Origin of the sequence: Haloferax sp. ATCC BAA-644 (assembly GCF_000336975.1) — an archaeon.
In the GTDB taxonomy this organism is placed as follows: Archaea; Halobacteriota; Halobacteria; order Halobacteriales; family Haloferacaceae; genus Haloferax; species Haloferax volcanii.
On record NZ_AOLF01000030.1, the window covers coordinates 1 to 55,446 of the forward strand.

Consider the following 55,446-nt stretch of genomic DNA (forward strand, 5'->3'; position numbering starts at 1 on the left):
GATCCAGGTCCGTTATGGGTAGTCCGTACACCACATTGCCCGAAGGCTTCGGTTTGGACTGTATCGCGTTCACTCGCCGTTACTAACGACATCGCGGATTGCTTTCTTTTCCTGTTCCTACTAAGATGTTTCAATTCGGAACGTTCCCCATTGCGCGAGGCAATTGCGTGGGGATTCCCATTCGGAGATCCTCAGTTCTTTCCCTCCATGCGGGTCCCTGAGGCTTATCGCAGCTTGGCACGTCCGTCATCGGCTCTCGAGCCGAGCTATCCACCAGCTGGCACAGTAGCCAGTTGATATAGTCACTGTGACCCGGAGAACGGGTCCAGTGGACGCCTGGATTGCACGTACACACGGTTTCATCAAATCCCCTCGGTGACGACCCGAGGCGAATTTTCGACCCTTCCCAACCTCGCTTGCGCGGGATGGTGCATCTGTCGTCAGTATCCATTCAGTCGAAACGTCTTGCCACACTTAAGGGGCACGATCGTTTCGGAGTGGAGTACTGCTTACCATGGACCCACAGGGATTCGAACCCTGGGCATCCTCCTTGCAAAGGAGGCACTCTACCACTGAGCTATGGGCCCGTGTTAGCCCTAGTAGTTCTAAGGTGTCCGAACGGGTGTCATTNGCATCCTCCTTGCAAAGGAGGCACTCTACCACTGAGCTATGGGCCCGTGTTAGCCCTAGTAGTTCTAAGGTGTCCGAACGGGTGTCATTGGTGAACTCGGAAGATCGCGTGTGAGCCACCCCGTCAGGGTGGTCTCGGTTGTTAGGAGGTGATCCAGCCGCAGATTCCCCTACGGCTACCTTGTTACGACTTAAGCCCCCTTGCGAAGCCCAGATTNGATCCAGCCGCAGATTCCCCTACGGCTACCTTGTTACGACTTAAGCCCCCTTGCGAAGCCCAGATTCGACCACCGTGTGGTGGCCTCATCCGGACCTCACTCGGGTGCTTTGACGGGCGGTGTGTGCAAGGAGCAGGGACGTATTCACCGCACTCTATTGAAATGCGATTACTACCGAATCCAGCTTCATGAGGGCGAGTTTCAGCCCTCAATCCGAACTACGATCGAGTTTAGGAGATTAGCGTTCTCTTTCGAGATAGCAACCCATTGTCTCGACCATTGTAGCCCGCGTGTAGCCCAGCTCATTCGGGGCATACTGACCTACCGTTGCCCGTTCCTTCCTCCGCTTTAGCAGCGGCAGTCCTTCTAATGTCCCCAGCCAGTCGAAACTGCTGCTGGCAATTAGAAGTGCGGGTCTCGCTCGTTGCCTGACTTAACAGGACGCCTCACGGTACGAGCTGACGGCGGCCATGCACCTCCTCTCTACAGCGTCGTGATAAGGTCATCAACCTGATCGTCATCACTGTAGTCGGAGCTGGTGAGATGTCCGGCGTTGAGTCCAATTAAACCGCAGGCTCCTCCGGTTGTAGTGCTCCCCCGCCAATTCCTTTAAGTTTCATCCTTGCGGACGTACTTCCCAGGCGGCTCGCTTCTCGGCTTCCCTACGGCACAACACAGGCTCGTAGCCTGTGTCACACCTAGCGAGCATCGTTTACAGCTAGGACTACCCGGGTATCTAATCCGGTTCGAGACCCTAGCTTTCGTCCCTCACCGTCGGATCCGTCTTCTCGAGGTGCTTTCGCCATCGGTGGTCCGTCCAGGATTACGGGATTTCACTCCTACCCCGGACGTACCCCTCGAGCCTTCCGGTCCCAAGCCATGTGGTTTTCACCGGACGCCCGCCAGTTGAGCTGGCGGATTTCCCGATGAACCTTCATGGCCGGCTACGGACGCTTTAGGCCCAATAATATCGGTCATCACTTGAGCTGCCGGTATTACCGCGGCGGCTGGCACCGGTCTTGCCCAGCTCTTATTCCTCGACCGCCTTACAGTCGAGAAAAGCGAGGACTATATGCCCTCGCACTTGGGGTCCCCTTATCGCACTTGCGTGCAGTGTAAAGGTTTCGCGCCTGCTGCGCCCCGTAGGGCCCGGAATCTTGTCTCAGATTCCGTCTCCGGGCTCTTGCTCTCACAACCCGTACCGATTATCGGCACGGTGGGCCGTTACCCCACCGTCTACCTAATCGGCCGCAGACACATCCTACGGCGCCGGAGCGTTTGGGGGAGTCGGCATTTCCAGCGCGACTCCCCTATGAACTATNCCGTCTACCTAATCGGCCGCAGACACATCCTACGGCGCCGGAGCGTTTGGGGGAGTCGGCATTTCCAGCGCGACTCCCCTATGAACTATTAGCCTCAGTTTCCCGAGGTTATCGTTCTCCGTAGGGTAGTTTGTCCACGTGTTACTGAGCTTTCCGCAACGAGTCTAAACTCGTGCAACTAGCATGGCTAAATCGGACCCCAATAGCAATGACCTCCGGCAGGATCAACCGGAATGGGTCGCGACCATTTAAACCTGGTCGCGGGGTGTTGGCGGGNCTAAATCGGACCCCAATAGCAATGACCTCCGGCAGGATCAACCGGAATGGGTCGCGACCATTTAAACCTGGTCGCGGGGTGTTGGCGGGTGAATGGCAGCGGTATGCTGTCAAATCACCGTTCAAAGGTCCGAGTTCGCGTGACATCCGTTCGGATGTCACCGAACTACTAGGGCTAACATCAGATACCGTCTTGCGGCGTACCGCAGGGGCGGAATCCTCATTTCCTTCGGACCTGAATCGAAGCGATTCGAGGGTATAAACCCTTCGAACCTCGTTCGGTTCGGGCCCGGTGAGGCAGGACGCGTTGAATCGCCCTGCAATCGCGGTGTGTCGTTCGCATTCATCCGAAATGCCTTGGACCACTTAAGGCCGTCGTATCGTGGCGACCCCCGGGACGGTGTGTCATCCCGGNCCCTGCAATCGCGGTGTGTCGTTCGCATTCATCCGAAATGCCTTGGACCACTTAAGGCCGTCGTATCGTGGCGACCCCCGGGACGGTGTGTCATCCCGGAGAGCGCTTGACGACCTTGGGGTCGGGGGCGTTCGGTGGAAGCTTTCGGGGGGAGTACCCCCGTGCGCTTCTTCGCATTAGTCCGAATGCCCGGGATACATAAAAGGCCGTCGAACCGATGGCGCTTCGTCATGCGGTTTCATGGCGAGATAACTCATAAGATGATGACAGACTCTCGAAGGGACCGATGCCTCTCGAAGGGATAGATATCGCGCGACTGGAGGCCGGTCGGTCATCCCCCGCGTCGCACGTGCGGTCTGACCGGGTGTCGGTCGCGCAAGCAGACGCTGGCGGCGCTATCTGAAAGGCGTATCGACTGCTCCTCGTTTGTTGCTACGCGTGCGTACGTACGGTAAGAATGTGAACGTCGGTCGGATTACTCGTCGAGGTGTTCGATCCCCTTCTTTGAGACGTTCCCCTTGGTAATCTTCCCCTCCATCCAGCCGGGCTTGTCCTCGGGGGCGCTGCTGTTCCACGCCCACGCGTCGAAGATGTGGACTTTATCAGTCCCTTTCTCCCGGAGTCGAATCTCGACCGCGTCCGACTTCGCGTCGTCCTCGGAGCCGGCGGGGTCGAGTCGTCGGGCCGCCTTGAGTGCCGCCTGTCTCGGCATGCTGCCCGAAAACACGCTCGTCTCTGTACCGTCCTCCTCTCGGAGCACGAAGTTTCGCTTACCGTCCTCGCGTACCATGATTTTCCACCTCTATGGCAATGAACCACATGGCACATGATAAATATATCGCCGGATTTCGACCGACGACGCCGTGTTACTTATAAACCCGACCGATTTGCCGGGCCGCCGACCCCACCGAGGTGGCGACGAGTTTCGATGCGAGACGGTCCGGTTGCGGCGAAAATCACCACTCCACGGAGGGACGGAGACAACACTTATGTATCCCCTGCGGCGAACCAACGGATAGACCCCCAGATGGTCCGGAAAAAGAAGCTCAGTCCGAGTGGCGCCAAAGACGAGAACGGCGAGTACCACAACGTCCACGTCAACCTCCACGAAGACGAACTCGCGGTCGCCGGGATGGAGATCGGAGACGAGGTGTTCGTCCGCGTTCGGGACGGCAAAATCATCATCCAGAAAGCGGACCCAGACCAGGTCGAACACGACTTCTAAGCGCGTGACCCGTATCGTCTCGAACCGACTCGTCCCCAGCGGACGGCCCGACAGACAGCAATGAACCCCTACCGACTCGCCAAACCGCTCCTGTTTTCGCTCCCGCCCGAGACCGCCCACCGGACCATTCACGGCCTACTCGCGGCCGCGCGTGGTACGCCCGCCGAACCGCTCTTGGAGCGGCGCTACCGCGTCGACGACGCCCGGCTCGCCACGCGCGCGTTCGGCCTCGACTTCCCGAACCCGGTCGGCGTCGCGGCCGGCTTCGACAAGAACGCCGAGATACCCACCGTCCTCTCGGCGCTCGGTTTCGGCCACGTCGAGGTCGGCGGCGTCACCGCGGAGCCGCAGCCCGGAAACCCGCGCCCGCGGATGTTCCGCCTCCCCGAAGACGAGGCGCTCATCAACCGTATGGGCCTCAACAACGAGGGCGCGGACGCGGTCGGAGAGCGCCTCGCCGCCGGACACCACCCGGACATCCCCGTCGGCGTCAACCTCGCGCTCTCGGAGGTGACGCCCACCGAGGAGGCCCCCGAGGACTACCGCTACACCTACGAGCGCGTTGCCGACGGCGCGGACTACTTCGTCGTCAACGTCTCGTGTCCCAACAGCGAGGGGTTCCGCGACTTGCAGAACCGCGACTCCCTCGAAGCGATTCTCGGGACGCTCGTCGACGCCGGTGCCGACCCGCTGCTCGTGAAACTCTCGCCGGACCTCCCGGACCCCGCCGTGGAGGACGCGCTCGAAGTCGTCGATGACCTCGGACTCGACGGCGTTATCGCCAGCAACACGACCACTTCGCGGCCCGACACTCTTCGGAACCCGAACCGAGCAGAACGCGGCGGCCTCTCCGGGAAACCCATCGAGGCCGAGGCCACGAACATGATTCGCTTCATCGCCGAGCGGACCGACGTGCCCGTCGTGGGCGTCGGCGGCGTTTCGGACGCCGAAAGCGCCTATCGGAAGATTCGCGCCGGGGCCGAGATGGTCCAACTCTACACGGGCATGATTTACGAGGGGCCGTCTATCGCCCGCGACATCAACCGCGGCCTCCTCGACCTGCTCGACCGCGACGGCTTCGACGACGTGGCAGACGCCGTCGGGTCGGGGCTGTAACGTCGCCCGCGACGACCGCTCACTGCGAGAACCGACCGCCCGCGTCTCGGTGCCGAACCGAAGACTGATTTTCCGCCCGGTCGCTTGACAAATCGTGCGCCCGCCCTCCACTCGTGACTCCGGCGTGCTCGCGGTTCTCGTCTCGAACGCCGTCGCGCCGCTCGGCGTCCTGTTTCTCGGTTGGGCACCGGCCGCGCTCTTCGGCGTGTTCGTCGCCGAAATCGCCGCCGTGCTGTGGTGGACGCTCGTGAAGATACCCTTCGCGGCCAAGCGCCCCAACAACGCCATCGGTGACGGGGACCGGCTGTTCGGCCCGTTGCAGGCCAAACGAGGGTCAGTTTCGCTCCCCGACCCCCTGCCGCAGTTCTATCCGCGGAACGTCCCGACGCTCCTCATCGCGGCGTTCCTGCTCGTCCCGCTCGAACTCGCCGTCGCCTTCGTCGCGTTCGGCCTGACCGACCCGGTCGTCACCGACGAGGTCGCCGGACAAATCCTGCTGGGCGGCGCGGGTGTGTTCGTCGGGCGGGGCGTCGAAACGGTTACCAAATACTTCGCCGCGGGCGGCTACCGCGAGCACTCCGCGCGGTCGGTGTTGCTTCCCCCGTTCAAGCTCCTGTTCGCCGCCGGACTGCTGATGTTCGTCTTCGGGCCGTTCGCGGTCGAACTCGAAAACGACGTGTTCCTCGTGGTTCTCGTCGGCCTGAAACTCCTCTACGACCTCCGCGCGCTCCAGCTCGAACGGAGCGAAACGCGGGGCGTCTTCTACCGCCTCTACGGGAGCGAAGAGACCGAGATAGAACCGGTTCCGGTCGAGGAGCCGACGGGAGCGCCGACCTATCGAACCGCGCCCGCCCGCGCGGTCGCCCTCACCGATGCGGCCTACCAGAGCCTCCGGTACACGGCCACCAGCGGCGTGCTGTGGTGCTACGGCGTCGCCGCCGCGCTCGTCTTCTTCGGCGCGTGGACGTTCGCGCTCGCGCCGCTCGCCCTCGCCGCCGCGTTCGGAACCCTCCGGGGGGTCTCCCGCTATCTCGAAACCGGCCCCGTCGAGTTCCGGTGCTACGGGGACGTACTCGTCGCCCACGACGCGCTGTTAGACGAGCCGCAAGCCCGCCTCGAACGCGCCGCGGTCACCGAGGTCGGCGCGTCCACCGACGCCGTCGACCGCCTGTTCGGCACGGAGACGATACGGTTCGAGACCGGCGTGGACACGACACCGGACGTGCAACTCACCGTCCCCGATCCCGAGGAGGTCCGCACCGACGACGCGAACGCGAACCATCCGATGACGGTTCCCCACGTCGAAGACGCGGCCGCGGTGCTGGACGCCTTCGACGGCGGCGAAACCGAGGCTGAAGCTGAGTCGGAGGCGGAGACGGAATCTGAGACCGAGACCGAGGCTGAGACCGAGACCGAGGCTGAGACCGAGACACCGGTTCCGAGCCGCGACGACTGATGAGCCGCGGGCTGGGCGACCGAGTACCGACAAAAGAACGCGAACGAAAACGACCGAGTCGCCGCCTCAGTCGGCGTGCTGGACGATGACGACGGCGTCGCCGGCTTCGAGCATGTCGCCCTCGCCGACGTACTCGCGGGACTCCTCGATGGTGAACATCTCGGGGGCGAGTTCGACGCCCGCGACGTGCATCACGCCGTCTTCGACCTCGTAGTCGTCGCCTTCGAGCGCGGCCTCGATGTCCGGGACCTGCGCGCCGTACTCGGGGCCGACGAGCGAGTAGTCGAGGTCGACGCCGGTCACGACCGACTCGATTTCGGGCTCCTCGTCGAGGAGTTCGAGTTTCTCGATGTGCATCACGCCACTCACGTCCTCCTCGAAGCCGTGGATGTCGCCGTACACTTCCACGAGGTCGACCGGGGCGTTCATCGAGAGCTGGTTGTCGCTTTTGTACTTGCGGAGCGCGCCGACGACGGCCATCGCGGTCTCGCCGGCCGCCACGTCGGCGTCGAGACCGAGCGGTTCGGGCCACGACTGGTCGTGGACGCTCGCCTCGTCGTACATGTCGCGCCAGAGTTCCTCCGTGACGTGCGCGAGGATGGGCGCGAAGCAGGCCAGGAACCGCTTGTGGGCGGTCTGGAGCGTGTACGCCGCCGAGGGGTCGTCGCCCTCGCGGACGCGCTGTTTGGCGATTTCGAGGTAGTCGTCGCAGAACGTGTGCCAGAAGAAACTCCGCAGGCGGTCGCGGGCCTTCGAGAACTCGCGGTTCTCCAGTTTCTCCGTGACGAACTCGAGTTCGCGGTCGAGCGACGCGAGCAGCCAGCGGTCGATGGCCTTCAGGTCGTCGTGGTCGAACTCGGCGGGCGCGTCCTCGGTGAGGCTCTCGACGAGCTTCGAGGCGTTCCAGAGCTTCCGCATGAGCTTCTCGCCCGCGACGAGTCCCTTCTCCTGGTACGGCAGGTCGTCGCCGACGGCGCTCCCGGCGGCCCAGTAGCGGGCGGCGTCGACCGGGAACTTCTCTAGAACCTCGTCCGGCGAGACGACGTTGCCGACGGACTTCGACATCTTCTCGCGGTTCTCGTCGAGGACCATCCCGTTTATCATGACGCTGTCGAACGGGACCTCGCCGGTGTGCTCGTAGCACTTGACGACCGTGTGGAACAGCCAAAAGGAGATGATGTCGTGGCCCTGCGGGCGCATGTCGAACGGGTAGAGTTCGGCCCGTTCGAGTTCCATCGCCTCCGTCTCGGGGTTCCAGTCCCAACCGCCGTTGATGAGGGGCGTGAGCGACGAGGTGGCCCACGTGTCGAACACGTCGTCCTCGGCGGTGAACTCGTCGTGGCCGCACTCGGGACAGGACTCGACCGGCGGGTCGTCCGAAAGCGGGTCGACCGGCAGGTCCTCGCGGTCGGCCACGACGACGTGCTCGCAGTCCTCGCAGTACCAGACCGGGAACGGAATCCCCGAGGAGCGCTGCCGCGAGATGGCCCAGTCCCATTGGAGCCCCTCAATCCAGTTTTTGTACCGCGTGAACATCTTCTCGGGGTACCAGTCCATCTGCTCGCCGGCTTCGAGATACTCCTCGCGCTTGTCGAGCAGTTTGATGTACCACTGGTCTTTGACGAGGAACTCGACGCTCGTGCCGCAGCGCTCGTGGACGTTGACCGTGTGGGTGATGGCGCGCTTGTCGAGGAGCGCCCCGGCGTCGTCGAGGTCGGAGACGATGGCCTCCCGCGCCTCGTCGGCGGAGAGCCCGGCGTAGTCGTCGGCCTCCTCGGTCATCGTGCCGGACTCGTCGATGGCGACGCGGAGCGGCAGGTCGTGGGCCTGATACCACTCGATGTCGGTCTGGTCACCGAAGGTACAGCACATGACGAGGCCCGTGCCCGTTTCGAGGTCGACGCGCTCGTCTTCGAGGATGGGAACCCGCTGTCCGAACAGCGGAATCTCGGCTTCCTGGCCGACGAGGTGCGCGTTGTCGTCGTCGTCGGGGTGGACGAAGACGGCGACGCAGGCGGGGAGCAGTTCGGGGCGCGTCGTGGAGATGACGAACGACTCCTCGGAATCGGCCACGCCGAACTCGATGTCGTGGAAGTGCGACCCCTGCTCGTCGTCTTCGGTCTCGACCTGCGAGATGGCGGTCTCGCACTCGGGACACCAGATGGCGGGCGCGCGCTGGCGGTACTGCCGCCCCTTGTCGTAGAGGTCGATAAAGGAGAGCTGAGAGACGCGCTGGACCTCGGGCGAAATCGTCTGGTACGTCTGGTCCCAGTCGATGGAGATGCCGAGGTTCTGCATCTTCTCCGTGAACTCGCCTTCGTACTCCGCCGTGACCTCGCGGCAGAGCTTCTGGAACTCGCGTCGCTCGTAGTCCTGGTGTTTGATGCCGAGTTCGTCTTCGGTCAGGAGCTCCGACGCGATGCCGTTGTCGTCGTAACCGAACGGGAAGTACACCTCGTCGCCGCGCATCCGGTTGAACCGGGCGACGAAGTCTTGGAGGGTGAAGCCGTAGACGTGGCCCCAATGCAAGCTTCCGGACACCGTCGGCGGCGGTGAGTCGATAGAGAAGACGGTGTCGGGGTCTACCGCACGCTCCGGGTACGCGTACAGGTCTTCGTCGACCCACCTCTCTTGCCACTTCGCCTCGACGGTTTCCGGGTCGTATTCTCCGCTCGGCATTGCGTTGGCGTACCTACAACCGGGCGGACTGTTAAACGCCTCGGTTAAGTGCCCGAGGGGACGGAATTCGGCCGTGCGAGCCCCGGACTCCTCAGAGGACCGACAGCGCCGACGCGAGGTCCGAGCGCAGGTCGTCGACGTGCTCGACGCCCACCGACAGCCGCAACAGCGAATCGGAGATGCCGAGCGCGTCGCGTTCGGTCTGCGAGAGCGGCGAGTGCGTCATCGTCGCCGGGTGCTCGATGAGGCTCTCGACGCCGCCGAGGCTGACCGCCAGCGGGAACTCCCGGAGTGCGCCGAGGAACTCGGCGGTCCCGTCGAGGTCGGTGTCGAGTTCGAACGACAACACGCCGCCGAAGCCGGACTGCTGGCGGGCTGCGAGGTCGTGCTGCGGATGGGACTCCAGCCCCGGATACAGCACTCGCGTCACCGCCTCGTGGGAGTCGAGGAAGTCGGCGATTTCCATCGCGTTGGCCTCGTGCTGGCGCATCCGCAGGGGGAGCGTCTTGATGCCCCGAAGCGTCAGGTAGGAGTCGAACGGCGAGAGCATCGACCCCATGCCGACCCGCTGGAGGAACGTGAGCTCCTCTAGTACGTCCTCGCGGTCGGTGACGACCGCGCCGCCGATGGAATCCGAATGACCGTTGAGGTACTTCGTGGTGCTGTGGACGACCACGTCGGCCCCGAGCGACAGCGGGTTCTGGAACTGCGGGCTGAGGAACGTGTTGTCCACGCCGAAGACCGCGTCGCCCTCGTCGGCAATGGCCGCGATGGCCTCGATGTCGCAGAGGTGCATGAGCGGGTTCGTCGGCGTCTCCATCCAGACGAGCGCCGTCTCCTCGCGCATCGCGGCCGCGACGTTCTCGGGGTCGGTGGCGTCGACGAACGACACGTCCACGTTCAGTCGGTCGGTGAACAGCCGGGTGAGCATCGTCTTCGTCCCGCCGTAGAGGTCCTCGAACGCGACGATGTGGTCGCCCGGCCGGACCACCGCGGTCATCGTCGCCGCGATGGCCGCCGTGCCGGAGACGAACGCCAGCGCGTGGTCGGCCCCTTCGAGCGCCGCGAGCCGGTGTTCCAGCGCGTTCCGCGTCGGATTCGACAGCCGCGAGTAGAGGTACTCGCCCGCGTCGGGGTCGAGCGTCTCCAAGTCCGCGTCGGGGTCGATGCTCGGCACCGCGTAGGTCGACGAGAGGTGGACCGGAACGACGACGTCCTCGACGCCCGGGGCCGGGGCCTGCCCCCGCTCGCCGTGGGTCACCGCCAGCGTCTCGCGGCGTACTTCATTATCGTTCATACAAGAAACGCGACGACTCGCGTCCTAAAGGTTTCTATCGGGTTCCGAGAGAATGCATGAAAAGAATTACTGGCGGCGTAGAATTACCAATAGTTATTCGTGGTTGGTTCGTGGACTCTCAAAAATCTGGACCAAAAACGACCGCCTGAACCTCTACGCCAGCGCCGACAGGTCGATGCTCCCACCTTTTTCCGCGACTCGCACCGCTCGTCGCGCAAAAATCTGGACCAAAAAGTACCGTCCGAACCTCTACGCCAGCGCCGACAGGTCGAACTCGAACGCCGCGACCGGCAGTTCGAGGTCGTGGTCGACGATGACCTTCGGGTGGAGTTCCCCGACGACGCCGACTTCCTCGCCGTCGATGACGACCGCGGCGGTGCGGCCGTCGATGAACGACGGGTGGTCGGTCGCGGGCGTCTCCAGTTCCGCGTCGAAGTCGCGGCAGAGCGCCGCGAGGCGGGCTTTCGCGTCCTCGTAGGTCGCGTCGTGACGGGCGAGGACGGCCGCGACGTGGCGGGCCTCGGCGACGCGGGTGTTCTCGTCGTCGTCGCGGTGGGCGACGTGGCCGATTTCCGCGAGGTCCTGCGGGTACGCCCGGTGGGTGTTGTTCTCCAGCACCATCGTCAGCGAGGGCAGCACCCACGTCCGAAGCATGGTGTAGTCCTCGCTGTACGGTTCGGTGATGGAGGCGGGTTCGCCGCCGCCGAGATACTCGGAGCCGACCTCAACATCCATGCGCTCGTAGTTCTCCGCCTCCGAAATCATGTGGAAGTTGAGCAGGTCCTCGAAGCCGAGGCCGACGAGCGAGGTGCGGACGGCGTCTTCGAGTCGGGAGCGCTCGTGACGCTGGCCGACCGTCCCCACGTCGGGGTAGCGCGGTTCGAGTTCGTTGAAGCCGTAGGCGCGGCCCACGTCGTCGACGAGGTCGAGCGGGTGGAGCACATCCACGCGGTACGGCGGAATGGAGACCTCGTAGACGGTCTCCTCACCTAACTCGGCGTCCGCGTCGAGGCCGGAGCGCTCGAACAGGTCGATGACCTCGTCCAGCTCCAACTCGACGCCGAGGACCGTCTCGATGCGGTCGTGGGAGACGTGTTTCGTCTCGACTTCGAAGTCTGGCTTCGTGACGGTACCCGTCTCGTACTGGACCTCGACCTCCTCGATGGTCGCCCCGCGGGCGGCCAGCGCGTAGCAGATGATGTTGCACATCCGGTCGATGGTCCACTGGTCGGTGCCGGTGAGTTCGACGAGCAGGTCGCGGGAGTCCGTCGACACCTCGGTCCGGCGGCCGTTGATGACCGGCGGGAACGAAAACAGGCCGATTTCGTCGTAGATGGCCGGATAGCGGTCGTACTCGCTCACGAGGTCGGCGTACTTCCGCCCGGTGTCGTGCCGTTCGAGCACCTCGGCGGGCGTGAGTTCGTCGTTGGAGTCGAGCGCGACGAACGTGTCGCCGTCGGGTTCGATGCCCGTGTACGTGATGGAGTTGCCGGAGGCGTTCTCCGAGAGCACGTCGCCTTTCAGCATCGTCAGGTCGTGGATGCCGATGGCTCCCTTGGCGCGCTTGCGGCCCATCGTCGCGTGGAGCTTCTCCTGCAACTGGATGAGCGAGTCGAGCGCGGCGTCGTCCAAGTCGACCCCGCGGACGACCGCGCCCGTGACGTAGGGGCGCTCGTCGGGCACGTCGTCGTCGACGACGAAGGTCCAGTCGGGGTCGTTCGTGTTCGGCACCGAGACGCCGCGGGCGTCGCCGTACTGGTAGCGAAGCGAGCGGGCGACGCCCTCGACCGACAGGCGGTCGAGGCGGTCGGGTCCGAACTCCAGTTGGAACGCCCCGTCGTCGGTGACGCCCTCGAACTCCAGTCCGAGCGCGAACAGGTCGTCTTTGAACTCCTCGTCGGATTTGTCTTCGTGGCCGGTCAGGCGGCGCAGTTCGTCGGGTTGAACGTCGACTACGGGCATTACTTGAGCACCTCCGTCTCGCGGAGCAGGTCGAGGTCGCACAGCGTTCCGTGCACGTCGCGGATGTCGTCGAAGCCGTACATGAGCATCAACAGGCGTTCGAGGGCGAGGCCCCACGCCATCACGTCGCAGTCGACGCCGAGCGGCCGCAGGACTTCCTCGCGGAACATCCCGGAGTTACCGATTTCGATGAGTTCGCCCGTCTCGGGGTGTCGGCCGAACAGCTCGAACGACGGCTCCGTGTAGGGGTTGTAGTGCGGCTTGAACTGGATGTCCGTGATGCCGAAGTGGGAGTAGAACTCCTCGAAGGTTCCCATCAGGTCGCGCACCGAGAGGTCCTCGGCCATCACCCAGCCCTCAATCTGGTAGAACTCCAAGAGGTGCGTCGGGTCGAGCGTGTCGTTGCGGTACACCTTCTCGACCGAGAAGTACCGCTGCGGCGGCTCTAACTCCCCGACCTCGTGGCCCGAGAGGTAGCGCATCGACAGCGACGTGGTGTGGCCGCGGAGCGCGATGGCCCGCGCGAAGTCCTCGGACCACGGCGAGTGGTAGCCGTCGCCGTCGTCGCCGACGCCCTCTAAGTGGGCGTCGCGGACGTTGTCGATGAGGTCCTCGGGGATGTCCTCCATCGGCGGCACGTCGAGGGCGAAGCGGTCCCAGTGGGTGCGCGCCGGGTGGTCCTGCGGCATGAACAGACAGTCGTTGATCCAGAAGTCCGCGTCGGCGTGCGGGCCTTCCATCTCGGCGAAGCCCATGCCGGTGAGCACGTCCTTCACGCGGTCGGCGGTCTGCCGGAGGATGTGCTTTTTCCCGCCGCGGGCCTCGGGCGCGTCGGCCTCGACGTTGTACTCCGTGAACTCCACGTCCGCCCACTCGCCGGAGGTGAGCATCTCGGGGGTGAGGCGGTCGACCGTCTCGGCCGCCTCGACGCCCTCCATCAGCGCCGTGACGCCCTCGTCGGTGAGGGTGACCGCGCGGATGGTGCGCTCGTGGCGGACCACGAGGTTCCGCGATTCGAGCTGGTCGAGCACGTCGTCGGCGACGGACTCGCCCGCGGCGAGGGCCGCGAGCGCGGCGGCCTCCTCGTCGGCCTCGGGGTCGGCGTCCGCGTCGGGCGCGAGTTCGCCCGAATCGATGGTCCCGTAGCCCTTGCGCGCGAAGTTCGACAGCGCGATGTCGACCTGCGGGCCGCCGAGGGAGGACGCGCCGATGACCTGTCCCATCGGGACCGACTCGCCGTCGCCCGCGTCGAGCGCGGCGCGGTAGAGCCGGACCTCGGGAAGGCCCTCGTCGGCGTACTCGACGCCCTCGTCTGTCAGTTCGACGGACTCCGCCGTGGTCTCGGTGACCGAGACGAGTCCCTCGTCGCGGAGGTCGAAGACCGCGCCCGTCACCGTCTCGGGCTTCTGGTCCGTCGCCTCCGCGAGCTGTGCAATCGTTCGTTCGTCCGTGGCGCTCGCGGCGTTCAACACCGCGACCTGTGATTCCGGAAGTCGCATCTGGTTCGTTGTGGCGTTAGCCGTCTGGTGGTCGGTTAGCAGTTTCGAAGCCTCGCCGCGCTGGCGGGGCTGACCGGCGGGGTCGGTTTCGTCCGGCGGGCGCGGTGACGCTCGGCCGGAGTCCGCCGACCTCAGGCGGTCAGAAAGAAAACTCCGAACCCGTCGGTGGTCGGTTCGCTCGCTCGCGCCCCGCGTTCGGGTTCGGATGCCATACGCGACCGATTGTGAGTGCCGAGTAAAAACGTTCCGCGTCGGCACCGCGCCGCCCGACGGGCCCTCCTACGCGACGTTCCGCTCGCGGAGCGTCTCGCCCGATTCGAACCGGTCGAGCGACAGCGCCGACACGTCCACCTCGCAGGCGTCCTCGCCGAGACAGAGGTCGGCGACGGCCTCGCCCGTGGCGGGCGCGTGCTGGAAGCCGTGGCCCGAGAAGCCCGCGGCGACGACGAGACCGGGGGCCGCCTCGTCCAGAATCGCGTGGTGGTCGGGCGTCACGGCGTACAGCCCGGCCCACCCGTTTCGAATCCGCGTCTCCGGGCCGAAGTAGGCCGCGGCGTCGTCGGCCCGCTCGGTCGCCTCCACCGCCCACTCCACGTCCATCGACTCGTCGAACCGGTCGGGGTCCACGTCGGGGTCCGTCTCAGAGAAGTGCCCGCCGACGATGGCGGTCCCCTCCCGCTCCGGGCGGAAGTACGCCCCCGTGTCGAGGTCGATGGTCAGCGGGGCGTCCGCGGGGAGGTCGCCTTCGGGTTCGACGACGGCTATCTGTCGGCGGCGCGGCGCGAGTGGGAGGTCGACGCCGGCGAGCGCCGCGACCCGGTCCGACCACGCGCCCGCCGCGACGACCACGGCGTCGGCGTCGATGGGACCGTCCGGCGTCTCGGCCCGCCAGCCGCCGGCGTCGGGAGTGGCTCCCGCATCGACCGAGCCACCGCCGTCACCGACGCGAGCGAGGTCGGTCACGGGCGTCTTCGTCCGAACGTCGACGCCGGCGGCGCGGACCGCGTCCGAGTAGCCCTGCACCGCGGAGTGCGGGTCTGCGACGCCGTCGGCCGCCGAGAACGTCGCCGCGACGAACGACTCGGTTCGGAGTTCCGGGAGGTACTCGGCGGCCTCCGCGGGCGAGAGGACGCGACTCGGCGCGCCCGCGTCGGTCTGCATGGCGACGTTTTCTCTGAACGCCGCGGCGGTCGCCTCGGTCCGGGCGAGAAAGAGGTAGCCCGAGCGCCGGTAGTCGATGTCGATGCCGAACTCGTCCGCGAAGGACTCCCAGACTGGGACGCTGGCGAGCGAGAGGTCGACGTTCACGCGCGTCGAGAACTGCGTTCGGATGCCGCCCGCCGCGCGACCCGTACTGCCGCCGCCGAGCGTTCCCGCCTCGCAGACGGTGACCTCGGCCCCGCGACCGGCCAGCGCGTGGGCGCAGGCGAGTCCGACGACCCCGCCGCCGACGATGAGGACGTGCATGGTCCCGTCTGAGTCGCCACCGACATGAGTGTGTCTGTCACATACTGTCAAGAGACACTGTTTTCACGCGGCCGCGGAGAGTAGTTCGGGTATGGTCCGTATTCTCTCCGCCGACGCCGTCGGCGGGTTACTCTCGCTCGCGGAGCTGTTCCCGGTCGTCGAGGAGGCGTTCGTCAAGCAGGGCCGCGGCGAGGTCGAACGCCCGCCACGGCCGCACTTTCCGGTGGGTAGCGACATCGACAGAGTCCGGGACGGGACGAACGGAAACGGCGTCGCGGGCGCGGGAACGGAAACGCGCTCGGGTTCGAAACCGACGGAGCAGGACGGCCCGCTCGGCACCGGCCTCACCATGCCGGCGTACATCCACGGCCGCGAGGTGTACGCGACGAAACTCGCGGCCGTCCACCCGGAAAACTGCGCTCACGGCCTTCCGACGGTGAACGCGCAGGTCGTCCTCACCGACGCGACGACCGGTCTCCCGCTCGCGCTCCTCGACGGGACGACGATTACCAGCGCCCGGACGGGCTGTATCGGCGGGCTCGCCGCGGAGTCCCTCGGGACCGACCCGGTCCGCCTGGGCGTCCTCGGCGCGGGCGCGCAGGCTCGCTGGCAGAGCCGCGCTATCGCCGTCGGTTCCGCGGTCGAATCGGTCCGCGTCTACTCCCCGAGCGACTCCCGCGAGGCGTGCGCCGCCGCCCTCCGCGAAGACGGCGTCCCCGCCGAGGCCGTCGATTCCCCCGAAGCGGCCGTCTCCGGCGCGAACGTCGTCGTCACCGCGACGACCAGCGAGACGCCCGTCTTCGACGGCTCGTGGCTCGACCCCGGAACGCTCGTCGTCGCCGTCGGAGCCTTCACGCCCGAGGCGCGCGAACTCGACGCCGAGACGTTCGAGCGAGCCGCGCGGGTGTTCGCCGACGTGCCCGAGGAAGTGGCCGACATCGGTGACGTTCGCGGGGCCAACCTCGACGAGTCCGACCTGCTTCCGCTCTCGGCCGTCTTCGAGGGCGACGCCGGCCGCGACGGCGACGACGAGACTCTGGTGGTCGAGAGCGTCGGGTCGGCGGTGCTCGACGCCGCGACCGCCGAGTACCTCTACGAGAAGTCGAGCGCGCGCGGCGTGGGAGAAGAAGTGGGGTTGTGAGCGGTCGGTAGTGTTGTCGCCTCGCTAGTGCTCGGCGGCCACGCCCCGTCGCTCCGTCTCTAAGTCGATGTCCAGCGAGTCGAGGAGTTCCTCGGCCTCCTCGCGCTTTTCGTGGTGGTCTTCGAGGAACTCGCGCATCATCGTCGCCGCCTGCTCCTTACAGCCGCCGCAGAGGCGCTCGCCGCCGACGCACTCGTCGTAGACCTCCTTGGCGAGGTCGTCGTCGTCGCCCGTCAGCAGGTAGGCGTACAGCTCGTACACCGGGCATTTGTCGGCCTCGCCGCCGAGTTCCCGCTGCTGTTCGGCCGTGTCGCGGCCGCCGGTCGTGGCGGATTTGACCTTGTCGTAGCCCTCCTCGGGCGCGTCCAGCAGCGAAATGTGGCTCGCCGGAATCGACGACGACATCTTGCCGCCGGTGAGGCCGGTCATGAAGCGGTGGTAGATGGACGACGGCGGGATGAAGCCGTAGCCGCCGTGGTGGGCCTCGACCTCGCGGGCGAGCTCTTCGGCCTCGTCGACGCCGATATCGAACGCGTCGATGTGCTGGTCGTACCGGCGCTTTTCGCCCTCGATATCCTCGATGAGCGCCTCGAACGCCTCGTCGGTCGCCTGTCGAGCGAAGAAGCGAATCCGCGGGCGGAGCGGTTCCATCCCGGCGTTTTCGAGCTTCTCGACCGCAGAGTCACGGACCGACTCGGAGACGAGCACGCCCGCCGCGTCGAGGTCGGCGTCGTCGAGCCAGTCGGCCGCCTCGCCGCACCGCGGCGTGTCGGCGTCCTCGGCGTACTCCTCGCGGGCGTCGTGGGCGGCCGCGACGAGCGGGCGCTCGGCGTCGTCGAGTTCGAAGCTCGCGAACGCCTCCGTCACCTTGAAGAATCGCATCCGGGTGGCGAGGTCGCGGGCGAACCGGACGTGGGGGTCCTGGTCGGGCCCGACCGGGATGACCGTCGGCTTGGGGTCGTCCAACTGCGGGTAGAGGATGTCGGCCATCTGCGTGACGACCGACTGCATGTGCGAGACGTTTGTCTCGCCGTCGAAGCCGTAGATGGACTGGAACTCCGAGAAGTTGGCCTTCCCGCCGAGCTCGAACGCGAGCCGCTGGAGGCGGTCGTTGTCGGACTGCCGGTAGAGTTCGCCCGCCTCGGGGTCGAACCCGAGCGCGATGAGCGACAGCAGGTAGTCGCGGCTGTGCTCGTTGATTTCGTCCCACGGGATGCCGCGGGCGGAGTGCGCCTCCATGTCCGCGATGAGGCCGTAGGCGTCGCCGCCCTGCTGTTGATGCCAGATTATCTCGTCGAAGACGAGCTTGTGGCCGATGTGGGGGTCGCCAGTCGGCATGAACCCCGAGAGGACGGCGAAGTCGTCGCCGTTGCGCATGGCGTCGAGCACCGGCCGGTAGTCGCGGTGGCCGAAGATGACCCCGCGGCGCATCAGGTAGTGCGGGTTCGGCACCTCGTCGAGCACCTCGTCGAACTCCTCGATGCCGAACTCCTCGAACAGCTTCCGGTAGTCGGAGACGGTCGACGAGCCCCACGGGTCGAGGGCGACGTCATCTGCTCCCTCTGCTGTGCCTCCATCGGTGCGGATGCGCTCCGCGGGTTCGTCGTCTGTCATGGCGTGAGCCGACTGACCGAAAGCCAGTCTATCTCTCCGTTGTCGTCGGTCAGCGCAAAAACCATTCGCTTGCGGACACCGCCGGCGAGGCGCACGTCGAGCGAGAGGTCCCGCGGGACGAACGTGTGGCCGGGCGCGACCACGCGCACGAGGGACTCGGAGTGCGAGAGGTCAGACACCGACTCGAACTCCGTGTAGACGCGGAAGTCGGAGCCGAACTTGAACCCGCTCTTGGGGACCGTCGCGGCCTCCCGGAGCGCGGCGTAGACCGCGAGCCGGCGGTCGAATCGGTCGCCCTCCACGTCGCGGCCGCGGGAGACCACGTCGCTCTCGTCGATGGCGAGCGCGTCGGCGCGGGCGAGGTACGCGGCTTCGAGAAGCGACAACTGGAGCGGCCCGCTGTCGGCGTTTCTGCCGTACAGGCGCTGGCCGAAGAAGCCGCGCTGGTAGAGGCGGTCGACGCCGTCCCAGACGAGCGCGCGGTCCGAGAGGAGTTCCGCGTCGAGGTCGGCGGGGAGGTCCTCCGCGGCCGTCCCCTCGGGGGAGTCGCCCTCGGTGTCGAAGTAGGTCAGGTCGCCGTCCTCGTCGACGATGGCGAGCACCACGTCTCCGAGCGACGAGACGGGGATGCTCTCGCGCTCGCCGACGACGCGAACCCGATATTCGACCTCGCCGTCCCACGGCCCCTTCCCGCGGGGGTAGACGAGGAAGTCAGCGCCGGCGGCGTCATCGACGCCGGGCCACCCCTCGCGGGCGGGCGAGAGGTAGAACCCGCGGTCGCGGAGGTCTTTGTAGACGACGAAGTCGAGGGTGGTCCCGGTGCGCGCGAGGAGTTCGCGCAGGCCCATCCCGTCCACGCCGTCGATGTCGTCCCGCGAGAGCAGGTGGGCGGCCTCGACGGGCGCGACCTCGAGGTCGTCGCCGCCGGTGGGTCTCCCGTAGCCGCGGGAGTCGTGGAACCGCTGTCGAGCGTCGCCCGGGAGGTGGACGACGCCGTCTTCGAGGCGTCCTTGCATACCCGAATCGGGGCGCGGCGACGACAAAGGGGCTGCGATGCCGGCGGCGCGGCCCGCGGGGGTGTCGGAGCGGCCGCCGTCGCCGCCACCGGTTCGTCGCGGTCGCGGCCCCGACCCCGGACGTACCCCTCGCGGCCGGCCGTGACGCCAGCGACGGGGCCACGCTTGTCGCCCCCCGTCTTGCTGCCCTGCGCGTGGGCGTCGGCTCATGCGACCTCGCAGGTCGAGTCGAGACACCGCCGGCCGCGACTCGTCTCGAATATCGGGAGGCCGCACTCGCAGTCGTCGCCGACGACGCCCGCGGGGAGCGAGAAGGCCGTCTCGCAGTCGGGATAGGCGTCACAGCCGGCGAGCAGGCGACCGCTCCGCCGGATGATTCGGAGGGGCGACCCGCAGTCCGGACACGACCACTCGCCGTCGAACCGGGCTTTCACGCGGTCGTCCAGCGGGTCGCACCGACGGTCGATGCACACCTCGAACGGCGCGCCGCGCTCGACGCGAATCAGCGGCAGCCCGCAGTCGTCGCACGTCTCGTCGAGGACGGTCGCACCCGCCGGCAGGCGGTACTCGGTCCCCGAGTCGAGGGCGACGACGGAGCCGTTGGTCCTGACGAGCGGGTCGCCGGTGTCGGGGTGTGAACCGACCGGGACGCCCGCGTCGCTCGCGGGGTACTCGGTGCGACCGGTCACGTCGTTCGACTCGACCGTGAGGGTCTGGTCGCCGGCGCGGGCCACGAGGCCGAACGACCCCGGCCCGGACTCGACGGTCAGCGAGTCGGCGCGGGTCAGCCACGCGACGGGCTGGTAGCCCCCGGCGTCGTGGACGAGGACGGTTCTGTCGGGCTTGGCCACGACGACGACCCGGCCCCGCTGGGTGCGGTCGCGGGAGCCTTCGAAGCTGACGGTGCAGTCGCCGGCGAAGACGCGTATCGAATCCATGCGGCGGGGTGGTCGCCGGTTCCGATTTGAACCTACGTGCGAGGGTTCACCGGGCATGCCGCGGCACGAAGCTCTTTGGTCGGGCGCGGCCGAGGGCGAATCATGGACGCGAACGTCGTGCTGTTCGACATGGACGGAGTGTTGGTCGATTCCGAGCAGTACTGGCACGCCTTCGAGGACGAGTGGGTGTTCGTCGACGCCATCGAGTCCGGCGACCCCGACCACGAGGAAATCACGGGGATGAACTTCCGCGAGATATACGACTACCTCGACGCGGAGTACGGGACGACCGTCACGAAAGACGAGTTCATCGCGGCGTACCACGAGAACTCAGAGAGCGTCTACGGCGAGCACGTCGTCCTGATGGACGGCGCGGAAGAACTGTTTTCGGACCTCCGCGCGGCGGGCAAGCAGGTTGCCATCGTCTCGTCGGCCCCGCGGGACTGGATTTCGACCGTCCGCGAGCGGTTCGGCCTCGACCCGCTCGACCTCGTGCTCTCGGCCGACGACATCGACAAACCGGGGAAGCCCGAGCCACACATCTACGAGCACGCCGCCGCCGAGTTCGGCGTCGCCCCCGAGGAGTGCGTCGTCATCGAGGACTCGATAAACGGCATCGAGGCGGCCGTCCGGTCCGGCGCGTACACCATCGCCTACCGCGGCGGGCAGAACGCCGACCTCGACCTCTCGCGGGCGGACAGAATCGTGACTGGGCCGGCGGAGTTGCGGGCGGCGCTGTTGGGCGAAGAGTAGGCGAAACGCGACCAAAAACGACCGAAAAGCGGCTGCCGCCGCGCTTTTCTATTCGACCCGAACCGTCCGCGTCTCCCGAATCGGGAGCAGCGGCAGGTCGGGGAACGTGACTTCCACGACGAACTGGAGTTCGTCGTGGGTCGCGCCGAAGACGCCGACGGGGACGGTCACCTCGTCGGAGAGGTAGCACGTCTTCGCCGACATCTCAACGTCGTTGACGGTGACGCGGATGCCGACCGAGCCGCCGCCGCCGTCGTTTCGCACGCGGATGTCGTGCATGTCGCTCTCGCCGCGGGCGACCGACTCGGGGAACTCGCCCCAGTCGATGTCGGGCGCGGGGAGGTCCTTCGCGCTCTCGATGACGCGCTCGGCGACGCCCTGCGAGAGCCCCGCGCGAGTGAGTTCTTTCACGCCGGCGTCGGCCACGTCGGCCGGGGTCGAGAGGCCGCCGGTGGCGAGCTTTCGCGCGCGACCGGGACCGATGCCGTCCACGGCCGTGAGCGCCGCGGCGTCGCTGCTGACGCCGTTGTCGACGCGGGCCTCGACGCGCCTTGCGAGGTTGGCGGCGCGGGCGTCCGCGAACGTGTCGAGGAACTCGCGGAGCGCGGAGAGCAGTCGGAGCGCGTTCTGCTTGATGACCCACGCGTCGCTCCGGAGCTCGCTCGGCGTCGAGTTCGCCATGCTGGCGTGGAGGATGGCGAGCACCTTCTTCGGGCCGTCTTCGAGCGTGGTCGAGACGCCCGTCAACACCGAGTCGACGGCGTCGACTTCGGACTGGCGCGCCGACACCTGTCGGAAGTCGGCCGCGCCCGCGACGGTTTCGAGGATGTCGTCGGCGGTGATGCGGTCCCGTTCCGCGAGGTCCGCGAAGCGCGAGGCGGTCCCGAGACGGAGGTAGTACTTCGAGGTGAGTCGCCCGAGCGGGGTCGCGTCGATGGAGAGGTCGTCGTCCATCTCGACGAAGCCGCGGGAGACGAGGCGGTCGAGCACGTCGCGGACGCGCTCGCGGAGGTCTTCGAAATCGTAGGCCGCCGGGTTCGACTGCGCCCGCCGGTAGTAGAACGTCGTCTCCAACCACGACATGACGTCGTCGAGGTCGCGGATGGTCCCCATCGCGATTTCGGCGTTGAGGTGCGAGTCGAGGTCTTCCGCGAGGCGCGACTCGATTTCCTTGCCCTCGCGGAGCAGGCGGCGGTACTTGTTCTGGTCCGAGCGGTCGCAGACGACCCAGCCGTAGCCGACGTCGTCGTAGCCGGGGCGGCCCGCGCGGCCGAGCATCTGGAGGATGTCGAGCGGCGAGATGTCCACCTCGCCTTCGAGCGGGTCGTGGTGTTTCGTGTCGCGGATGACGACGCAGCGGGCGGGGAGGTTCACGCCCCACGCGAGCGTGGAGGTCGAAAACAGGAGCTGAATCTTGCCCGCCTTGAACCACTCCTCGACGGCCTCGCGGTCGTCCCGCGAGAGGCCGGCGTGGTGGAAGCCGACGCCGTCCAAGACGCCCTTGGCGAGCGAGTCGTTGCTCAGTTCCTTCGCCTCGTTGTGGAAGTCGTAGTCGCCGCGCGCGCCGATGGGCACGTCGCGCTTGGCGAGTTCGTCGCGGGCCTTGGCGGCCGCGCGGACGGCGTCCTGCCGCGAGGAGACGAAGACGAGCGACTGGCCGCCGTCGCGGATGTGCGGCTCCGCGAGGTCGAACGCGCGGTACAGTCGGCGGTACTTGTCGGCAAAGGAGTTCTCGCCGTGGGTGTAGGTCTTGACGCCCGCGTGGAGGTCGACGGGGCGATAGTCGTCACCGAACTCGAAGGTGGTCTCGTCCGGCGCGTCGAGCCACGCCGCCACGTCGTCGATGTTGGGCATGGTCGCAGAGAGCGCGACGATTCGGGGGTCGCAGATGCGGCGCATCCGCGAGACGGTGACTTCGAGGACGCCGCCGCGGGTCTCCGAATCCAGCAGGTGGACCTCGTCGATGACGACGCAGTCGACGTCCTCGATGAACGAGTAGCGCGCGGAGTCGTGTTTCCGGGTCGCGGAGTCGGTCTTCTCGGGCGTCATCACGAGGATGTCGGCGCGGGCGGCCCGGCGGGGATTCAGGTCGCGCTCGCCGGTGACGACGTAGACGGAGTAACCGAGGTCCTCGAAGCGCTCCCACTCGGTTTCCTTTTCGGTGGTGAGCGCGCGGAGCGGCGCGATGAAAAGCGCCGTCCCCTCGTCGCGGAGCGTGCGGCAGATGGCGAGTTCGGCGAGCGCCGTCTTCCCGCTGGCGGTGGGCGCGGAGGCGACGACGTTGTGGTCGGTGTCGAGGATGGCGGGCAGCGCCTCGCGCTGCATCCGATTGAACTCCTCGAACCCGAAGGCGTCTGCGAACTCGGGGACCGCCTCGGCGACTTTCACTGGGCGCACCTCCGGGTGCGCGCTGGCGTCGGGGACGAGACGAAGACGAGCGTCATACACGAAGCCGAGTCGTCCGTGGGGAAAGGCGTTTCTCCATCCGGCGCGGCGGCTCGCGGGCGTCGAACGAGCGGAACACGAAGGGACTGAGGTTGGTGGGTGGGAGGATTGGGAGGGTCGATTCGGGGACCGAGGCGCAGGCCCGCTTACGCGGCGCCGGCGAGCGCGGCGATGAACGACCAGTTCGTCCCCGCGGTCGCCTCGTGCTTCTTCGACTCGGCCTTCGTCATGTCGCGGCGGTGTTTCCAGTTCATACTCGATAGAAGTCTTTACTCGGATATAAGTTTTTCAGTCAGATGATATATCTAGCACGGTCGTACATGCTGTTTGATAGAAAGTCGTGATGTATTTGACTCGAACGTTTCGTTTCTCGCGACAGTAGTGTTCGTTTGAACGATTCTGAACGAGGCGTGGTAGCACGGGACGTGCATACGATGGCTAACGTCGCGGGGACGCGGGTTCGGTCGCCTCCGGCGAGCGATCCCGCCGCCAACCCGACAGACGGCGGACCAATCCTCACGTTTTTGCCCGTCGCCTCGCAAGAACTGCCTATGCGCACGCGGCGGAAGCCAGACTGGTTGAAGATGCGACCGCCATCGGGCCGGCGCTTCACCGATATCAAATCGACGCTCCGGGACCGGAACCTCAACACCGTCTGCGAGGAGGCGAACTGCCCGAACCTCGGGGAGTGTTGGAGCGGCCGCGACGGCCCCGGCACGGCCACGTTCATGCTCATGGGCGACCGGTGCTCGCGCGGGTGTAACTTCTGCGACGTGACGACCGGCGGGATGGAGCCGCTGGACCCCGACGAACCGGCGAACGTCGCCGACGCGGTGACCGAAATCGGCCTCGACTACGTCGTGTTGACCTCCGTGGACCGCGACGACCTGCCGGACCAGGGCGCGGCCCACTTCGCGGAGACCATCCGCGAAATCAAGCGCCGCGACCCCGAGGTGCTCGTCGAGGTGCTGATTCCCGACTTCCAGGGCGAACCCGACCACGTCCGGGAGATAATCGACGCCGGACCCGACGTCATCGCCCACAACATCGAGACCGTCGAGCGACTCCAGTGGCCGATTCGGGACCGCCGCGCCGGCTACGAGCAGTCGCTTTCGGTGCTCCAGCAGGTGACAGACGAGTCCGACATCCACACGAAGACCTCCGTCATGCTCGGCCTCGGCGAACACGCCCACGAGGTCTACCAGACGCTCTCGGACCTCCGCGAGGCCGACGTGGACATCGTCACCTTCGGCCAGTACCTCCAGCCCTCCCGGAGCCACCTCGACGTGTTCGAGTACGTCCACCCCGACGCCTTCGAGACGTGGCGTCGCGTCGCGGAGGACGAACTCGGGTTCCTCTACTGTGCGTCCGGGCCGATGGTCCGGTCGTCGTACAAGGCCGGCGAACTGTTCGTGGACGCGCTGCTCCGCGAGGGGTCGAGCGTCGAGGAGGCGCGGCAGGCCGCCCGCGCGGCCGCCGGACAGTAAGCGGTCTCGCTACTCCACCCCACGCCGCGTGACTCGACAGCCGGGGTCCGACTCCACGCCCGCCCCGAAACAGTCCTGCAACGCTGCCGATATTTCCGATTATTTCTCGGTGATGTGTGGGTTCACACGAATGAACGTCAGGAAGAATCGTTTAGAAGCGAAAATGTCCAATTTTACCCCGCGTGAGTTGACATAGCACGACGCGAGACGCAATATTCCGAGCCAAAGTAAATTATATACGAAAACAATATAACGCCGGCGGGTGTCGATTTTGCCATGAACAGGAGGGTTCTCCCGTGAGCGTGCTTCAGCGCGACCCGCAGGACCAGGTACGAGTGCTCGACGAGGACGGGACCGTCGTCGGCGAGGTCCCCGACATCGACGACGAGACGCTCGTCGAGATGTACCGATACATGCGTCTCGCCCGGCACTTCGACACGCGGGCGGTGAGTCTCCAGCGACAGGGGCGGATGGGGACGTATCCGCCGCTGTCGGGACAGGAAGGCGCACAAATCGGGAGCGCAATCGCGCTCGACGAACAGGACTGGATGGTCCCGAGCTATCGCGAACACGGCGCGTCGCTGCTCCGGGGGCTCCCGCTGAAGCAGACGCTTCTGTACTGGATGGGCCACGAGAAGGGCAACGAGATGCCCGAGGGCGTGAACCTCTTTCCGCCGGCGGTGCCCATCGCCTCGCAGATTCCGCACGCGACCGGCGCGGCGTGGGCGAAGAAGCTTCGCGGCGAGGACGACACGGCCGTCATCTGTTACTTCGGTGACGGCGCGACCTCCGAGGGCGACTTCCACGAGGGGCTGAACTTCGCGGGCGTCTTCGACACCCCGAACGTCTTCTTCTGTAACAACAACCAGTGGGCCATCTCGGTGCCGCGGGAGCGACAGACCGCGTCCGAGACGCTGGCGCAGAAGGCGACCGCCTACGGCATCGACGGCGTGCAGGTCGACGGGATGGACCCGCTCGCGGTCTACTCCGTGACGAAGGCGGCGCTCGACAAGGCGAAGAACCCCGGCGAGGGCGAGGGCCGCCCGACGCTCATCGAGGCGGTCCAGTACCGCTTCGGCGCGCACACGACCGCCGACGACCCGACGGTCTACCGCGACGACGAGGAAGTCGAGAAGTGGAAGGCGAAAGACCCCATCCCGCGGCTGGAGTCGTTCCTCCGCGAGACGGGCCGCATCGACGACGAGGCCGTCGAGGCCATCGAAGAAGACGTGAAAGGGCGGGTCGCGGACGCCATCGAGGCGGCCGAGTCCGACCCGCGGCCGGACCCGAGCGAGATGTTCAACTACGCCTACGCCGAGCGGACCCCGGAGATTCAGGCACAGTACGAGGAGTTCGAAGCGCTCCGCGAGAAGTTCGGTGACGAAGGATTCCTCAGAGAATGAGCAGTCAGAACCTCACCATCGTGCAGGCGGTACGGGACGGTCTCTACACCGAGATGAACCTCGACGACGAGGTGCTCGTCATGGGCGAGGACGTCGGCAAGAACGGCGGCGTCTTCCGGGCCACGGAGGGCCTCTGGGACGAGTTCGGTGACGACCGCGTCATCGACACGCCGCTGGCCGAATCGGGAATCGTCGGCACGGCCATCGGCATGGCCGCGATGGGGCTGAAGCCGGTCCCCGAGATTCAGTTCTCCGGCTTCATGTACCCCGGGTTCGACCAAATCGTGAGCCACATGGGGCGGTTCCGCAACCGCACCCGCGGCCGCTACACGCTCCCCATGGTGCTTCGTGCGCCCTACGGCGGCGGCATCCGCGCTCCCGAGTCGCACTCGGAGTCCAAGGAGATGTTCTACGCGCACGAGGCCGGCCTGAAGGTCGTCATCCCCTCGACGCCGTACGACACGAAGGGACTGCTCATCTCCGCCATCCGCGACCCCGACCCGGTCATCTTCATGGAGCCGAAGCTCATCTACCGGGCGTTCCGCGGCGAGGTCCCCGAAGAGGAGTACACGGTCCCCATCGGCGAGGCCGCCGTCCGCCGCGAGGGCACGGACGTGTCCGTGTTCACCTTCGGCGCGATGACGCGCCCGACGCTGGAGGCCGTCGAGAACCTCGAAGAAGAGGGTATCGACGCCGAGGTCGTGGACATCCGCACCATTTCGCCGCTCGACCGCGAGACCATCGTGGAGTCGTTCAAGAAGACCGGCCGCGCGGTGGTCGTCCACGAGGCCCCGAAGAACGGCGGTCTCGGGGCCGAAATCACGGCGACGATTCAGGAGGAGGCGCTGCTCTACCAGGAAGCGCCGGTCAAGCGCGTCGCGGGCTACGACGTGCCGTACCCGCTGTACGCGTTGGAGGACTACTACCTCCCCTCGGTCGCCCGCGTCGAAGAAGGTATTCGTGAGGCGGTGAACTTCTGAACGATGGCGCTCAAGGAATTCAAACTCCCCGACGTCGGTGAAGGCGTCGCGGAAGGCGAACTCGTAACGTGGCACGTCGCGCCGGGCGACGAGGTAACCGAAGACCAAGTGCTCGCGGAGGTCGAGACCGACAAGGCGCTCGTCGACGTGCCCTCGCCGTTCGACGGGACGGTGAAGGAGCTCCTCGCCGAGGAGGGCGATGTCGTGCCCGTCGGCAACGTCATCATCACCATTCAGGAGGATGGCGACGACGAGGAGGCCGCCGACGCGGCCGGGTCTGAGTCGACCGAGAGCGACGACGCGCAGGCGTCCGACGACGCCGACGGCGGTTCCAGTTCCGGCGGGCGCGTGTTCGCCCCGCCGAGCGTCCGCCGCCTCGCCCGCGAACTCGGCGTCAGTCTCGACGCCGTCGACGGCAGCGGCCCGAGCGGCCGCGTGACCGAAGGCGACGTTCGCGCCGCCGCGGACGACGACGCCGACGAGGACGAATCCAGCGGCCCGCGGACCGTCCAGACCAACGGGAAGTCCGCGACCGCGAAGCGCGACGAGGGAACGTCTGCGTCCACCTCCGCATCCGCGTCCGCGCCGGCCGAAAGCGCCGACCGCGAACAGACGCTCGCCGCGCCCGCGACCCGCGCGCTTGCCAAGGAGGAGGGCGTCGACATCGACGCCGTCCCCGCGACGGAGATGCGCGACGGCGAGGCGTTCGTCTCGCCCGAGGCCGTCCAGGAGTACGCCCGAGCACAGCGCGAGGCGCAGGCCGCGGACGCCGAGGCGGTGGCCGCCGAGGCCGACGCCGGGACCGCGACCGCCGAGGCGACGGGCGACGCGGCGAGTGAATCCGCACCGCCCGAGGCCGGCCCCGGTGCCGGCGAGCGCGTCCCCTACAAGGGAGTCCGCAAGGCCATCGGCGACCAGATGCAGCGCTCGAAGTACACCGCGCCGCACGTCACCCACCACGACGAGGTGGACGTGACGGAGCTCGTCGAACTGCGCGAACAGCTCAAGCCCGTCGCAGAGGAGCGCGGCTCGCGGCTGACCTACATGCCGTTCGTGATGAAGGCCGTCGTCGCGGCGCTGAAGGACTTCCCGTACCTCAACTCGCAGCTCGACGAGGAAAACGAGGAAATCGTCCTGCGCGACGAGTACAACATCGGCGTCGCGGCCGCGACCGACGCCGGTCTGCTCGTCCCCGTCGTCCACGACGCGGACCGCAAGGGGATGCTCGAACTCGCCGACGAGATGAACGAGAAGGTCGAGAAGGCCCGCAACCGCAAGATTGCGCCCGAGGAGATGCGCGGCGGCACCTTCACCATCACCAACGTCGGCGGCATCGGCGGCGAGTACGCCACGCCGATTATCAACTACCCCGAGGTGGCGATTCTCGCGCTCGGAGCTATCAAAGAAAAGCCCCGGGTCGTCGACGGTGAGGTCGTGCCGCGAAACGTCCTCACCCTCTCGCTGTCGTTCGACCACCGCGTCGTCGACGGCGCGCAGGGCGCTCGGTTCACGAACCGCGTGAAGGAACTGCTCGAAGACCCCAAACTGCTGGTGTTAGAATAATGGTCGTCGGAGACATCGCAACCGGAACCGAACTGCTCGTCATCGGCGCGGGACCCGGCGGCTACGTCGCCGCCATCCGCGCCGCACAGAACGGCATCGACACGACGCTCGTCGAGAAGGACGCCTACGGGGGCACCTGCCTCAACTACGGCTGTATCCCATCGAAGGCGCTCATCACGGGCGCGAATCTCGCCCACGAGGCGGGCAACGCCGAGGAGATGGGCATCCACGCCGACCCCGTCGTGGATATGTCGCAACTTCGCGACTGGAAAAGCGGCGTCGTCGACCAACTCACCGGCGGCGTCGAGAAGCTCTGTAAGGCAAACGGCGTCAACCTCGTCGAGGGAACCGCCCGCTTCAAGGACGAACACGCCGTCCGCATCGCCCACGGCGGCGAGGGGCAGGGCTCGGAGACCATCGAGTTCGAACACTGCATCATCGCCACCGGCTCGCGCGTCATCCAGATTCCCGGCTTCGACTTCGGGGACGAGCCGGTGTGGTCGTCGCGCGACGCCCTCGAAGCCGACACCGTCCCGGAGCGACTGGTCGTCGTCGGCGGCGGCTACATCGGGATGGAGCTATCCACGACGTTCGCGAAACTCGGCGCGGACGTGACCGTCGTCGAGATGCTCGACGACATCCTGCCGGGCTACGAGTCCGACGTGGCCCGCGTCGTCCGCAAGCGCGCCGAAGAGCTCGGCATCGACATGCACTTCGGTGAGGGCGCGAGCGGCTGGCGCGAGGAGGACGACGGCGTCATGGTGACGACCGAGACCGAAGACGGCGAGGAAAACGAGTACCGCGCCGACAAGGTGCTCGTCGCCGTCGGGCGCTCGCCCGTCACCGACACGATGGACATCGAAAACGCCGGCCTCGAAGCCGACGACCGCGGCTTCCTCTCGGTCGACGACCGCCGCCGCACCGACGTGGAGCACATCTACGCCGTCGGCGACGTGGTCGAGGACACGCCGATGCTCGCGCACGTCGCCTCGAAGGAGGGTATCGTCGCCGCCGAGCACATCGCCGGCGAACCGGTCGCCTTCGACAGTCAGGCCGTCCCCGCCGCCGTCTTCACCGACCCCGAAATCGGTACGGTCGGCATGACCGAAGCCGACGCCGAGGAGGCCGGATTCACGCCGGTCGTCGGGCAGATGCCCTTCCGGGCGTCCGGCCGCGCGCTGACGACGAACCACGCCGACGGCTTCGTCCGCGTCGTCGCCGACGAGGAGTCCGGCTTCGTCCTCGGGGCGCAAATCGTCGGCCCCGAGGCCTCCGAACTCATCGCCGAACTCGCGTTCGCCATCGAGATGGGCGCGACGCTCGAAGACGTGGCCTCGACCATCCACACCCACCCGACGCTCGCGGAAGCGGTCATGGAGGCCGCCGAGAACGCGCTCGGGCAGGCGATTCACACGCTGAATCGGTGAGGAAGCGTCCGAAACACGGCGAGCTGATTTTTTAGGCGGTCAGGTCGCCGTCGAGTTCCGGGTCGAAGAGGTCCTCGACGCGGCAGTCGAAGTACGCCGCCAGCTTGAACGCCAGTTCGAGCGAGGGGTCGTACCGCTCGCGCTCGATGGCGTTGATGGTCTGTCGGGTGACGCCGACCGCTTCTGCGAGTTCGCCCTGACTGAGGTCGGCGGCCTCGCGGCGCGTTCGGACCCTGTTTTTCATGTCCGAGCGCGGACCCAGAGGTAGCACAGGGCGAAGAGACCGAACAGTCCGACGAAGCCGTACAGCGCGCCCGAGACGAACGGCGAGACCTCGAACAGCCCGAGCGTCGCGCCGAGCCGGGCGGCGGACGCACCGAGGACGAGGATTACCGCGGCGGCGGTCATGGTGAGCTGACTCGCCCGCCGTTCGAGCGAGCGGTCGCGCTCGTCGAACAGCGCGACTTCGGTGCCGCGCCAGACGGCGAGCGCGGCGACGATGCCGAGCCAGTAGACGGCTTCCCCGAGGACGGGGGAGTCGAGGAATCGGAGGACGAGGGAGGCGAGGACGCCCGCCCCGATGGAACCGAACAGCAGGCGTCGGTACCGCCGTTGTCTGGAGAGCCGAGGCGTCGGTGAGCGTTGGACTTGTGACATAGTGCTGTGTAAAGCGCCGGTCGCGGGAGGTCGGGTGGAAAGTTCGCTTTACAGTAAAGTATACTTTACACATCGACTTAATCGTTGTCCCCGTTCGGTCGCGTCGCTCCGAGGTCCGCGCAGTCGCAGAAAGAGCGGTTCAGCGTCGGTTCGGGTCAGATTCGAATTCGGGGTCGGGGCCGGTGTCGGGCCAAGGCCGCGGGCGCTCACCGTCGCACTCGCCGGGCGCGCTCACCCGTCGTCGAACCACCACAGCGCCAGCATCGTCCCCACGACCGCCGCGGCCGCGGGAATCGACTCGTCGACGCCGAGCGTGCGGATGTCGAGGAGGACGACGCCCTCGAACAGGGCGGCGAGCGCGAGGGCCACGAAGACGAAGCCCGCCACCCATAGCTCGGGCGTGTTGACATCGCTGATTGGCATACGCGGCGCTACGGCCCCAGATATGATAAGTGTTAGCAGACCCCAAACAGTCTACTCGTCGGCGTCGAGAATCCCGTGGCTCTCGAAGAGCTTTCCGAGTCGGTCCATGGAGGCGACGACGGCGTCGCAGGCCGGGCGGACCGCGTCCTTGGGGACGAAGCCGACCGAGAGGCCGGCGACTTCGAGCATCGGAAGGTCGTTCGCGCCGTCGCCGACCGCGACCGTTCGGTCCATGGGAACGTCGAGTTCGGCGGCGTGAGTCTCCAGCGCCGTGTCCTTCGTACCCTCGATGAGCGACCCCTCCACGTCGCCGGTGAGTCGACCGCCCTTCACGGGCAGGCGGTTCGAGACGATGTCGTCGACCTCGACGCCCTCCGTTTCGAGCGCGCGCTCGACGCCGCGTTCGAACCCGCCGGTGAAGATGGCGACGTGGTGGCCGTAGTCGCGGAGGCGCCGGATGAGGTCGGCCGCGCCGGGTCGGAGTTGCACCTCGCCGTAGGCCTCCTCTGCGAGTTCCTCTTCGAGACCTTCGAGGAGGCGGGCGCGCGACCGGAGGCTCTCCGCGTAGCTCAGCTCGTCGTTCATGGCTCGCTCGGTGATGTCGGCCATCTCGTCGGCCGTGCCGTTCTTCTTGCCGAGGAGGACCGTCATCTCGGAGTCCGAGAGCGTGCCGTCGAAGTCGAAGGCGATGATGCGCATATCTGCCCGTCGTCGCCGCGGGGTTTCAAAGCTTCCGCGTCGGCAGTTATGCGGCGCGGGAGGGACGCTGGCGAGCCGACCGCCGGGAAACCGGGGTGACCGCGCACAGCTATTTATCCATCGTCTCCCTGACAACACGTATGGACGACCTGCACGACGCCGAACACGAGACGCTCAGCGACGTCGAAGCCGACCTTGCCGGGGACTTCGGCGAGGAAGGAGACAGTCCGCTCCGACAGTTCGTCCGAAGCCTGCACGACCTCGACGAGGCCGAGGTGCGCGCGGTCGGCCAGTACGACGGCGAGGCGTTCGAACTGCTCTACCTCCGCGACGATATCGACGAGGCGCTCGAACCGGACGCGCGCACCGAGCGCGTGAAGACACTCGTTATGAAGGCGCTCGGCGAGCCCGTCAGCGAACCCGAACTCGACGACTACGGTGAGTTGAACGCTGTCATCAGGTGGTTCGACGAAGTCGTCGTCGCCATCTACCCGCACGACGAGTGGTCGGGGGCCATCGCGACGTTCGACCGGGCGAACTCGCCGCTGGTCGACCTCGCGGTGACGCACCTGTCGTGAGAAGACTCGCCGGCCGCCTCCGGAACCCGCTCAGATTCGAAGCGGCGTCCACGACCGCGGGCCGTCGTCGAGGCCGCGGACCCGGAACTCGGGGTCGCCGTCGGTGTCGCGCGTCTCGACGAAGCCGTCGAACGGCTGTTTGAGGAGCGCGAGTTCGCGCTCGTCGACGAAGCCGGTGTCGAGCGTGAAGACGCCCGTGAACCCGGCCGCGGAGATGCGGCCCGTGATGACGTGGAGGAACTGGAACAGCCGTTTGAGGTCGGTGTACATCACAAGCGTCGAGAGGACGTGCAGACCGACGCGGGCCGACCGGCTCGCCTCGTAGTGCTCCCGGAGCGACTCGGTCAGGTGGATGCCGATGCCGGTCAGGTCGCCGGGGCTGGAGACGTACCGGAGGTTCCCCGCGTCGGGGCGGTCGTCGAGGAGGTCAGCGACGCTCGTCGTGTCGATGACCTCGAACTGCTCCGGGGGCGACCCGCTGATGTACGACAGCTCCTGTGCGATGCTCGGGGCGGGCTTTTTCGTCGTCACGACGACCGTCCCCGCGTCGGTACGCTCGCCGGGCGCGAGCATCGAGAGCATGAGCCGCCGCTTCCGCGTCATCGTCGGGCCGGCGATGAGCACGGACCCGGAGTCCGGAAGCGACACCTCGGGCGGTTGCGTCGCCGGCGAAGCGTTCTCGGGACGGAAGACCATCTACTGAATCTATCGGACTCGCGCAGATAATACTAGTGGGCGAGCGTGCCGCCCCCGAACCGTGCGAGACAGTCTCAATGTCACGATATCGGCCGTTGTGACAACCCTTAACCCGCACGGGTCAGACCCTACGCGCATGAAGGTACTCGTCACGGACCCGATCGCCGACGCGGGTCTGGACCGGTTACGCGAGGCCGGTTACGAGGTAGAGACCGCGTACGACGTCGAAGGTGACGCGCTGCTCGAAGCCGTCTCCGACGCGAACGGGCTCATCGTCCGCTCCGGAACGCAGGTGACCGCCGAGGTGTTCGAGGCGGCACCCGACCTCGTCATCGTCGGACGCGCCGGCATCGGCGTCGACAACATCGACATCGACGCCGCGACCCAACACGGCGTCATCGTCGCCAACGCGCCCGAGGGGAACGTCCGCGCCGCCGCCGAGCACACGGTCGCGATGGGTTTCGCCGCCGCGCGCTCGATTCCGCAGGCCCACGCCCGCCTGAAGGACGGCGAGTGGGCCAAGTCCGACTACCTCGGCAACGAGGTCAACGGCAAGACCCTCGGCGTCGTCGGCCTCGGCCGCGTCGGCCAGGAGGTCGCAAAGAAGTTCTCGTCGCTCGGGATGGACATCGTCGCCTACGACCCCTACATCGGGGAGGAGCGCGCCGACCAGCTCGGTGCCGAACTCGTCGAGTTCGACGCCTGTCTCTCTCGCGCCGACTTCCTCACCGTCCACACGCCGCTGACCCCCGAGACGGAGGGGCTCATCTCCACCGACGAACTCGAAACGATGGGCAGCGGCTACCTCGTCAACTGCGCCCGCGGCGGCGTGGTCGACGAGGCCGCCCTCGCCGAGGCCGTCGACGCCGGCGTCATCGACGGGGCCGCGGTCGACGTGTTCGCCGACGAGCCCGTCTCGCCCGACAACCCGCTTCTGTCCGTCGACGACGTGGTCGTCACGCCGCACCTCGGCGCGTCCACCTCGGCCGCACAGGAGAACGTCGCCGTCTCGACGGCCGACCAAGTGGTCGCCGCGTTCCGCGACGAACCCGTCATCAACGCGCTCAACGCGCCCTCGGTCGACGAGAGCGCCTTCCCGCGCATCCAGCCGTACATCGGCCTCGCCGAGACCGCCGGCAAAATCGCCGCCCAACTGCTGGGCGGGCGCCTCAACGAAGTCGAGGTCACCTACACCGGCGACATCGCCGCCGAGGATATCGAACTCGTCACGGCCTCCGCGCTGAAGGGCGTCTTCGCGCCGCTCGAATGGCAGGTCAACGCCGTCAACGCCCCGCAGGTCGCGAAGGAACGCGGCATCGAGGTCGTCGAGTCGAAATCCCGCCAGTCGGACGACTTCCAGAGCCTCGTGACCGTCACCGTCCGCAACGGCGACGAGGAGATGACCGTCTCGGGGACGCTGTTCACCGGCGAGGACCCGCGCATCGTCCGCATCAACGGCTACCGTCTGGACGCCATCCCGTACGGCCAGATGCTCGTCGCCCGCAACTACGACAAGCCGGGGGTCATCGGCTTCATCGGGACCGTCCTCGGCGAGAACGACGTGAACATCGCCGGGATGTTCAACGCCCGCCGCGCGAAGGCCGGCGGCGAGGCGCTGACCGTCTACAACCTCGACGACGACGTGCCCGAAAGCGTCCGCGAGAAGCTCCTCGCCGACGACCGCATCATCGACGTGGACCTCATCACGCTCTGAAGCGGCCGACCCGAATCTTCTGAAAAACGAGACGAGCTACCGTCGGCCGAGCGCCGACGCGACGCCCTCGACAACGCGCCCGACGGCGGACCGCACCGCGTCGGCCGCGTTCGATTCGACTCCCGAGCGACGGGACCGCTCGTTCCGCCGACCTGAGTGGCCGCGGGTCTGTTTTCGGCTCTCGTCCCGACGCTCGGCCAGCAACCGTTCGTAGCGGTCGATTATCTTCTGTCGGTCGGCGTCGGCGCTGTCGAGTCGAGCGTTGAGCCGGGCGTTCGCGCGCCGAAGCGCCTCGTTCTCGCGCTGGAGGGCGTCTCGGCCCCGCGCGTCGGCGGGGGGCGACGGGCGGCGACCGCGCGACTGCGAGGCCGTGGACGCCCGTGCTGACGGAGTCGCGGACGCGGGTGGGGATGCGGGTGAGGACGAGGGCGCTGACGAGGCCGTGGATGCGTTGGTGGACGTGGCCGAAGACGCGGGGGCTGCGGAGGCCGAAGACGCGGTTTCGGACGGCCCGTTGTCGATTCCGTCCGGCGGGTACGTTCTCGAACCGGCCCCGTCCCGGCTGACGGTCCCGGTCGGCATACTGCTGAGCGACATCGTGTGCCACGACGTACCACAGAATGAAAAGAATGTGTCAGACGCGCACCCGACGCGCGTCATCGCCGGCGGTCGGACCGCGGCGAGCGCCGTCGTGCGCGGCCGTCAGCGACGGTCAGCGACGGTCGGTACCGGGTCGGCGGCGCGCCTACTCGGCGAGGTGTTCGAGGACCGCTTCGGTGTCGTTCGGGACGGGTTCGGGGTCGTCGCCCGCTTCGAACGCCGCGTCGGGGTCCTTCAACAGGTGGCCCGTGGTGAGACAGACGACCTGTTCGTCCGCGTCGACGACGCCCTCGGCGCGGAGCTTTCGGAGGCCGGCGACGGAGGCGGCGGAGGCGGGTTCGACGCCGACGCCCTCGGCCGCGAGGTCGCGCTGCGCCGCGGTGATTTCCTCGTCGGAGACGGCGACGGCCGTGCCGTCGGTCTCGCGGATGCCGGGGAGCGCCTTCGGCGCGTTGACCGGGTTGCCGATGCGGATGGCGGTCGCGCGCGTCTCGACGTCCTCCCAGCGGCGGGTCTCGTCCCAGCCGTTCTCGACGGCCTCGACCATCGGGGCCGCGCCCTCGGCCTGCACGCCGGTCAGTTTCGGCACGTCGTCGGCGTCGAGCGCGCCCGACTGGACGAGTTCGCGGAACGCCTTGTAGAGCGCGGCGGTGTTGCCCGCGTTGCCGACGGGGAGGACGATGCGGTCCGGGTAGCTGCCGTAGCCCTCGTGGAACTCCTCGAGGATTTCGAGGCCGATGGTCTTCTGACCCTCAAGCCGGAAGGGGTTCAGCGAGTTGAGGAGGTACGCCTCGCCGCGGGCGGCGAGGTCCTGGACGATGTCGAGACAGGAGTCGAAGTTGCCGTCGACTTCGAGGATGCGCGCGTCGTGGAGCGACGCCTGCGCGATTTTCCCGGCGGCGACCTTCCCGGCGGGGAGGAGCACGAGCGTCTCCATCCCGCCGCGCGCGCCGTAGGCGGCGAGCGCGGCCGAGGTGTTGCCGGTCGAGGCGCAGGCGAGGCGGCCGACGCCGAGTTCCTTCGCCACGCGGACGCCGACGGTCATGCCGCGGTCCTTGAACGAGCCGGTGGGGTTCATCCCCTCGTGTTTGACGCGGAGGGTCTCGACGCCCACGTCGGCTTCGAGGCGGGGTACCTCGTGGAGCGGCGTCGCACCCTCGGGGAGCGAGACGCCCGCTTCGAAGGGGAGCGCGGCGTTGTAGCGCCAGACGCCGCGGCCCTCGAAGTCGTCCCACGTCGGCGGGGACGCGTAGCGCACTTCGAGGAGGCCGTCGCAGTCGTCGCAGGTGTACCGAACGTCCTCGAACGGCGCGAACTGCGCGCCGCACGCGATACATTCGAGCCAGGTGCCGTCGGCGGCGACGGATGGCTCCTCGGGGGCGGGTGCCGTGAGTTCGAGGCTCATTGCTCGGGCGGTGGCACCAGAGGGACAAAAGCGGGCGGGTTTGGGCGGCACCTGCCGGGCGACGGACTCGCCGGGGACGCGGTCGGTCGCGAGCCTACGACTCGCCGAAGGCGTCGATGCGGGCGTGAACGTCCTCCGCCCACTCGTCGAGCGCGGCGTGCATCATCTCCTTGGCCTCGGGGAGCGGGGTCGCCGTGTACTGGTAGACGTAGCCGCCGGGGTCGAGCAGGCGGCGCTTGCGCTCGGTGAGGCCCTTGTCGAGGAGCGTCGTCAACGAGCGGTTGACGTTGCTGCGGTCGCGGTCGAGTACCTCCGCCAACTCCGCGACGGTGCTTCCGGGGTTGTCGAGCAGTGCGAGATACGTCCGGCTCTCGTGGCTCTGGATGCCGAAGACGCACGCGAGGACCTGTCCGAAGTTCGGGTCCTCGGTCTCCATCAGTTCGCCCATATCCGGTGCGTCGGCCATGCACACCTGTTCGCCGTGCGTCGGATTAAACCCTCACTTACAGGCGAGCGAGCGGCCGCCGCGGCCGGGAACCGCACCGACGCTACTCTTTCGCGTAGCCCATCTTCAGCACGCAGGCGCGCATCCCGTCTTCGTCCTCGTGTTTGTGGAGCGTCGTCGGCGTGTCGCAGTAAAAGACCGTCCCGTCGTGGCGGAGCGTCACCTCGTGGACGCCGCCGAGCAGTTCCGCTTGGACGACGACGCGGCGACCCTCGCGGAGCGCGTCGAGGATTTCGTCTGCGGTCAGTTCGCCGGACTCGACTCGGAGCGGCTCGGGCATACCGGAGGGTCGCGGGCGAGCGGTATCAGTATTGTCGATGGCGGCGAGTGCCGACGGAAGCGCGTGCCGACGGCGGGCGGCGAGCGGCGAGTCGAGCGAGCCGAGCGAGTCGAGCCGAACCCGGACCCGGCTCAGTTCGTCGTCCAGTTAGACCGGTGTTCCTCGTCGGTCGTCGGCACCTCCACGCCCTCGACGGCCTCCGCGACCTCGGTCTCTTTCGGCGTGTCGATGTGCCAGCGGTCGATTTCGTCCTCGAAGTCGCGCAGCGTCTCCGACACCATCGACTTCAGTTCGTCGTCGTTGACGTTCACCTCGAAGACGAACCGCTCGTCGCCGGAGCCGCGGCCGACCCGCTGGATGTTCGCGCTCACGAGTTCGTTGTCGAAGTAATAGGGGGCCAACTGGGTCATCACGTTGCGGTAGACCGTGTCTTCGACCTTCCGCAGCGCCTTCCGCCCGGCGGAGTCGGCCGCGCGGGCGACGTAGTTGATGGAGTCCTGCCACGACTCGACGGCTCCCTCGTTGTCGCCCTCCTCGACCCGCTCGTAGGACCGAGAGAGCTTCTCGCCCGCCGTCTTGAGGTCGTCGTTGGGCGTCTTACCAGCCTTCTCGCCTTCGCCCTCGCCGACGCTGGCCTGCTGGGCCGTCTTCTCGTTTACGTCCTCACCGAGTCGCTCGTGGGACTTCGGTCGCCACTCGTCCCAGTCGTCGAAGGCGGTGCTGTCGACGTCGGCGTCGCGGAGCGCGCGGGTGATTCGCTCCCCGTGTTCGACGACCTCGTCCCAGGTGCCACGGCGTTTGAACCCGGAGATGCTCTCTTCCATTGTCGTTGACGGGAGTACGTGCCAGACGGTATAAACTCTACGAGGGGACAGGTTCGCACACGGGTGAGAACGTCTAGCGGTCGCCGTAGACGAAGCGCTCGGCGGCCGCATCGAGGCGAGCCGACAGTTGGCCGAGCCACGCCGCCGGCGACGCGGCCCGAAGCGCCGACGCGTCGAGTTCGATTCGGTCGTCGCCGAGCGGGTCGCGAGACTCGTCGGCGGTTGCGTCCACGACGGTCGTCATCGAACACCGACCGCACCCCTCGCGGGTCGAACCTCCCATGCGCCGCGCTTCGGAACCTTCACGAATAAACCTTGGTTTCCGGGCGGGTCGCGACGGGCTTATACGGTCGAACGTGTTGCTCCGTCTCATGGGATATCGCGTCGTGGACGCAACCGCCGTCGAGCCCGCCGACGACCGCCCGTGCGAACTCCGCCGCATCGGCGGTGAGGGGGGCTTAGAGACCGTCGCGCTCAACCGCTTCCGGGCCGCCCCCGGCGAGCAAGTGCCGCTTTCGTACCACTACCACACAGAACAGGAGGAGGCGTTCTACGTCCTCTCGGGCACGCTGTTCGTCGAGACGCCCGACGAGACGTTCGAAGTCGGCGCCGACGGCCTGTTCGTCGCCGACCCCGAGAGCCCCCACCGGGCGTACAACCCCGAGGACGCCGCGGAGTCGGTCGAACTGCTCGCGCTCGGCTCGCCGGCCGTGTCGGGCGACGCCGTGCCCTTCGACTCCGACGAGGAATGAAGCGCGTCGAACCCGAGGACGCCGAAGGGGCGGGAGACCCGGATGGGCCGGAGGAGTCGGATGCGTCGGCCACGGAGCCCGCCCTCGACCGCCCCGAGTGGGACGACGAGTACCTCGACCGGGCGGCCGAGCGGCTCATGTACAACTACGACTTGCAGCGGGCGTACGCCGTCCGCGGCGAGCGGTTCGACCTGTTCGGCTCGATGCGGATGGAGAGCCAAAAGCAGTTCCTCCACCGGTCTATCAACTACGCCAACCACCACGCGATGGAGTACATGTTCGCGCGGCGGGTCGACGCGGCCACCGCCGCCGAACTCGAACGGCTCGTCGAACTGGGCCACGCGCTCGCCGACGAGTGGATAGACCCCGACGAGGAACACTACGGGACGGACTTCACCTTCGTCCTCGTCGCCGACGCGGTGCCGGAGGAAGTCCGGACGTTCGTGTCCGACTTCGCGGACCGGACGCTCCTGAAGTTCGGCTACTACGGCCACTACGAAGTGAACGTCGCCGTCGTCGCGCCGACAGACGAGGACGCCGTGGCGAGCCGCAACGCCGACTCGGTCGCCGCGTTCACCCTCTGGAGCGACGGGTCGCCGGCCGCATCCGACGGGGTGTTGGACCGACTCCTCGGGAAGCTGCGTCGGTGAAAAAAGCGGCGTCGAAACGGCGAACGACCGCGCGTCAGTCGTCGCTCGGCTGCGACCGACCGCCGCGACCGCCACCGCCGCCCGAACTCCGGGCGTCTTTGATGTTGTCGTAGCCGATTTTCGCCAGCGCCAGTGCCAGATAGACGAGCACCAGCGCGAGGACGATTTGGACGACCGCCGACACCATCGCGAAGGTGCCCGCCGAGGCCATCCACTCGGGGTTCATGAACTTCGCGTAGAGGTTGTCGTGGAACGCGAGCCACAGCAGGCCAAGCGACGTGATGGTCGTCATGAGCGCCATCGGCAGGCCCGTGCTGAGAAGCTGCTTAGAGTCGTCCCAGTTGGCGAGCCAGACGGTCGCGGTCAGGAGCGCCAGCGCGGCGAGCAGCTGGTTCGCGCCCCCGAACAGCTGCCAGAGCGTCAGCCACGAGCCGCTCGTGATGAGGATGTACGCCGGCAGCGACTGCACGAACGCGTTGCCGTAGCGGTTGGTCGCGAACTCCTCGACCGGCGTCTCGGGCGTTCCGACGATTTCCTCCATCATGTAGCGACCGAGGCGAACCGCGGTGTCGGTCGACGTGAGGAGGAAACTGACCAGCACGAGGGCCATAAACGGCCCGCCGAAGTCAGTCGGAATGCCGAAGCTCGACAGGATGACGCCGCCGCCCGCGGCGAACGTCGGCAGCGCGAGGCCGATACCGCCGCCCACGTCGGGCGCGATGATGGCGACCGTCGCCAGCGCGACGGTGGCGAGGAGGCCCTCACCGAGCATGCCGCCGTAGCCGATGACGCGCGCGTCGGACTCCTTGTTCAGTTGCTTCGAGGTCGTGCCCGACGAGACGAGCGAGTGGAACCCGCTGATGGTCCCGCAGGCGATGGTGATGAACAGAAGCGGGAACAGCGGCGCGCCGGAGCGACCGATGAAGCCGTAGTACGGTTCGAGGTTCGTCACGAGCGGTTGCGTCGGGGTCGTGAAGAACGTGCCCGCGACGATGGCGACGAGCGCGCCGCCGACGCCCGCGTACAGCAGGAACGACGAGAGGTAGTCGCGCGGTTGCAGCAGCACCCACACCGGGAGGGCGCTGGCGACCGCCCCGTAGACGAGGATAATCGGGACCCACGCCGCGGTGTTCCCGTTGAACGAACTCGCGCCGGGGAGCCACGAGCCGGAGCCGGAGAACAGGACGAACGTCTCGGCGGGCGCGCGGGCCGCGGGCTCGAACAGCGCAATCGGGTACTGAATCCCCGCGTAGACGCCGACGAACATCGCCGCGACGAACACACCCGTCCCGAGCAGGAACGGGAGATTCAGCTGATAGAGGTAGACGCCGAACAGCACCGCGAGGACGATGTACACCAGGCTCGCCGTGGCCGCCTCGGGATAGGCGTTAAACACGATGGCCACCACGAGGGCGAACACCGCGACGACGAGGACGATGGTGAGAAACGCGAACCACAACAGCATGTTCTTGCCGCGCTCGCCGACGTACTCGCCGATGATGTAGCCGATGGACTTCCCGTCGTGTCGCAGGCTGCTCGACAGCGACACGAAGTCGTGGACGCTCCCGAGAAGCGGGTTCCCGAGCGCAATCCACGCGAGCGCGGGGACCCAGCCCCACACCACGCCCGCCGTAATCGGCCCGACAATCGGCGCGCCGCCCGCGATGCTCGAATAGTGATGCCCCAGTAACACCGGCTTTTTCGCCGGAACGTATTCTTGACCGTCTTCGTACTTGTGCGCTGGCGTCTCACGACTGTCGTCGAGTTCGACGAACTGCGCGAGATATCGGGAGTAACCGAGATACCCGACGGTAAACAACGCAAGCACCGTGACGACCAACCAAATGACTTGTACCATGGTACGCTGCCCCATTGAGAGAAACGAAAATGCCTCCCTTAATGGTAACGATAGATAGGAATGTATCGTGTTCGAACGACAGGTTCGTTCGGAGATGTGCGTCGAAAACTTCCGCCGCGCGGCTCGTTGTGACAGCTTACTGAGTGTCCGGTGCGGTGTCTACGTCGAGTTCGGACGCGACCTCGCCGAGGAAGTCACCCTTGACCTCTGCGACCCGCGTCTCGACGGCGGCGACGAGCGGCGGTGAAAAATTCTCGCGGAGGTCGTCGAGTCGCTCGCGCTCTGTCTTGACTCGTTCGCGCAAGAACGTCGCCCCCCGGCCCGACTCGTCGGGGTCGGGTTCGGGCGTGAGGCGGTTGACCGCGAGGCCGCGCACGTCGAGGCCGTAAGAGTCGAGTTGGTCGATGGCGCGCTCGGTCTCGCGGAGCGATAGCTCGTCGGGGTTCACGACGAGGAAGAAGGCGGCGTCGTCCCGGAGCGTCGTCTTGGCGAACGAGAAGTCGTCGCGGCGCTGTTCGAGGCGGGCGATGATGGGGTCGCCGTCCATCATGCGCCGGGGCTCGTTGTTGCCGATGGCGGCGCGTTCGAACAGTTTGACCGACTCCTTGCGCTTGTGGAGGAGCCGCTGAATCCAGCCGTCGAGGTACTCCGGCAGGGAGAGCAGTCGGAGCGTCCCGCCGGTCGGTGAGGTGTCGAAGACGACCCGGTCGTAGTCGTCCGCCGAGCGCATCACGTCGATAAAGCGGTCGAACAGCGCCGACTCGTACGCGCCGGGCGTCTGGTGTGCCATCTCTATCTGCCGGTCGATTTCGTTGACCATCGCCGGGCTGACTTGGTCGCCCATCGCCCGCTTCGTCTCCATGAGATGTTCGCGGACCTCGGTCTCGGGGTCGATTTCCATCGCGTCGAGGTTCGACTCGCCCGCGACCGCCGCGGGCTCGTCGGTGAACGACTGGTCGAACACGTCGCTCGTGCTGTGGGCCGGGTCGGTCGACACGAGGAGCGTCCGGACGCCGTCGCGGGCGCACTTGACCGCGTAGGCGCTCGACATCGTCGTCTTGCCCACGCCGCCCTTGCCGCCGAAGAAGACGAATTTGCGCATGTTAGAAGTGGTACTGGTGGCCCTTGCGTTCGAGGAGCGACCCGCGGTCCCACATCCGCCGCTCCCACGCCTCGAACTCGTCTTCGAGATAGGGGAGCAGTTCGGCGGTGTAATAGGAGATGGGTGAGGGGATGCCGAACGCGTCGGGGAAGCACGCGAGCATGAACGCGTCCTCGTCGTCCTCGGCCTGCTGTTCTATCTTCTCGTAGGCGGGGTGCGAAATCATCCCGTGGTAGAGGCCGCGGAGCCACTCTTCGACGAGTTCGCGGAAGGACTCGATGCGCGCGGCGAGCGTCATCAGTTTACACACTCGCCCGCTGTCGGACAAAAGGGTATCGTTCACGAACGTCCGCGCTGGTTACCTGCGATTTCATATGTACGGCCCCGGTAGGCCCGCTCATGAACGCGGGGGAGACGATTCCGGTGACGGTGCTGGGCGGGAGTCTCGGGGCGGGTAAGACGACGCTACTCAACCACCTGTTGACGAACGCCGGCGACCGCGACATCGCCGTGCTCGTCAACGACATGGGTTCCGTGAACGTCGACGTCGAACTCGTCGCCGAGGAGTCCGACCTCGCGGTCGGCGGCGGCGTGACCGAACTGTCGAACGGCTGCATCTGCTGTGAGCTACAAGACGACCTCGAAACCGCGGTCGTCCGCCTCGCTCGCGAGCGGTCGTTCGACCACCTCGTCGTGGAGGCGTCGGGCGTCTCGGAGCCCGGGCCGGTCGCCCGGCTGTTCGTCACCTCGCGGGCGGCCGCCCGCTACGACGTGGCCGGCCTCGCGACGGTCGTCGACTCGCGACTGTTCGCGGACACCTTCGGCGGCGGCGACCCGGACCGAACCGTCGCCGAGGAGGGAGACGGGTCGGTGCGCCCCCTCTCGGACCTCCTCGTCGAGCAGGTCGAAAGCGCCGACCTCGTCGTCCTCAACAAGCGCGACCTCGTCTCCGACGCGGAACTCGCGGCGGTCCGCGACGCGGTCGAAGCGCTCCGGCCGGGCGCGGCCGTGGTGGAGACGACCCGCGGCGACGTGGACGTGGACCTGCTCCTGTCGGACCTCCACGACCCCGACGCGCCCGTCGGCTGGCGGGCGGCGCTGGAGGGCGAGACGGGCGGAAGCGACGACAACGAGGGCGACCGCGGCCGCGACGAACGCGCGGACGCAGACCGCGATGACCACGGCCACGACCATACCCACCACGACGACCACGACCGTACCCACCACGGCGACCACGACCATACCCACCACGGCGAGACCGCGCACGCCGAGGCGACCTACGGCGTCACGTCGTTCGTCTACCGCCGCCGCGCGCCGCTGGCCCCCGACGGCGCGGCCGCGGTGCTGGGCGACCTCCCCGACTCGGTCGTTCGCGCGAAGGGGTCGCTGTGGGTCGCCGGAGCCGAGGACGTTCACTACACTTACAGTCAGGCCGGCCCGTCGGCGTACGTCGCCGCCGCCGGCCCGTGGGTCGCCTCCCGACCCGAGTTCGAACAGGACACCTACCGCCGCAACCACCCCGACTTCGACTGGCACGACGACCACGGCGACCGGCGGACCGAACTGGTGTTTATCGGCCGCGACATGGACGAAGACGCACTCGCGGCCGCGCTCGACGCCCACCTGCTCGACCCCGGCGCGTCCGCGGACGCCGGCGACTTCCCGACCGACCCCGGCGAGGAAGTCGCGCTCGCGGAGCCGACCCGAGAGCGCGACTCGGTCCCGGCCGCGGGCGCGGTCCCGGAGGGCCGCCGATGAGCGGCGAGTCGGAGCGCGCCGGCGGCGACGACGAAAAGCGCGGCGAGGAGATAGAGTGGAGCGAGGGCGACCCGCGGGTGCTGTTCGTGATGAATCTCGTCCTCTCGACTGTGTTCGCGGCGGTGGTCGTCTACGGCCTGTCGTACCTCGACCTCGCGGCCTTCTCGGTCGTCAACGTCGCGTCGGCGGCGCTCGTGCTCACGGCGGTCACGTACCTCGTGACGAACTGAAACCGCGGGATGGGTCACCGACCCATTCTCCGCGTGAACTACCCGCAGGCGACCGCTGGCGGCCGATAGCCGCATTTATGTCCTTCGGGAAACCGCCTTCTCAGTAAGATGCCCATCGAAGACCGAGACGACGCGTACCTCATCACGCACGCGCTGGCGAAGGACACGCTCTCGCGCCTCCGGGACGTGGAGACGACGCAGGTCGCCTTCCGGAAAGGCCTCGTCAAACTCGGCCGCATCTGTGGCTACGAGATAATCGACGGCGCGATGGAGACCGAGTACGTCACCATCCAGACCCCGCTCGCGGAGACCACCGGTGAGCGCGTGAAAGGGCTCGACAACGTCGTCATCATCAACGTGCTCCGCGCCGCGACGCCGTTCGTGGAGGGACTGCTCAAGGCGTTCCCGCGGGCGAAGCAGGGCGTCATCTCCGCCGGCCGCGACGAGGAGGCGGGGATGGACGACGACGGCGGCTTCCCCATCACCATCGACTACGTGAAGCTCCCCGAAATCACGGAGAAGGACACCGTCATCGTGGCGGACCCGATGCTGGCGACCGGCTCGACGATGTGCTCGGTCCTCGACCACATCCTCGAAAACGCGGGCGTCGACCCCGAGAAGTTGTTCGTCCTCTCTGCGGTCTCCGCGCCCGACGGCCTGCTCCGCGTCGACAACGAGTTCCCCGAGGTCGACCTGCTGACGGTCGCCATCGACGACTATCTCGACGACGACGGCTACATCGTCCCCGGACTGGGCGACGCCGGCGACCGCGCGTTCCGCACGACGTAACTCGGTCTCGTCTCGTCCCGCCTCGCCCCGTCTCGTCCCGCCTCGCCTCGCCCCGCCTCGTCGCGTCACGGCTCGCGGGCGGTCGCGACGACCGCCGGCCCGGATTCGGGTAACGACTAAGTTACCGCCCGCGCACCTCCGACGCATGGACGAACCTCGCGCCGCCGGAGGGTGCCGACGATGAGCGACCCGTGCGACGGCTGTGGACGAGCGGTCGAAGACGCCCTCGCTCGTGCGGTCCAGTTGCAGGTCGACGGCTCGACCGTGGACGACCAGCGGCTCTGTCCGACCTGTTTCGCGGACTGGATCACCCAGTACGAAGAACAGATGTCGCCCAAGCGGTCGTCGGACGACTCGACGGATTCCGAGATAATCGTCGACTGACGGCGTCGGGTTGGGGGCCGTGTCTCCCACGACCTCGCAGACCCCCTCTTTTCGGGTCGAGAAACGAGTCCCCTCGGCGGGTTTTCGTTCGAGTCGAACGTCCCGAACCGCACCCCCGTAGACTACTGTGAGAGACTGTTGCAAGGGGTGCGGCGGGGTCGATACCCGAGTCCGCGAACCCCTTCGTTTCGGGTCGAAGTCCCGCGGCTCGCGGGTCGGGGGCGAAAAGGAAACGGAGGGAGCGCCGACGCGGCGAGGGTCGTCGAATCGGACCAACGGCCGCGCTACTCGATGCTCGCGCGGCCGCTGGTCGCGCTCCGGATGCGGTCGCGGAGCTCCGGGCCGTCCTCGACGGGGACGCGAACCTCGAAGGACACGTCGGCCTCGTAGGCGGCCTCGAACTCGACGCCCGCGCTTTCTAACAGCCCGCGAACGCTCCCCGAGTCGTCGTACTCGACGGTTACGGTGAACCGCTCGTGGGGAATCTCCTCGACGACGCCCGCCGCGTCGAGCGCTTCTTTCACGGCCCGGGAGTACGCGCGGGCGAGGCCGCCGACGCCGAGGTTGGTGCCGCCGTAGTAGCGCGTCACGACGGCGGCGACGTTGCGCACGTCCTGCTGGACGAGGACGTTGAGCGCCGGTTTTCCCGACGAACCGCTCGGCTCGCCGTCGTCGCTCTGGTACTCGCGGAGCATGACGCTCCCCTCGCCGGGGACCGACGACGAGGCCGACCCCGCGGGCACCCGGTAAGCGGGGACGTTGTGGGTCGCGTCGGGGTGGCGCTCCTCGATTTCGGTGACGAACGCCTCCGCCTCCTCGACCGTCTCCGCGGGGGAGACGTAGCCGATGAACTCCGAGCCGTTGACCTCGAAGCGGGCGTCGGCCCGGCCGGCGACGGTTCGATAGGCGTCGGTCATGCCACCGAGTTGGCGTCGCGGCGTGGAAAAGCGTTCGCACCGTGTCGTCGGCGCACCGACGCGGGCGGCGAGGAGGGCAAGCGACGCGACCAACAGGAAGCGGCGGCGACGGCGACGGGGATTCGAACCGGAATCGACGCGCTACTGGCCGCAGGCGTCCGCGTACGACGTACACCCGTTTTGGATGCAGACGCCGCAGAGGTGGCGCGTCTCGGAAATCGGCTCACCACAGCACATGCAACTGCGCATGGACACCATGCGAAAAACTACCGTGGGAGGTTACAAGAATCTTATTGCCGTGTTGACAGAATATTCGCGGTGCCGACGGGCGGGCTCAGGCGATGGTGATTCGGCGGACGAAGCCGAGGTTCGACAGGTCGTTGAGCAGGTCGCCGGGAACCGGCTCGTCGGTGATGATGTAGAGCTTCGGGTCGTCGGTGAACTCGGGGTCCTCGCTTATCGTCTGGCGAATCGAAATGTCCGCGTCAGCGAGTTTCGAGGTGACGGTGGCGACGATGCCGGGTTCGTCGGCGTCGGCCACCTCGACGGTGAGCACGGAGAGGTCGAGCACCGGCGCGAGGTCCATCAGGCTCGGAATCGACGAGATGTTCTGGAAGATTCGTCGAAGCTCCTCGTCGTCGAGGATGGCGTCGGTCGTCGAGTCGACGACCCGCCGGTCGACGTCGGCCTCGCGGGCGATTCCGGTGTTCGGTATCTCGATGCCGCCCGAGACGACCCGGCCCTGGTCGTTGACGGAAAAGCCCCGTTCCAAGAGGAGCCGAATGACAGCCTGCTGGCTCGGGCTGCCCTCGAACTTCTCCATAATCTCGTCGAACATTCGTTGGTCGGGGGATTTGCGGGCGGATGCATTAAGTGGTCCGTCACCGGCGACGCCGCGGCCGAGGGATTCGGCGGCGACCCCGCCGGCAGGCCGCCGACGCCGCGTCCGGGGAATGGGTTTAACCGTCGGCGCGGAGACCGGTCGTCCATGCGCGAACTACGCACCTGCGATTTCTGTGGGACCGACGCCGTCGGCGTGTTCGAGGTACTGCCGCCGGCGTTGACGCCGGCCGACGACCAGCGGCGCGTCGTCCTCTGCGAGCACTGCGAGGAGACCCTCAGCGAGGTCATCGCGCCGCTTCTCTCCCGGCTCGGCGTCGACGCCGACGTGGACGTGGCCGACGACGCGCGGGCCGAGACGGGCGCGTCCGCGGCACCCGAGCGAACCGCGAGCGGGTCGGGCGGCGCGGCCGCCTCGGTCGACGTGAACGCGGTCGACCCCGCGCCGACGCCGCCGGAGCCGACGGACCGCGACTCGCCCGACGAGGGCGACGACGCTGGTTCTCCGGGAGACGACGCGAACGACAACGACGACGTGGACGACGACGAAGCCGAGGCCAAGACCGAAACCGAAGCCGAGAACGAGCCCTCCGCGTCGGCGGCCGACGAGCAGCCCCGACCCGACGGCGAGTCCGGCCGGAGCGAGGAGCCGCCGAAGTTCCGGAAGGTCATCCGCATCCTCCAGAACCGCGAGTTCCCCGTCGAGCGGGCGGAGGTCGAGGCGCTGGCGTCCGGCGCGTACGACCTCGACGACGACGAGGTGGCCGACATCTTCGACTACGCAATCGAACGCGGGCTGCTCGTCGACGACTCGGGGACGCTCCGGCGGCCCTGAGCGGTCGAACGCGCGGAATCAGAGAGCAGGCGGCGATTACAGTTTCCCTTTCGTGCTCGGCGTGTCGGAGCGCCGCGGGTCCACGCGGGTCGCGTCGTCGAGCGACCGCGCCAGCGCCTTGAACAGCGCCTCGACCTCGTGGTGGGCGTTGTCGCCCTCGACGCCCGCGTGGAGCGTGAGGCCGGCGTTCATCGCCAGCGACATGGCGAAGTGTTCGGCCATGTGGCTGGTGAACTCGCCGACGTACGGTTGGGAAAAGTCGCCCGAGAACTCGAAGAAGGGGCGACCCGACACGTCGACGACGACGGAGGCGACGGCCTCGTCGAGCGGGACTTTGCGGTCGGCGTAGCGGACGATGCCGCGCTTGTCACCGAGCGCTTCGGTGAACGCCCCGCCGAGGACGATGGCCACGTCCTCGACGGTGTGGTGGTCGTCGATGTGGAGGTCGCCGTCGCACTGGACCGTCAGGTCGAACAGGCCGTGTTTGGCGAAGGCCTCCAGCATGTGGTCGAAAAATCCGATACCGGTGTCGACGACCGCGTCGCCGTCGCCGTCGATGGCCAGCGTCACGTCGATGGTCGTCTCGGCCGTCTCGCGGGAGACGGCCGCGCGTCGGTCGGCGTCGCTCATGTCGCGTTCGAGGCGGGCCGCGCATATAGGGATTCTCGTCGTCGAGCGGGCGGGGCACGCCACCGACGCGTCAGACGCACATCGGACGCGCGTCTGACGGACGTTCATGCGTTCGGACGCGTACGGTGGGGTATGCAGCGAAAGGGAGCGCTGGTGGTGGGGTACACCATCTGCGTCGGGGGACTTCTGCTCACCGCGCGGTCCGGGGTCGCCGTCGCGTTCGGCGTCGCGCTGGTGACGCTCGCGGTCAGCGCGGTCGTGCTCGGCGGGGGCGTCTGAAGTGATAGAGAGCGAACCGACGCGAAAAGTGTCGACCCGTCAGGGGGCGGGCGACTGATGGGCCGCGGAGCGACCGCCAGTCCGAAACGCGACGTAGTGACGGTCAGTATGCTCGTCCTCGCCGGGCCGTTCCTGGCGACCTCGCGCCCCGAGACCGCGATTATCGGCGCACTGTTCGTCGCCGTCGGCGTCTACGGGACCGTCGAGAGCCTCGCCGCGGCCGTCGCCGCGTATCTCGACGCGTAGCGGCGCGCGGCGTCCCGGCCACGCCTCGGCCACGTCTCGGCGTGCCGGCGACGCGACTACGCCTCCATCGCTTCTTCGAGCGTGAATCGACCCTCGTAGAGCGCGGTGCCGACGACGGTCGCCGCCGCGCCCGCCTCGCGGAGCGCACGCACGTCGTCGAGAGAGGCGACGCCGCCGGAGGCGACGACCGGGATGTCGACCGCGTCGACGACCGCCGAGGTCGTCTCGAGGTGGACGCCTTCGAGTTGCCCCTCCACGTCCACGTCGGTGAAGAGGATGGCCGCCGCGCCGAGTTCCTCGTAGCGGGCGGCCGCCTCGGCGGGGTCGAGGCCGGTGCCCTCGGTCCAGCCGGAGACGACGACTTCGCCGTCTTTCGCGTCGAGGCTGACCATCACGCCGTCGGGGTAGTCGGCGGCGAGTTCGGCGACGATATCGGGGTTCTCGACGGCCGCCGTGCCGAGGATGACGCGGTCGACGCCGCGGTCCAGGAGGTCGCGGGCGTCGTCGGCGGTGCGGATGCCGCCGCCGAGTTGGAGCGGCACGTCGACCGCGTCGAGGACGGCGTCCACCGCCGGGGCGTTCTTCCGCTCGCCCTCGAACGCGCCGTCGAGGTCGACGAGGTGGAGCGTCTCCGCGCCGGCGTCGACCCAGCGTCGAGCGGCTTCGACCGGGTCGCCGTAGCTCTTTTCGGTGCCGCGTTCGCCCTGCACGAGCTGGACGACTTCGCCGTCTTGCATGTCGACCGCGGGGACGACTTCGAACTCCGGGAACATACGTCACCGTGGGCGAGCGGCGTGCGTAAACGCACCGGATACGGCGACTCGGAGTTGGTGCGGATACGGCGACCGGGAGTCGGTGACCGGGACGCGGCGACGAACGTAACAAGCGAACCAACAGTTCGGAACGGCTTTGTCGCGCCGGAGTTCACACACACTCAATGAAACTCTTCGGTTCCAGCGGCACCCGCGGCGTGGTGGGTGAGAGCCTCACCCCGGAGTTCGTCCTCCGCGTCGCCAAGGCCGCCGGCACGGTCTGGAACGCGGACCGGGTCGCCATCGCACGGGACACCCGAACCACGGGCGAGATGTTCGTCAACGCCGCCGAGTCCGGACTGGCGAGCGTCGGCGTCGACGTGGACGACCTCGGCGTCGTCCCCACTCCCGCGGCGGTCCGCTACTGCGAGAATCAGGCCGTTCCGGGCGTCGTCATCACGGCCTCGCACAACCCCCCGGAGTTCAACGGCGTCAAACTCGTCGGCGACGACGGCGTCGAACTCGCCGTCGAGGAGCTAGAGCGCATCGAAGACCACATCCTCGCCGAGGAGTTCGACGTGGCCGAGTGGGACGCCGTCGGACGCGTCCGGTCGGTCGAGACCGCGAACGACGACTACCGGGAGGACCTCCTCGCCAACGTCGACCGCGAGAAAATCGCCGCCGCGAACCTCACGGTCGCGCTCGACCCCGGCCACGGGGCCGGGTCGCTCGTCACGCCCGACTTCCTCCGCGAACTCGGCTGCGAGGTCCGTACGGTCAACGCCCAGCCCGACGGCCACTTCCCCGGTCGCCAGTCCGAGCCGGTCCCCGAGAACCTCCGCGACCTCGAACGACTCGTCCGCGCGACCGACGCCGACGTTGGAATCGCCCACGACGGCGACGCCGACCGGGCCGTCTTCGTGAACGAGCGCGGCGAGTGCATCTCCGGCGAGGCGTCGCTTGCCGCCCTCGCGGCCGCCGCCCTCGAACCGGGCGACGCGACCGTCTCCGCCGTGAACGTCTCCCAGCGCCTCGTCGACGTCTGCGAGGAGGTCGGCGCCGACCTCGAACTCACGCCCATCGGCGCGACGAACCTCATCACCCGCATCCGCGAACTCTGGCGCGAGGGCCGGAACGTCCCCGTCGCCGGCGAGGGCAACGGAGGGGTGTTCTACCCCAACTACCGCCTCGTCCGCGACGGCGCGTACATCGCGGCGAAGTTCCTCGAACTCGTCGCCGAGCGCCCCGCGAGCGGACTCGTCGCGCCCTACGAGGACTACTACAACGTCCGCATCAACCTCGAATACGACGAGGAAGCCGAGTTGACGGCGATGCTCAACGCCGCCGCCGACTACGCCGAATCGGCCGACGCGACGCCGAACACGACCGACGGCTACCGCCTCGACTACGGCGACGCGTGGGTGCTCGTCCGCCCCTCCGGGACCGAGCCGAAAGTCCGCGTCTACGCCGAAGGCCGCTCCGAGGAGCGCGCGACCGAACTCGCCGAGGACGCCGCCGACGCGCTCCGAAGCGCGGTTGCGACGCTATAACTCGACCGCAAAACCGACCGAAAAGAACCTCTTTTCACCCGCCGCTCACAGGCTAATCGCCGCGAACAGGAGCGCCAGCGCGCCGAACACCAACAGCATGAACCCGCGTTCGAGGTCGTCGCCGTCGAGTTCGTCGTCCGGCGGGTCCTCGCGGGTCGGGTCGAGGACGAACTCCGGGTCGTCGGAGCGGGCGACCCGGCGGGCGGCCGCGGCGCTCTTGAGCAGTCGGCCGCCGAGGGCGAAACAGGTCAGCCCCACGACGATGGCGACCAGCGAAATCGGACTGACGTTCACCATCGGCCTGCGGTCGCAATCATCGGTCGGTCGCCACGGGAGTCGCCGTGGTCGCCGCGCCAGTCGGTGTCGTCATCGGTCGGCTCGCATCGGTCACTCGCCGTCGTAGACCGCGTCGGGGTCGAAGACGCGCTCGCCGACGTGCTCGCCCCCGACGGTGCGGTAGAAACACGACCGGTGGCCGGTGTGGCACGCGCCGCCGGTCTGGTCGACGAGATACAGCAGGGTGTCGGCGTCGCAGTCGACGCGGACCTCCCGAATCGCCTGTGTGTGGCCGCTCGACGCCCCCTTCTCCCAGAGTTCGTCGCGGCTCCGCGAGTAGTAGTGCGCCCGGCCCGTTTCGACGGTTCGGTCGAGCGCCTCCGGCGAGACGTACGCCAGCATGAGCACCGCTCCGGAGTCGGCGTCCTGCGCCACGGCGGGGACGAGGCCGTCCTCGCCGAAATCGACATCGACGGTCATGATTCGGGCCACGCGGTCGTCGGGGTTATCTCTTGTGCGTCGCCGCGCGGAAGACGCCCGGAACCGACTCTCCGCGGAAGCTCAGACGATACCGAGCGCGCCGAGGACGCCGAAGAGGACGTCGCCGTAGACGAACGCGACGACGAGGCCGACGAACATGGGGACGAGAAACGGGATGCCCGGCGAAATCCACACCGACTCGCGGGTCGTCACGAGGTCCAGTCCGCCGCGGAGTTTCTCCGGCGACGTGCCGTAGGCGCTGCCCTCGATGCTGTCGAGGAAGCGGGCCGCGCCCCACGGGTCGTCGAACGACCCGCCAGAGTCGGCTTCGCGGCCGTCGTCTCCGGGGGCGTCTCCGTCGGCGGCGTCGACGGTCTCGCCGTCGCCATCGAAATCGGCCGACGCGCCGCCGTCGGTGGCCGCGCGGTGGACCGCACCGTCCGTCGGGTCGAACGTCTCGTCGATGCTGTCGGGGTCGCGGAGCGCGTCCGGGTTCGAACGCAGGTCTGAGAGCGTCAGGCCGCGCCAGCGGAGGTACATCCGAAGGGCGTCGAGGTCGAGGCCGTTCCGCGTGATGCCCTCGGGCGACTCGAACAGGCGGCCGTGGGCCGTCGAGAGCGACGACACGGAGACGCGGCGGCCGACGAACGAGATGGGGAACTCGAACTCGCCGTCCGCGAGGTTCCGGGCGGCGAGAAACAGCGGGTAGGCGAGGCCGACGATGACCGTGTTCGTGAGAACCGTCATCGAGAAGACGCCGAGGCGGGTGGCGGCCAGCGGGAACTCCGTCCCGGCGAGGGTGTAGCTGGGGAACGTCGGGAGCAGGATAGCGAACACCATGAGCGCCTTCGCGTCCGCGCCGCCGAAGCCGCCGAGCCGCCAGAACAGATACGAAAGCGGGACGACGAGACAGACGCTCACGCCGACGCGAATCAGGTAGAGCCGGTCGAAGACGGTCTCGGGCGGAACGTGGCCGAGCAGTTCCCACGCGAGCAGAGCGATACCCAGCGCGGCCAGCGGATACCAGACGACGTTGGGGACGCGCCGCGTGCGAACGTCGCGTACCGCGGTCCACGCGAGGACGGGGAGTACCACCAACCGCAGGAGGTCGGGGAGCGTGCCGATACCGAACATACCCGGAGACGGGGGGCAGGGGAGTTAGGTGTTCGGGACGGGTATCAATCCTGAAACCGACCCCGGCGGCGGGTCAGAACGCCGCGAGTTCGACGAAGCCGACGAGCCGAACCGAAAGCGAAAACAGCGCCAGCGCGGCCGCGGGGGCCCACACCGACCGCGAGCGCTGGTAACCGACGGCGGCGAGTCCGAACGCGAGCGCCCACAGGACGTGTTCGACGCCGCCGGGAACGTCGACGAAGACGGTTCCGAAGACGGCGAGACCGAGCAGTCCGAAGGCGAACACGGGGGCGAGCGTCAGCCGCGAGACGGGCCGAAGCGAGCGCTCGGCCGCGCTTCGGTACGTCACGCCGACCGCGACACAGCCGCAGACGGTCGCGACGAGGAGCAGGCCGAGGACGGTGACGCGCCACGGTTTCGGGAAGACGACCAGCGTGAAGGCGGCGTCCCGAAGCACCGACTGAAAGAACGTCGCGAGCGCGGCCGCAGCGACGACCGCCCGAGCGGGCGCGAGCCCGACCCGCGACGAGGCGAGGTCGAACACCACCGCGACGAGGAGCCCGAAGCCGAGCCCGGAGAGAACCACGGTTTCGGCGGCCTGAACTGCCGCCGTTACGACCGACGCCTCCGGGTGGTACGTCCACCCGAGGAGCGCGGCGAGCGAGGCGTCGAAGCCGACCGCGAGGAGTGCGTTCGCGGCGACGACGGCGAGTCCCGGCGCGAGAGCCGCCGCCAGCGCGTCGGTGATGCGGGAGCGCTCGGGGAGACCGAACGACGGCGGGACACCGCGATAGCGCGCGTAGACGAGCGTCGGAACCGCGAGGCCGGCGACGTTCGGCGACGCGAGCGCGCCGACTACCGGGACGCCGAGAAGTCTGAGCGACACCCAGTAGCTGGCCGCGCTCGCGACTGCGAGACAGGCGAGAAACAGCCCGGTTCGACCGAGTTCGGACGCTTCGCTGGGGAGCGAGCGGTCGGGGCGAAACGCGCGGACGGCGGTCACGAGCCTCGACACGGGCGGACCGACCGCGCCGCGGGACAAATCGCTGTCGGCCTCGCGGCTCACTGCGCGGACAAATGGCGGACCCGCCGGTCACGGGTCGGCGCGTCGAAAGAAATGTGCGGGTGAGCGCCTTAGATGACGCGGTTCTGCAGGTAGTCGAGGTGCTTCGCGTTGTAGACGATCTTGACCTCGTCCTCGACCGGCGAACCGATGCAGGTGAGACGGACGTTCTTGTCGTTGACTTCCTCGTCGGAGAGAATCTGCTGCATGT

At 67.6% G+C, this 55,446-nt stretch carries 55 protein-coding genes, 1 tRNA gene and 2 rRNA genes (1 of these 58 only partly in view); 22 read left to right on the top strand and 36 right to left on the bottom strand.

The features are described 5' to 3' along the window. From C458_RS18505 to C458_RS13180, 4 genes are all read right to left on the bottom strand, one after another. A 23S ribosomal RNA gene (locus tag C458_RS18505) occupies window positions 1-298 on the bottom strand; the annotation flags it as partial. Between the two features lie 217 nt (window positions 299-515). Further along, a tRNA-Ala gene (locus C458_RS13175) sits at window positions 516-587 on the bottom strand. Window positions 588-841: 254 nt separating this feature from the next. Continuing rightward, window positions 842-2,405: ribosomal RNA gene (locus C458_RS17935) — 16S ribosomal RNA — on the bottom strand. 931 nt (window positions 2,406-3,336) lie between these two features. Beyond that, entirely contained in the window at window positions 3,337-3,651 is a 315-nt protein-coding gene (locus C458_RS13180; protein ID WP_004044781.1) for a non-histone chromosomal MC1 family protein, read from the bottom strand. A gap of 237 nt (window positions 3,652-3,888) precedes the next feature. Between C458_RS13180 and C458_RS13185 the strand changes: the two genes are divergently transcribed. The 3 genes from C458_RS13185 to C458_RS13195 all read left to right on the top strand — a co-directional run bounded on the left by C458_RS13185 (window position 3,889) and on the right by C458_RS13195 (window position 6,658). Then, entirely contained in the window at window positions 3,889-4,086 is a 198-nt protein-coding gene (locus C458_RS13185) for a hypothetical protein (protein ID WP_004044784.1), read from the top strand. Between the two features lie 60 nt (window positions 4,087-4,146). Then, window positions 4,147-5,202: a quinone-dependent dihydroorotate dehydrogenase gene (locus tag C458_RS13190; protein WP_008576388.1), complete on the top strand. Its 1,056-nt coding sequence runs from the start codon at window positions 4,147-4,149 to the stop codon at window positions 5,200-5,202. A 94-nt stretch (window positions 5,203-5,296) separates the two neighbouring features. Then, entirely contained in the window at window positions 5,297-6,658 is a 1,362-nt protein-coding gene (locus tag C458_RS13195) for a DUF6498-containing protein (RefSeq protein ID WP_256379213.1), read from the top strand. 66 nt (window positions 6,659-6,724) lie between these two features. Here C458_RS13195 and C458_RS13200 read toward each other — a convergent pair whose 3' ends face one another. The 5 genes from C458_RS13200 to C458_RS13220 form a co-directional block, all read right to left on the bottom strand. Further along, window positions 6,725-9,337: a valine--tRNA ligase gene (locus C458_RS13200; protein ID WP_008576391.1), complete on the bottom strand. Its 2,613-nt coding sequence runs from the start codon at window positions 9,335-9,337 to the stop codon at window positions 6,725-6,727. 91 nt (window positions 9,338-9,428) lie between these two features. Then, window positions 9,429-10,634, bottom strand: coding sequence for a PLP-dependent aspartate aminotransferase family protein (locus tag C458_RS13205; RefSeq protein ID WP_008576394.1), 1,206 nt, complete (start codon window positions 10,632-10,634; stop codon window positions 9,429-9,431). 249 nt (window positions 10,635-10,883) lie between these two features. After that, entirely contained in the window at window positions 10,884-12,596 is a 1,713-nt protein-coding gene (gene pheT / locus C458_RS13210) for a phenylalanine--tRNA ligase subunit beta (RefSeq protein ID WP_008576396.1), read from the bottom strand. Further along, window positions 12,596-14,095: a phenylalanine--tRNA ligase subunit alpha gene (locus C458_RS13215; RefSeq protein WP_008576398.1), complete on the bottom strand. Its 1,500-nt coding sequence runs from the start codon at window positions 14,093-14,095 to the stop codon at window positions 12,596-12,598. Before C458_RS13215 ends, pheT begins: the two co-directional genes overlap by 1 nt. Before the next feature lie 279 nt (window positions 14,096-14,374). Next, complete coding sequence (locus C458_RS13220; protein WP_008576400.1) at window positions 14,375-15,562, bottom strand: FAD-binding oxidoreductase; 1,188 nt, start codon at window positions 15,560-15,562, stop codon at window positions 14,375-14,377. Between the two features lie 91 nt (window positions 15,563-15,653). Between C458_RS13220 and C458_RS13225 the strand changes: the two genes are divergently transcribed. Next, the gene (locus C458_RS13225; RefSeq protein ID WP_008576402.1) at window positions 15,654-16,703 is read left to right on the top strand and encodes an ornithine cyclodeaminase family protein; all 1,050 of its coding nucleotides are present in this window, start codon (window positions 15,654-15,656) and stop codon (window positions 16,701-16,703) included. A 24-nt stretch (window positions 16,704-16,727) separates the two neighbouring features. Here the strand turns inward: C458_RS13225 and C458_RS13230 are convergent, their stop codons facing one another. The 3 genes from C458_RS13230 to C458_RS13240 all read right to left on the bottom strand — a co-directional run bounded on the left by C458_RS13230 (window position 16,728) and on the right by C458_RS13240 (window position 20,271). Continuing rightward, complete coding sequence (locus tag C458_RS13230) at window positions 16,728-18,317, bottom strand: tryptophan--tRNA ligase (protein WP_008576404.1); 1,590 nt, start codon at window positions 18,315-18,317, stop codon at window positions 16,728-16,730. Continuing rightward, entirely contained in the window at window positions 18,314-19,333 is a 1,020-nt protein-coding gene (gene endA / locus C458_RS13235) for a tRNA-intron lyase (protein WP_008576406.1), read from the bottom strand. The genes C458_RS13230 and endA overlap by 4 nt, the downstream gene beginning before the upstream one ends. Window positions 19,334-19,539: 206 nt before the next feature. Further along, window positions 19,540-20,271 carry an Sjogren's syndrome/scleroderma autoantigen 1 family protein gene (locus C458_RS13240; RefSeq protein WP_008576408.1) on the bottom strand — a complete coding sequence of 244 codons (732 nt, stop codon included), beginning with the start codon at window positions 20,269-20,271 and terminating at the stop codon, window positions 19,540-19,542. A gap of 102 nt (window positions 20,272-20,373) precedes the next feature. Here C458_RS13240 and C458_RS13245 point away from each other — a divergent pair, with 102 nt between their 5' ends. Beyond that, entirely contained in the window at window positions 20,374-21,024 is a 651-nt protein-coding gene (locus tag C458_RS13245; protein ID WP_008576409.1) for an HAD family phosphatase, read from the top strand. A gap of 48 nt (window positions 21,025-21,072) precedes the next feature. Here C458_RS13245 and C458_RS13250 read toward each other — a convergent pair whose 3' ends face one another. Next, entirely contained in the window at window positions 21,073-23,412 is a 2,340-nt protein-coding gene (locus tag C458_RS13250) for a DEAD/DEAH box helicase (RefSeq protein ID WP_008576410.1), read from the bottom strand. A 608-nt stretch (window positions 23,413-24,020) separates the two neighbouring features. Between C458_RS13250 and lipA the strand changes: the two genes are divergently transcribed. From lipA to lpdA, 5 genes are all read left to right on the top strand, one after another. Then, entirely contained in the window at window positions 24,021-24,956 is a 936-nt protein-coding gene (lipA, locus tag C458_RS13255; RefSeq protein ID WP_008576411.1) for a lipoyl synthase, read from the top strand. A 296-nt stretch (window positions 24,957-25,252) separates the two neighbouring features. Next, window positions 25,253-26,359, top strand: coding sequence for a pyruvate dehydrogenase (acetyl-transferring) E1 component subunit alpha (gene pdhA, locus C458_RS13260; RefSeq protein WP_008576412.1), 1,107 nt, complete (start codon window positions 25,253-25,255; stop codon window positions 26,357-26,359). Further along, window positions 26,356-27,339, top strand: a complete 984-nt coding sequence (locus C458_RS13265; protein ID WP_008576413.1) for an alpha-ketoacid dehydrogenase subunit beta — start codon at window positions 26,356-26,358, stop codon at window positions 27,337-27,339. Before pdhA ends, C458_RS13265 begins: the two co-directional genes overlap by 4 nt. A 3-nt stretch (window positions 27,340-27,342) precedes the next feature. Further along, the gene (locus C458_RS13270) at window positions 27,343-28,902 is read left to right on the top strand and encodes a dihydrolipoamide acetyltransferase family protein (protein ID WP_008576415.1); all 1,560 of its coding nucleotides are present in this window, start codon (window positions 27,343-27,345) and stop codon (window positions 28,900-28,902) included. Beyond that, on the top strand, window positions 28,902-30,329 hold the full coding sequence (gene lpdA, locus C458_RS13275) for a dihydrolipoyl dehydrogenase (RefSeq protein WP_008576417.1): 1,428 nt from the start codon (window positions 28,902-28,904) through the stop codon (window positions 30,327-30,329). Before C458_RS13270 ends, lpdA begins: the two co-directional genes overlap by 1 nt. 31 nt (window positions 30,330-30,360) lie before the next feature. Here lpdA and C458_RS13280 read toward each other — a convergent pair whose 3' ends face one another. From C458_RS13280 to serB, 4 genes are all read right to left on the bottom strand, one after another. After that, a complete protein-coding gene (locus C458_RS13280; protein WP_008576418.1) occupies window positions 30,361-30,573 on the bottom strand; it encodes a helix-turn-helix transcriptional regulator in 213 nt (70 codons plus the stop codon). After that, window positions 30,570-30,986 carry a DUF2178 domain-containing protein gene (locus C458_RS13285; protein WP_008576419.1) on the bottom strand — a complete coding sequence of 139 codons (417 nt, stop codon included), beginning with the start codon at window positions 30,984-30,986 and terminating at the stop codon, window positions 30,570-30,572. The genes C458_RS13280 and C458_RS13285 overlap by 4 nt, the downstream gene beginning before the upstream one ends. Window positions 30,987-31,217: 231 nt before the next feature. Then, window positions 31,218-31,409 (bottom strand): hypothetical protein, encoded by a 192-nt coding sequence (locus tag C458_RS13290; RefSeq protein WP_049897093.1) that lies wholly within the window; start codon window positions 31,407-31,409, stop codon window positions 31,218-31,220. 51 nt (window positions 31,410-31,460) lie between these two features. Continuing rightward, complete coding sequence (serB, locus tag C458_RS13295) at window positions 31,461-32,108, bottom strand: phosphoserine phosphatase SerB (RefSeq protein ID WP_008576421.1); 648 nt, start codon at window positions 32,106-32,108, stop codon at window positions 31,461-31,463. A gap of 140 nt (window positions 32,109-32,248) precedes the next feature. Here serB and C458_RS13300 point away from each other — a divergent pair, with 140 nt between their 5' ends. Next, window positions 32,249-32,686: a hypothetical protein gene (locus C458_RS13300; protein ID WP_008576422.1), complete on the top strand. Its 438-nt coding sequence runs from the start codon at window positions 32,249-32,251 to the stop codon at window positions 32,684-32,686. Between the two features lie 30 nt (window positions 32,687-32,716). Here C458_RS13300 and C458_RS13305 read toward each other — a convergent pair whose 3' ends face one another. Further along, the gene (locus tag C458_RS13305; RefSeq protein ID WP_008576424.1) at window positions 32,717-33,382 is read right to left on the bottom strand and encodes a hypothetical protein; all 666 of its coding nucleotides are present in this window, start codon (window positions 33,380-33,382) and stop codon (window positions 32,717-32,719) included. A gap of 136 nt (window positions 33,383-33,518) precedes the next feature. Here C458_RS13305 and serA point away from each other — a divergent pair, with 136 nt between their 5' ends. Beyond that, window positions 33,519-35,096 (top strand): phosphoglycerate dehydrogenase, encoded by a 1,578-nt coding sequence (gene serA / locus C458_RS13310; RefSeq protein WP_008576426.1) that lies wholly within the window; start codon window positions 33,519-33,521, stop codon window positions 35,094-35,096. Between the two features lie 36 nt (window positions 35,097-35,132). Here serA and C458_RS18895 read toward each other — a convergent pair whose 3' ends face one another. The 6 genes from C458_RS18895 to C458_RS13340 form a co-directional block, all read right to left on the bottom strand. Further along, on the bottom strand, window positions 35,133-35,693 hold the full coding sequence (locus tag C458_RS18895; RefSeq protein WP_008576428.1) for a hypothetical protein: 561 nt from the start codon (window positions 35,691-35,693) through the stop codon (window positions 35,133-35,135). A 148-nt stretch (window positions 35,694-35,841) separates the two neighbouring features. Beyond that, window positions 35,842-37,101, bottom strand: a complete 1,260-nt coding sequence (gene thrC, locus C458_RS13320; RefSeq protein ID WP_008576430.1) for a threonine synthase — start codon at window positions 37,099-37,101, stop codon at window positions 35,842-35,844. A 94-nt stretch (window positions 37,102-37,195) separates the two neighbouring features. After that, window positions 37,196-37,567 carry a helix-turn-helix domain-containing protein gene (locus C458_RS13325; RefSeq protein WP_004044838.1) on the bottom strand — a complete coding sequence of 124 codons (372 nt, stop codon included), beginning with the start codon at window positions 37,565-37,567 and terminating at the stop codon, window positions 37,196-37,198. A gap of 82 nt (window positions 37,568-37,649) precedes the next feature. Beyond that, complete coding sequence (locus tag C458_RS13330; RefSeq protein WP_004044839.1) at window positions 37,650-37,886, bottom strand: hypothetical protein; 237 nt, start codon at window positions 37,884-37,886, stop codon at window positions 37,650-37,652. Window positions 37,887-38,017: 131 nt separating this feature from the next. After that, window positions 38,018-38,710, bottom strand: coding sequence for a DUF5828 family protein (locus C458_RS13335; RefSeq protein WP_004065968.1), 693 nt, complete (start codon window positions 38,708-38,710; stop codon window positions 38,018-38,020). 73 nt (window positions 38,711-38,783) lie between these two features. Next, on the bottom strand, window positions 38,784-38,993 hold the full coding sequence (locus C458_RS13340) for a hypothetical protein (RefSeq protein WP_008579894.1): 210 nt from the start codon (window positions 38,991-38,993) through the stop codon (window positions 38,784-38,786). An 88-nt stretch (window positions 38,994-39,081) separates the two neighbouring features. On the opposite strand from C458_RS13340, the gene C458_RS13345 reads away from it, so the two are divergent. Then, on the top strand, window positions 39,082-39,462 hold the full coding sequence (locus tag C458_RS13345; protein ID WP_008576432.1) for a cupin domain-containing protein: 381 nt from the start codon (window positions 39,082-39,084) through the stop codon (window positions 39,460-39,462). Next, window positions 39,459-40,112: a hypothetical protein gene (locus C458_RS13350; protein ID WP_008576434.1), complete on the top strand. Its 654-nt coding sequence runs from the start codon at window positions 39,459-39,461 to the stop codon at window positions 40,110-40,112. Before C458_RS13345 ends, C458_RS13350 begins: the two co-directional genes overlap by 4 nt. A 34-nt stretch (window positions 40,113-40,146) precedes the next feature. Here the strand turns inward: C458_RS13350 and C458_RS13355 are convergent, their stop codons facing one another. The 3 genes from C458_RS13355 to C458_RS13365 form a co-directional block, all read right to left on the bottom strand. Then, on the bottom strand, window positions 40,147-41,970 hold the full coding sequence (locus tag C458_RS13355; protein WP_008576435.1) for a carbon starvation protein A: 1,824 nt from the start codon (window positions 41,968-41,970) through the stop codon (window positions 40,147-40,149). Window positions 41,971-42,106: 136 nt separating this feature from the next. Beyond that, complete coding sequence (locus tag C458_RS13360; protein ID WP_008576437.1) at window positions 42,107-43,072, bottom strand: TRC40/GET3/ArsA family transport-energizing ATPase; 966 nt, start codon at window positions 43,070-43,072, stop codon at window positions 42,107-42,109. A gap of 1 nt (window position 43,073) precedes the next feature. Continuing rightward, the gene (locus C458_RS13365; protein WP_004044859.1) at window positions 43,074-43,370 is read right to left on the bottom strand and encodes a hypothetical protein; all 297 of its coding nucleotides are present in this window, start codon (window positions 43,368-43,370) and stop codon (window positions 43,074-43,076) included. Window positions 43,371-43,471: 101 nt separating this feature from the next. Here C458_RS13365 and C458_RS13370 point away from each other — a divergent pair, with 101 nt between their 5' ends. The 4 genes from C458_RS13370 (at window position 43,472) to C458_RS13385 (ending at window position 46,233) form a co-directional block, all read left to right on the top strand. Continuing rightward, the gene (locus C458_RS13370) at window positions 43,472-44,830 is read left to right on the top strand and encodes a GTP-binding protein (protein WP_008576440.1); all 1,359 of its coding nucleotides are present in this window, start codon (window positions 43,472-43,474) and stop codon (window positions 44,828-44,830) included. After that, on the top strand, window positions 44,827-45,060 hold the full coding sequence (locus tag C458_RS13375) for a hypothetical protein (RefSeq protein ID WP_008576442.1): 234 nt from the start codon (window positions 44,827-44,829) through the stop codon (window positions 45,058-45,060). Before C458_RS13370 ends, C458_RS13375 begins: the two co-directional genes overlap by 4 nt. Window positions 45,061-45,168: 108 nt before the next feature. Further along, window positions 45,169-45,849, top strand: coding sequence for a uracil phosphoribosyltransferase (upp, locus tag C458_RS13380; protein WP_004044864.1), 681 nt, complete (start codon window positions 45,169-45,171; stop codon window positions 45,847-45,849). Between the two features lie 180 nt (window positions 45,850-46,029). Then, on the top strand, window positions 46,030-46,233 hold the full coding sequence (locus C458_RS13385) for a hypothetical protein (protein WP_004044866.1): 204 nt from the start codon (window positions 46,030-46,032) through the stop codon (window positions 46,231-46,233). 284 nt (window positions 46,234-46,517) lie between these two features. On the opposite strand, the gene C458_RS13390 is transcribed toward C458_RS13385, so the two are convergent. Both C458_RS13390 and C458_RS13395 read right to left on the bottom strand, forming a co-directional pair. Then, window positions 46,518-47,150: a YigZ family protein gene (locus C458_RS13390; protein ID WP_008576446.1), complete on the bottom strand. Its 633-nt coding sequence runs from the start codon at window positions 47,148-47,150 to the stop codon at window positions 46,518-46,520. A 334-nt stretch (window positions 47,151-47,484) separates the two neighbouring features. Continuing rightward, on the bottom strand, window positions 47,485-47,988 hold the full coding sequence (locus C458_RS13395) for an ACT domain-containing protein (protein ID WP_008576448.1): 504 nt from the start codon (window positions 47,986-47,988) through the stop codon (window positions 47,485-47,487). A 150-nt stretch (window positions 47,989-48,138) separates the two neighbouring features. On the opposite strand from C458_RS13395, the gene C458_RS13400 reads away from it, so the two are divergent. Beyond that, window positions 48,139-48,825, top strand: coding sequence for a hypothetical protein (locus tag C458_RS13400; protein ID WP_008576449.1), 687 nt, complete (start codon window positions 48,139-48,141; stop codon window positions 48,823-48,825). Window positions 48,826-48,861: 36 nt separating this feature from the next. On the opposite strand, the gene hisB is transcribed toward C458_RS13400, so the two are convergent. Continuing rightward, the gene (hisB, locus tag C458_RS13405; RefSeq protein WP_008576451.1) at window positions 48,862-49,455 is read right to left on the bottom strand and encodes an imidazoleglycerol-phosphate dehydratase HisB; all 594 of its coding nucleotides are present in this window, start codon (window positions 49,453-49,455) and stop codon (window positions 48,862-48,864) included. Between the two features lie 132 nt (window positions 49,456-49,587). Here hisB and C458_RS18745 point away from each other — a divergent pair, with 132 nt between their 5' ends. Together C458_RS18745 and C458_RS13415 are read left to right on the top strand one after the other, a co-directional pair. Beyond that, window positions 49,588-49,734 carry a hypothetical protein gene (locus C458_RS18745; protein WP_223173856.1) on the top strand — a complete coding sequence of 49 codons (147 nt, stop codon included), beginning with the start codon at window positions 49,588-49,590 and terminating at the stop codon, window positions 49,732-49,734. A 57-nt stretch (window positions 49,735-49,791) separates the two neighbouring features. Continuing rightward, window positions 49,792-49,980 carry a hypothetical protein gene (locus tag C458_RS13415; protein WP_008576453.1) on the top strand — a complete coding sequence of 63 codons (189 nt, stop codon included), beginning with the start codon at window positions 49,792-49,794 and terminating at the stop codon, window positions 49,978-49,980. A 56-nt stretch (window positions 49,981-50,036) separates the two neighbouring features. On the opposite strand, the gene hisA is transcribed toward C458_RS13415, so the two are convergent. Beyond that, window positions 50,037-50,753: a 1-(5-phosphoribosyl)-5-[(5-phosphoribosylamino)methylideneamino]imidazole-4-carboxamide isomerase gene (gene hisA, locus C458_RS13420; protein ID WP_004065951.1), complete on the bottom strand. Its 717-nt coding sequence runs from the start codon at window positions 50,751-50,753 to the stop codon at window positions 50,037-50,039. Window positions 50,754-50,917: 164 nt separating this feature from the next. Between hisA and glmM the strand changes: the two genes are divergently transcribed. After that, window positions 50,918-52,282 (top strand): phosphoglucosamine mutase, encoded by a 1,365-nt coding sequence (glmM, locus tag C458_RS13425; RefSeq protein ID WP_008576457.1) that lies wholly within the window; start codon window positions 50,918-50,920, stop codon window positions 52,280-52,282. Window positions 52,283-52,327: 45 nt separating this feature from the next. Here the strand turns inward: glmM and C458_RS13430 are convergent, their stop codons facing one another. From C458_RS13430 to fer, 5 genes are all read right to left on the bottom strand, one after another. Further along, a complete protein-coding gene (locus tag C458_RS13430) occupies window positions 52,328-52,579 on the bottom strand; it encodes a hypothetical protein (protein WP_008576459.1) in 252 nt (83 codons plus the stop codon). 90 nt (window positions 52,580-52,669) lie between these two features. After that, entirely contained in the window at window positions 52,670-53,038 is a 369-nt protein-coding gene (hisI, locus tag C458_RS13435) for a phosphoribosyl-AMP cyclohydrolase (RefSeq protein WP_008576461.1), read from the bottom strand. Between the two features lie 81 nt (window positions 53,039-53,119). After that, window positions 53,120-54,172: an A24 family peptidase gene (locus C458_RS13440; protein ID WP_008576464.1), complete on the bottom strand. Its 1,053-nt coding sequence runs from the start codon at window positions 54,170-54,172 to the stop codon at window positions 53,120-53,122. Window positions 54,173-54,245: 73 nt separating this feature from the next. Continuing rightward, window positions 54,246-55,187, bottom strand: coding sequence for a hypothetical protein (locus C458_RS13445; RefSeq protein WP_049897092.1), 942 nt, complete (start codon window positions 55,185-55,187; stop codon window positions 54,246-54,248). Between the two features lie 119 nt (window positions 55,188-55,306). Next, window positions 55,307-55,446 carry the 3' end of a ferredoxin Fer gene (gene fer, locus C458_RS13450; protein ID WP_004974109.1) on the bottom strand. 250 nt of this gene lie beyond the right edge of the window, so only the last 140 of its 390 coding nucleotides appear in the window; its start codon lies beyond the right edge, outside the window; it ends in the stop codon at window positions 55,307-55,309.

Bases quoted from the DNA above. Each gene is read 5' to 3' on its own strand.
- C458_RS13180 (WP_004044781.1), bottom strand. From the start codon at position 3,651: ATGGTACGCGAGGACGGTAAGCGAAACTTCGTGCTCCGAGAGGAGGAC.
- C458_RS13185 (WP_004044784.1), top strand. From the start codon at position 3,889: ATGGTCCGGAAAAAGAAGCTCAGTCCGAGTGGCGCCAAAGACGAGAAC.
- C458_RS13190 (WP_008576388.1), top strand. From the start codon at position 4,147: ATGAACCCCTACCGACTCGCCAAACCGCTCCTGTTTTCGCTCCCGCCC.
- C458_RS13200 (WP_008576391.1), bottom strand. From the start codon at position 9,337: ATGCCGAGCGGAGAATACGACCCGGAAACCGTCGAGGCGAAGTGGCAA.
- C458_RS13205 (WP_008576394.1), bottom strand. From the start codon at position 10,634: ATGAACGATAATGAAGTACGCCGCGAGACGCTGGCGGTGACCCACGGC.
- pheT (WP_008576396.1), bottom strand. From the start codon at position 12,596: ATGCCCGTAGTCGACGTTCAACCCGACGAACTGCGCCGCCTGACCGGC.
- C458_RS13215 (WP_008576398.1), bottom strand. From the start codon at position 14,095: ATGCGACTTCCGGAATCACAGGTCGCGGTGTTGAACGCCGCGAGCGCC.
- C458_RS13220 (WP_008576400.1), bottom strand. From the start codon at position 15,562: ATGCACGTCCTCATCGTCGGCGGCGGGGTCGTCGGACTCGCCTGCGCC.
- C458_RS13225 (WP_008576402.1), top strand. From the start codon at position 15,654: ATGGTCCGTATTCTCTCCGCCGACGCCGTCGGCGGGTTACTCTCGCTC.
- C458_RS13230 (WP_008576404.1), bottom strand. From the start codon at position 18,317: ATGACAGACGACGAACCCGCGGAGCGCATCCGCACCGATGGAGGCACA.
- endA (WP_008576406.1), bottom strand. From the start codon at position 19,333: ATGCAAGGACGCCTCGAAGACGGCGTCGTCCACCTCCCGGGCGACGCT.
- C458_RS13240 (WP_008576408.1), bottom strand. From the start codon at position 20,271: ATGGATTCGATACGCGTCTTCGCCGGCGACTGCACCGTCAGCTTCGAA.
- C458_RS13245 (WP_008576409.1), top strand. From the start codon at position 20,374: ATGGACGCGAACGTCGTGCTGTTCGACATGGACGGAGTGTTGGTCGAT.
- lipA (WP_008576411.1), top strand. From the start codon at position 24,021: ATGCGCACGCGGCGGAAGCCAGACTGGTTGAAGATGCGACCGCCATCG.
- C458_RS13265 (WP_008576413.1), top strand. From the start codon at position 26,356: ATGAGCAGTCAGAACCTCACCATCGTGCAGGCGGTACGGGACGGTCTC.
- C458_RS13270 (WP_008576415.1), top strand. From the start codon at position 27,343: ATGGCGCTCAAGGAATTCAAACTCCCCGACGTCGGTGAAGGCGTCGCG.
- lpdA (WP_008576417.1), top strand. From the start codon at position 28,902: ATGGTCGTCGGAGACATCGCAACCGGAACCGAACTGCTCGTCATCGGC.
- C458_RS13280 (WP_008576418.1), bottom strand. From the start codon at position 30,573: ATGAAAAACAGGGTCCGAACGCGCCGCGAGGCCGCCGACCTCAGTCAG.
- C458_RS13285 (WP_008576419.1), bottom strand. From the start codon at position 30,986: ATGTCACAAGTCCAACGCTCACCGACGCCTCGGCTCTCCAGACAACGG.
- C458_RS13290 (WP_049897093.1), bottom strand. From the start codon at position 31,409: ATGCCAATCAGCGATGTCAACACGCCCGAGCTATGGGTGGCGGGCTTC.
- serB (WP_008576421.1), bottom strand. From the start codon at position 32,108: ATGCGCATCATCGCCTTCGACTTCGACGGCACGCTCTCGGACTCCGAG.
- C458_RS13300 (WP_008576422.1), top strand. From the start codon at position 32,249: ATGGACGACCTGCACGACGCCGAACACGAGACGCTCAGCGACGTCGAA.
- C458_RS13305 (WP_008576424.1), bottom strand. From the start codon at position 33,382: ATGGTCTTCCGTCCCGAGAACGCTTCGCCGGCGACGCAACCGCCCGAG.
- serA (WP_008576426.1), top strand. From the start codon at position 33,519: ATGAAGGTACTCGTCACGGACCCGATCGCCGACGCGGGTCTGGACCGG.
- C458_RS18895 (WP_008576428.1), bottom strand. From the start codon at position 35,693: ATGTCGCTCAGCAGTATGCCGACCGGGACCGTCAGCCGGGACGGGGCC.
- thrC (WP_008576430.1), bottom strand. From the start codon at position 37,101: ATGAGCCTCGAACTCACGGCACCCGCCCCCGAGGAGCCATCCGTCGCC.
- C458_RS13325 (WP_004044838.1), bottom strand. From the start codon at position 37,567: ATGGCCGACGCACCGGATATGGGCGAACTGATGGAGACCGAGGACCCG.
- C458_RS13330 (WP_004044839.1), bottom strand. From the start codon at position 37,886: ATGCCCGAGCCGCTCCGAGTCGAGTCCGGCGAACTGACCGCAGACGAA.
- C458_RS13335 (WP_004065968.1), bottom strand. From the start codon at position 38,710: ATGGAAGAGAGCATCTCCGGGTTCAAACGCCGTGGCACCTGGGACGAG.
- C458_RS13340 (WP_008579894.1), bottom strand. From the start codon at position 38,993: ATGGGAGGTTCGACCCGCGAGGGGTGCGGTCGGTGTTCGATGACGACC.
- C458_RS13345 (WP_008576432.1), top strand. From the start codon at position 39,082: ATGGGATATCGCGTCGTGGACGCAACCGCCGTCGAGCCCGCCGACGAC.
- C458_RS13350 (WP_008576434.1), top strand. From the start codon at position 39,459: ATGAAGCGCGTCGAACCCGAGGACGCCGAAGGGGCGGGAGACCCGGAT.
- C458_RS13355 (WP_008576435.1), bottom strand. From the start codon at position 41,970: ATGGTACAAGTCATTTGGTTGGTCGTCACGGTGCTTGCGTTGTTTACC.
- C458_RS13360 (WP_008576437.1), bottom strand. From the start codon at position 43,072: ATGCGCAAATTCGTCTTCTTCGGCGGCAAGGGCGGCGTGGGCAAGACG.
- C458_RS13365 (WP_004044859.1), bottom strand. From the start codon at position 43,370: ATGACGCTCGCCGCGCGCATCGAGTCCTTCCGCGAACTCGTCGAAGAG.
- C458_RS13370 (WP_008576440.1), top strand. From the start codon at position 43,472: ATGAACGCGGGGGAGACGATTCCGGTGACGGTGCTGGGCGGGAGTCTC.
- C458_RS13375 (WP_008576442.1), top strand. From the start codon at position 44,827: ATGAGCGGCGAGTCGGAGCGCGCCGGCGGCGACGACGAAAAGCGCGGC.
- upp (WP_004044864.1), top strand. From the start codon at position 45,169: ATGCCCATCGAAGACCGAGACGACGCGTACCTCATCACGCACGCGCTG.
- C458_RS13385 (WP_004044866.1), top strand. From the start codon at position 46,030: ATGAGCGACCCGTGCGACGGCTGTGGACGAGCGGTCGAAGACGCCCTC.
- C458_RS13390 (WP_008576446.1), bottom strand. From the start codon at position 47,150: ATGACCGACGCCTATCGAACCGTCGCCGGCCGGGCCGACGCCCGCTTC.
- C458_RS13395 (WP_008576448.1), bottom strand. From the start codon at position 47,988: ATGTTCGACGAGATTATGGAGAAGTTCGAGGGCAGCCCGAGCCAGCAG.
- C458_RS13400 (WP_008576449.1), top strand. From the start codon at position 48,139: ATGCGCGAACTACGCACCTGCGATTTCTGTGGGACCGACGCCGTCGGC.
- hisB (WP_008576451.1), bottom strand. From the start codon at position 49,455: ATGAGCGACGCCGACCGACGCGCGGCCGTCTCCCGCGAGACGGCCGAG.
- C458_RS18745 (WP_223173856.1), top strand. From the start codon at position 49,588: ATGCAGCGAAAGGGAGCGCTGGTGGTGGGGTACACCATCTGCGTCGGG.
- C458_RS13415 (WP_008576453.1), top strand. From the start codon at position 49,792: ATGGGCCGCGGAGCGACCGCCAGTCCGAAACGCGACGTAGTGACGGTC.
- hisA (WP_004065951.1), bottom strand. From the start codon at position 50,753: ATGTTCCCGGAGTTCGAAGTCGTCCCCGCGGTCGACATGCAAGACGGC.
- glmM (WP_008576457.1), top strand. From the start codon at position 50,918: ATGAAACTCTTCGGTTCCAGCGGCACCCGCGGCGTGGTGGGTGAGAGC.
- C458_RS13430 (WP_008576459.1), bottom strand. From the start codon at position 52,579: ATGGTGAACGTCAGTCCGATTTCGCTGGTCGCCATCGTCGTGGGGCTG.
- hisI (WP_008576461.1), bottom strand. From the start codon at position 53,038: ATGACCGTCGATGTCGATTTCGGCGAGGACGGCCTCGTCCCCGCCGTG.
- C458_RS13440 (WP_008576464.1), bottom strand. From the start codon at position 54,172: ATGTTCGGTATCGGCACGCTCCCCGACCTCCTGCGGTTGGTGGTACTC.